The organism is Polynucleobacter nymphae, from assembly GCF_018882155.1.
In the GTDB taxonomy this organism is placed as follows: Bacteria; Pseudomonadota; Gammaproteobacteria; order Burkholderiales; family Burkholderiaceae; genus Polynucleobacter; species Polynucleobacter nymphae.
On sequence record NZ_JACVPA010000001.1, the window covers coordinates 344270 to 401940 of the forward strand.

The following is a 57671-nucleotide window of genomic DNA, read 5'->3' on the forward strand; positions in this document are numbered from 1 at the left end:
TTGATTTTATCTGCATGGCGCAGAGTTAAGCCAATATCGTCTAGACCGTTAAAAAGGCAGTACTTTCTAAAGGGGGCCACTTCAAAGCTATATGCAGTGCCATCAGGAGTCATGACTTGTTGAGCCTCTAGGTCAATAGTCAACTGATAGCCATTGAATGCCATAGTTTCATTGAATAAGTGGTCAACCTGCATTTCTGTCAAAACGATGGGTAAAAGACCGTTTTTGAAGCAGTTATTGTAAAAAATATCGGCAAAGCTAGGAGCAATCACCGTTCTAAAGCCGAATTGATCGAGCGCCCAAGGAGCATGCTCACGTGAACTGCCACAACCAAAGTTTTTGCGGGCCAAAAGAATGCCTGCACCTTTGTATCGAGCCTGATTAAGAATAAATTCTGGATTGATAGGTCGAGTACTGCAATCCTGCCCTGGCTCACCATGGTCTAGGTAACGCCACTCATCAAATAAATTCTGACCAAAACCAGTCTTCTTAATCGACTTCAGAAACTGTTTCGGAATGATGGCGTCGGTATCTACGTTCTCACGATTCAACGGAGCAACTAAACCTTTATATACCGTAAATTTATCCATGATTGTGACTCGTAATATTTACTTCACAGGGGTAACCACAACATCTTTACCCTTAGTTTGTGATTGATTGTTTTGCGGGCTGCTAGAGCCTTCCATTGACTTGCCCATAGACTGCAAGTCTTTGCCCATGCCTTCCACCGTATTAGTGCAAGCAGCAATTACGAAACCTGCAACACCAACAATGGCCAATCTAGTGATTAGAGATACTGGATGGAATTTCATTTCTGCTTACCTTTATGAAATCTTACGGACGTCAACAAAATGACCCTCAATCGCAGCAGCAGCAGCCATTGCAGGACTCACTAAATGGGTTCTGCCGCCATTACCCTGACGGCCTTCAAAATTACGATTCGATGTAGAGGCGCAACGCTCGCCTGGCTCTAAGCGATCAGCATTCATTGCCAAACACATAGAGCAACCCGGTTCACGCCATTCAAAGCCAGCAGCTTTAAAAATACGATCCAAGCCCTCACGCTCCGCCTGGGCTTTTACCAAACCCGAACCAGGAACAACTAAAGCCAATTTCACATTAGCTGCTACTTTTTTACCAAGACGATCAACCACTTTGGCTGCAGCGCGCATATCTTCGATGCGGCTATTCGTACAAGAGCCAATAAATACTTTATCTACTGGGATGCTGCTAAGTGGTGTATTCGGAATCAGATTCATATATTCCAAGGCACGCTCCATTGCAACACGCTTACTAGGATCTCGTTCTTTTTCTGGATCAGGAACAGATTCACTAATAGCCAATACCATTTCTGGTGAAGTACCCCAAGTTACTTGAGGAGCAATTTCTTCAGCGCGTAGTTCGATCACTGCGTCAAACTTGGCATCCGCATCAGAGTGCAAAGTTCTCCAATATTGCAAAGCCTGTAATAGAGCCGGGCCCTTAGGAGCGTATGGGCGGCCTTGAATATATTCAATGGTGGTTTCATCTACAGCCACTAGGCCAGATCTTGCGCCAGCTTCAATTGCCATATTGCAGACGGTCATACGGCCTTCCATCGAGAGATTGCGAATCGCTTCACCCGCAAACTCAATGGTGGAACCCGTACCACCAGCCGTACCAATCTTTCCAATCACAGCAAGAACGATATCTTTAGCCGTTGAGCCTGGCTGTAAGCGTCCATCTATACGTACCAACAAGTTCTTGCTCTTTTTCATCAGCAAAGTTTGAGTTGCCAATACATGCTCGACTTCAGAGGTGCCAATACCAAACGCTAGGGCACCGAATGCACCATGAGTACTAGTATGGGAGTCTCCACACACCACAGTCATGCCAGGCAAAGTAGCGCCCTGCTCTGGTCCGATGACATGAACAATGCCCTGACGAGCATCATTCATTTTGTACTGAGTAATACCAAAAGCATCGCAGTTTTGATCTAGGGTATCTACTTGCAATTTTGAAATGGGATCAATAATGCCTTCAGAACGATCAGTTGTTGGTACGTTGTGGTCTGAGACCGCTAAATTGGCAGAGATGCGCCACACTGGACGGTCAGCCAAATTCAAGCCTTCAAAAGCTTGGGGGCTAGTCACCTCATGCAAGAGATGGCGATCAATATAGATCGTTGCTGTGCCATCCTCTTCAGAGTAAACAACGTGGTCATCCCACAATTTGTCATAAAGCGTACGAGACATAAGTAGCCTTAAATCCTTTACTTTCGGACCGAGATATTCGGAACTACACGGGAAGTTTCACCGACATACAACTGGCGTGGACGCCCGATCTTGTACTCAGGATCAGTAATCATCTCTTCCCACTGAGCAATCCAACCCACTGTTCTTGCCAAAGCAAAAATACAGGTGAACATGTCTGTTGGAATACCAAGTGCCCGCTGGACAATGCCAGAGTAGAAGTCTACGTTTGGATAAAGCTTACGGCTAACGAAATATTCATCTTCCAGAGCGATCTTCTCTAAAGTCATTGCCAATTTGAATAATGGGTCATCTTGTAGGCCCAATTCCTTCAATACTTCATAGCAAGTTTCACGCATCAATTTGGCGCGTGGATCAAAGTTCTTGTAAACGCGGTGACCAAAACCCATCAAGCGAACACTAGAGTTTTTGTCTTTCACTTGGGCAATGAATTCATGAATCTTATCAACGCCACCATTTGCTTGAATCTGATTCAACATCTCCAAGCAAGCCTCATTTGCACCACCATGGGCTGGACCCCAGAGGCAAGCAATACCAGCAGAGATAGCAGCGAATGGATTTGTGCCAGAAGAGCCACACAAACGCACCGTTGAAGTAGAGGCATTTTGCTCATGGTCTGCATGCAATATGAAGATGCGATCCAAAGCGCGTACTAAAACTGGATTAACTTTGTACTCTTCACATGGTGTAGCAAACATCATGCGCATAAAGTTAGCGGTGTAAGACAAAGAGTTATCTGGATAGATAAAGGGCTGTCCTATAGAGTACTTATAAGACATGGCTACCAAAGTTGGCATCTTCGCAACTAAACGAATTTGCGCTACTTCACGAGCATATGGGTCGCTGTAATCAATCTTGTCATGATAGAACGCAGCCATTGCGCCAACCAAACCAGTCAATACAGACATTGGGTGTGCATCGCGACGGAAGCCACGTAAGAAGAATTGCATTTGCTCATGAACCATGGTGTGGTGCATGACCATCGTTTCAAAATCTTTTTTCTCTTTAGCGTTTGGCAAATTCCCATTGATTAAGAGATAACAAACTTCTAAGAAGTCGCACTTATTTGCCAAATCTTCAATTGGGTAACCACGGTAAAGTAACTCACCCTTATCACCATCGATGTAAGTAATTTTGCTATTGCATGAAGCAGTAGAAAGAAATCCAGAGTCGTAAGTGAACTTACCAGTCTGACCATAAAGCTTACGAATATCAATTACGTCAGGACCTACTGTCCCTTTGTAAATTGGCAAATCAATATCTGGCGTGCCATCTGAAAACGAGAGTTTTGCTTTGATGTCCGATTCAATCATTTCTAATCCTTAGTCATTCAAAATTACGATTAATCCACTATTCTTTCACATGCTTTCACTGCTAGACCATAATCCTGACTTATTTCTCTCTTAGCTTTCGTAAAACTGCTTTAAAAGAGTCAGATTGCAGCTCTTTCTCGAGTGGCGCAACAGAATCTTTACGTGCAATCAATAAATCCATCAGGTCATTGTCATCTAAAGCTAACAGCTGACTTAAAACCTTTCCATCCTCTGCGTTTAGCTGAGCACCATAGCGCTCAAAGAAACGTTGCAAAATTAAATCATTCTCTAGTAATCCCCTGCGAGCATCACTCTTTAGACGATATAACTCTGCATTACCGAGGGTCATACTGCCCTACGAACCATCAACTCCTTGATCTTGCCAATTGCCTTTGTTGGGTTCAAATGCTTAGGGCATACATCCACACAATTCATAATAGTATGGCAACGGAACAAGCGGTAAGGATCTTCTAAGTTGTCTAAGCGCTGAGCAGTTTCTTCGTCACGGCTATCAGCAATAAAACGATAGGCCTGTAACAAACCCGCTGGTCCAACAAACTTATCAGGGTTCCACCAGAAGGATGGGCATGCGGTCGAGCAAGATGCACACAGGATGCACTCATACAAGCCATTTAACTCTTCACGCTCTTCAGGGCTCTGGAGGCGCTCTTTTTCTGGGGGTGGATTGTCATTTACCAAGTACGGCTTGATAGACAAATATTGTTTAAAGAACAAAGTCATATCGACAATCAAGTCACGCACTACCGGCAAGCCAGGCAATGGACGTAATGTGATGACCTTAGGCAAGGTCAACATATTAGTCAAACAAGCTAAGCCATTTTTCCCATTGATGTTCATTGCATCTGAACCGCAAACACCTTCACGGCATGAACGACGATAAGAAATAGTTTCGTCTTGCTTCTTCAAAGAAATCAATGCGTCTAACAACATACGCTCACCAGAGAGCTCTAACTCATAGCGCTGCATGCGTGGAGCTGCATCGACATCTGGATCGTAGCGGTAAATTTCAAATATGCGGATATCACTCATTCTCTATCTCTCTTACTTAGAAAGTACGTTCTTTTGGAGGCACTGAATCAACGGTCAATGGTTTTAACTGGACTGGTTTGTAGTCCAAACGATTGCCTTCGCTATACCAAAGCGTATGTTTCATCCAATTATCATCATCTCGAAGCTGATGATCATCGTGCGAATGGGCGCCACGACTTTCTTTCCGAGCTGCTGCAGAAATCATCGTTGCATTGGCAGTTTCAACCAAGTTAGCCACTTCCAAAGCCTCAATCCGAGCAGTGTTGAAAATCTCTGACTTATCTTTAAGCCAAAGGTGCTTAGCGCGCTCAGTCAACTTTGCCATTTGGCGAACACCTTCATCCATCAATTCTTGATTGCGGAATACGCCAGCATATTTCTGCATACACTTACGAATATCATTTGCAACATCTTGTGCATACTCACCGGAGCTAGAGTTATCTAGGGCAGCCAAGCGAGCCATCGTTTGCTCGCCAGCATTCGCAGGCAGCGCTTTGAACTCGCGGTCCTTGAGGTTCAGGCCAACGATGTGATTACCAGCAGCACGACCGAATACCAAGAGATCAAGCAATGAGTTTGTACCTAAGCGGTTTGCGCCATGCACTGAAACGCATGAGCACTCACCAATAGCGTATAAGCCATTGACTTCTTCGTTATGCTTACCATTTGCTGGCACAACCACTTGACCATTGATGTTGGTTGGAATACCGCCCATCTGATAGTGAATCGTTGGTACCACTGGAATGGGCTCTTTGGTTACATCAACGTTCGCAAAGTTAATGCCGATTTCATATACAGAAGGCAAACGCTTCATGATGGTCTCAGCACCAATATGCGTTAGGTCGAGCACCACATAATCACCGTTAGGACCACAACCGCGCCCTTCTTTAATTTCTTGATCCATGCAACGTGAAATAAAATCCCTTGGTGCTAGATCTTTATAGGTTGGTGCATAGCGCTCCATAAAACGCTCGCCATCTTTATTGCGCAAAATAGCGCCTTCACCACGGCAACCTTCTGTCAACAAGACGCCTGCGCCAGCTACGCCAGTTGGATGGAACTGCCAGAACTCCATATCTTCCAAAGGAATTCCTGCGCGGGCCGCCAGACCCATACCGTCGCCGGTATTAATAAAGGCATTTGTAGATGCATCCCAAATACGGCCAGCACCACCAGTTGCCAAGAGGACTACCTTGGCTTCCAAGATATAAACCTGGCCAGTTTCCATTTCAAGCGCAGTCACACCAACCACGTCGCCAGCGTCATCGCGAATCAAATCAAGCGCCAACCATTCAACAAAGAAGTTTGTTTTAGCGCGTACGTTACGTTGGTACAAAGTGTGCAGCATCGCATGACCTGTCCGGTCAGCAGCCGCACAAGCACGCTGTACTGGCTTCTCGCCGTAGTTTGCAGTATGGCCACCGAATGGACGCTGATAAATGGTGCCGTCTGGATTACGGTCAAATGGCATACCAAAATGCTCAAGCTCATAGACTGCTTTGGGAGCTTCGCGACACATGAACTCGATGACGTCTTGGTCACCCAACCAGTCAGAGCCCTTAATGGTGTCATAAAAGTGATAGTGCCAATTGTCTTCACTCATATTACCTAGTGAGGCACCGATACCACCTTGCGCAGCAACTGTATGTGAACGCGTTGGGAATACTTTTGTTAATACAGCAACGTTGAGGCCTGCTTCTGCTAACTGCAATGAAGCACGCATACCTGAACCACCTGCACCAACAATTACCGCATCAAAACGACGCCGTGGTAATGATTTTTGAATGACAGTCATCGAATTACACTTTCCACAAAATTTGTACCGCATAGGCTGCACAAGCCACAAGGTACAGTACGGTCAACACTTGCAGTGTTAAACGAATGCTGACAGGCTTGATGTAATCCATCCAGATGTCGCGCACACCAATCCAGGCGTGATAGAACAAGCTGAATAAAGCCAAAAAGCTTAAAAGCTTCATGAACTCATTGGCAAATAAGGCGGACCAGCCATCGTAAGTTGCGCTACCAGTGATGCAATAGTCAACTAATAAAACAATCGTAAATACCACCATCACAATCGCTGTTACGCGCTGGATGATCCACTCCTTAAGACCGTAATGTGCACCTACTACTAAGCGCTTTGGTCCAATTTGATAAATGGGCATGAAATATCCTGAATGAAGTAACGCTTAGTAAAAGCCAAATAATTTGAGACCCACTACTGCAGTCAAAGCCAGGCCCAGAGAAAACACAACAATGGCTGAACGATTGGCTTCAGACTTCTCGACGCCGATTTCTAAATCGAGCAAGAGGTAACGAATGCCAGCGCAGAAGTGGTGCAAAAATGCCCAGATCAAACCAAGGCAAATGATTTTTACCAAGATGTTGCCAGTGAACGCTTGGAATTTTTGGTAACTCAATTCAGATGCCAGGCTCTGATCAAAGAGATACAAAATAAATGGCAATAAGAGGAACAATGCTGCGCCGCTGATGCGGTGGAGGATAGAAACTTTACCCGCCCAAGGAAGGCGATATTTAACCAACTGGGCTAAACCAATGTTTCGATAAACCGGTCTATCTTTTTTTACGTCCTGCTGTGCATCAACCATGGGTGATCTCTATGCGTTTGTGGAGGTTTAATGTATTTTTGTTGTATTGCAACATATTCTATTGGAAACCTTAGTGGTGGTGAGGATTTTTTAGCGTTTAAAAGCGTTAAATAGGGGTTTTAACCGATACATTTAGTTCAACTTGTTCTCGTAATGCTGTTCTCTAGTGTCGTACCTAGCGTGCCGAATTTCCACTGGTTTATTCCCATAAGTGAAGGCTACCCGCTCAACGGAAAGGAGCGGCACACCAACTGGCAACTGGAGGTGCCTAGCTAAGATCTCATCAGCCGCCACTGCTTTAATTTTTTCCTCTGCACGCACCATATGGGTGGCGTATTGACTCTCATAAAGTGCGTATACAGGTCCATGCCAGGCATTGAGCGAATATAGATCTAGCTCTTTAAAGCGGGCTGTGGGAAGCCAAATCTCTTCAAAAACAATGGGTTTGCCTGCAAAGCTTTGTACCCGATCAATATGAATCACCGTGTCACCTGCCTTTAATTTAAGCAAACTGGCAATATGAGCGTTGGCTTTAGTCTTCAGGCAGGATAAAAACTGGCTAGTCAGAAGAAATTTTTCACCCGAATCTGGTGCCAAACGTAAAAAACGGTATTGCCAGTCATCCTCTTGGTGGGTGGCCACAAAAGTGCCCTTGCCCTGGCGCCTGACTAAGAGATTTTGGGCTGCCAACTCATCAATGGCCTTGCGAACTGTGCCCTGGCTCACTGCATAGCGGGCAGCCAACTCCATTTCACTAGGAATCACAGCCCCTGGAAGCCATTCAGCGGCTTGCAGGCTAGCCAAAATCATCACCTTAATCTGCTCGTACAGAGGACTAAATGAGGCAACAGGCAAATTTACTTCTGACAAACTGACTCCAGTTCATATCAATTGGATAAAATTCAGGGTAATTCTAGTCTTATATAAGACGTCATTCATAGTGTAAATCGAAAATCCATGCACTTGAATGGATAATAGAAAAGTTTTGATTAATTAACCTTCCCCTGGAGTTCTTAGTAATGGCAAAAGCCCCAATGCGCATCGCTGTAACCGGTGCAGCCGGTCAAATCGGATATTCCCTTTTATTCCGTATCGCCAATGGCGACCTTTTAGGCAAGGATCAGCCCGTAATCCTCCAGTTACTGGAAATTCCCGATGAAAAAGCTCAAAAAGCCTTAGCTGGCGTCATGATGGAATTAGAAGACTGTGCTTTTCCGCTTTTAGCAGGCATGACAGCCCATTCAGATCCAATGACTGCGTTTAAAGATATCGATGTAGCCCTTTTAGTAGGTGCACGCCCACGCGGCCCTGGCATGGAACGTAAAGATTTGCTCTCTGCTAACGCGCAGATTTTCACAGCCCAAGGTAAAGCATTAAATGCCGTAGCCAAGAAGACTGTCAAAGTATTGGTTGTTGGTAACCCAGCAAATACCAATGCTTATATCGCTATGAAATCTGCTCCAGATATTCCTGCGAAGAACTTCACAGCAATGTTGCGCCTCGATCACAATCGCGCGCTCTCACAATTGGCTACTAAGTTAAACAAGCCTGTTGCCAATATTGAAAAATTGGTTGTTTGGGGGAACCACAGCCCAACCATGTACCCAGACTATCGCTTTGCAACCGTCGATGGCAAGTCTGTAAAGGACTCCATCAATGATCCAGCTTGGAACAAGGATACTTTCATTCCCACCGTTGGCAAGCGTGGCGCAGCCATTATCGAGGCTCGTGGCCTTTCATCTGCAGCTTCTGCAGCGAATGCTGCGATCGATCATATGCATGATTGGATACTTGGCACAAATGGTAAATGGGTTACGATGGGTATTCCTTCTAAAGGTGAATATGACATTCCAGCAGAAGTAATTTATGGTTTCCCAGTGGTTTGCGAAAATGGCGAATACAAAATGATCGAAGGTTTAGAGATTGATGAATTCTCCCGTGAACGCATGACTCATACCCTTAATGAATTACTTGAAGAACAGGCTGGCGTTAAGCACTTACTCTCCTAAGGAAAATTGGTACATGAAAAAAAATCTTCTCACCATCAGCGTTTTACTTGCTAGTATTTTTTCCACTGCGAATGTTAACGCCGGTGATGAAGTATTCACATGGACTTGCAATGAAAGTAAACAGTTCAAAACTTCTGGTACTACTGAGAAGATTGTCTTAACTTGGGAAACGAAAACATACAGCTTGGATCGTCAAACCTCATTGCCAGGCAGCCTGCGGTATAAAAACACTAACAGCGGTCATGACCTTGTAGTGTTGGGTAATAAGGCAATGCTATTTAACATTAAGGCTGGCGTAAGACTGGCTGATTTCTGCCAAACTCCAGAAATGAAGGCTGGCAGATTACCGCATTTGTTTGCTGATGCAGAGCCTTTTGTACAGAATTAATTTCTCAGATTGCATTAAATAAAAAAGCCGAGAGATCCTCGGCTTTTTTATCGTTGATTGTTTTTAATGAAACAAGGGTTGTTGAGATGGCGCATCGTCTGGCATCTCTGCATGTACAGCTTCTCCTGAGCGATCTGGGAATAATGGTGCTCCACAGTCATCACATAGCTCGGGTTCAAAGAGCATGGCATGGCGAAAGACATCTTCGACACCAGCATCATGCAATGCATCGCATATTTTCTTAATCGGGCTTTCATCATCCGATAAATCATTTAAGGCATCGCTCGCAACACTCTCGCGGTCATATAAAGGCCAGATCACGCCATACATGATTTCTGAAGAGCCTTTTGCACTAAAGGAAATACGGTACTCATCAGCCTGCTCTTCACCAAATGCACCCACTACGCAAGATAGGCCAGCAGGCAAAATACCTAAGCCGCTCTCTAGGTAGTTGACGGCTGCACGAATGCTTAAAGGGCGTACATGCTTATCAGCCAAACGACAGTTCGTGAAATAGGACTCTGGTAATAAGAGTTCGAACTCGCAGCCTGGCAGCAAAGAGGCAATTGGATCGTGCATGGCGTTTTGCCAGCCAATTAAACTCACCCCACGCTCTTGACGCGCAGGCGCTTCAGCCTGCCAACGGAAAATCGGCGTACCACTTGGGGCGCTAAGGGCAGCAATGATAAAACGCGGGTCAGCCAAAACTGCAATCGTCTCAGACATATCGCGCAACTCGAGCTTCACATCTTTATTACAGATCGCTGCATTTGCTAAGGATTCAGTCAAGATGCGTGTTTGACAATGCGAATGTGGCATCTGATCAATGCTATAGAGCCAAGGAACAATTGCAAGGCGAGTATCTGGTGCTGCAATAGCAGAATGCAATGCTTGTGCAGTAGCTTCAACCATATTCGTTTGTAATGGTCCTGAAGGAATTTGATAACGGGTGTGTGCAACGATTGGCATTGCCAATAAGAGAACATCCCACTCTTGTCCTTCATGCTCGATCTTAAGAGATTCTGCTAGAGTTTCAGCAGAATCTGCCAGCACTTCAAAGGCAACCGTATTAATGCGAAAGGTTTGATCTAGTGCGGCATCAATCACATTTTGATTTTGGCTTTTGAGTAAACGCATCAAACGAACGTTGAGGCGCTCTTCCCAAAAGCGATCTTCTATTTGACTGCCAGAGGCGGCCAAAGAAATGGCATCAGCCACGAGCTTATCAACCTCAGGGGAGCTGCGCTGCGAGGACTTGGTGCGATGTACAGCCATTATTTTCTCTCTGCCCTTCTGAATACTGGCTTCTCGAGCTTAGATTCTGCCGCAAAATACTTATAACCATCTAAATTGAAACCTTTTAAGTCTGCCGGATCAGTAATACGATTCTCAACCACATAGCGAGCCATTAAACCGCGCGCCCGTTTGGCATAAAACGAAATGATTTTGTATTTGCCGTCTTTGCCATCCTGAAATACTGGGGAAATAATTGGGCAACCCAAGTCTTTAGACTGCAAGACCTTGAAATACTCTTCTGAGGCTAAATTGAGCAATACAGGCTTTTTTTGCTTTTCCAATATCTTCTTGAGCGAATCGCTTACCCTGCTCCCCCAAAAGGCGTAGAGATCCTTGCCTCTCGCATTCTGAAACGTGGTCCCCATTTCTAGGCGGTAGGCTTGCATCAAATCTAAAGGTCTTAGGGCTCCATATAGACCGGACAAAATCCGGATATGGTCCTGGGCAAAGTCGACGGCCTTAGCGTTCAGGGTTTTAACGTCAAAGCCATCATAGACATCGCCATCAAAAGCATAGATCGCTGGCTTACTGTTCGCCTCGGTGAATTTCTTGGACCAATCGCGGTAGCGCCCCACGTTCAAGACAGCTAATTGATCAGATAAACCCATCAACTTGGCCACATCCTGGGGGGAGAGCTTTTTGAGATCGCCAATCAATTTGGCTGATTCTGAGACAAATTCAGGCAAGGTGGACGTCTTGACCTTCACTGGGGTCTTGTAATCCAAGGATTTAGCGGGAGAAAGTACGATCAGCATGGCACAATTTGTCTATGTATTTTTACCATTCTAGCGACTACTAGATTTCCCTGCCTTAAATGACCACGCCAGACATCAGCCCCTCCTTTCCGAGTCGCCTTCCCAATGTGGGAACAACGGTATTTACCGTCATGTCAGCGCTTGCAGCAGAACATCAGGCGATTAACCTAGGCCAAGGCTTTCCAGACTTTCCCTGCGATCGCAAGTTAATTGCCAGCGTGAACGACGCTATGCTCGCAGATCAAAACCAATACCCTCCAATGATTGGGATTGCAGCGCTACGCAATGGCATTAGTCAGAAGATCAAAAGTCTATACGGTCACCACTATGACCCCGAAGCGGAAATCACTATCACTGCAGGCGGCACCCAGGGAATTTTGACAGCCATTCTGGCTTGCGTTAGTCCTGGTGATGAAGTTGTCATCATTGAGCCTGCTTACGACAGCTACCGACCTTCCATTGAATTAGCCGGTGGCAAAACGATTGCCGTATCGCTGCAAGTAAAGCGCAATGCGGATGGTCACGTCACTTCCTATGAAATTCCTTGGGATGCTTTGGCTAGCGCCATTAATTCCAAAACACGCTTACTCATCATCAACTCTCCGCATAATCCCACTGGCATGGTGTGGCAGACAGCAGACTTAGAGCGCCTGGCTCAATTAGTAAAAAATACTTCTACACTCATTGTGAGTGATGAAGTCTATGAACACATGGTCTATGACGGTGCGGTACATCACAGCGTGGCTTCGCATCCAGAATTAGCTGCCAGGAGTTTTCTAATTTCTAGCTTTGGTAAGACTTATCACGTCACCGGCTGGAAGGTAGGCTATGTTGCCGCACCACCAGCTTTGACAAAAGAATTTCGTAAAGTTCATCAATTCAATGTCTTTACTGTGAATACACCAGTGCAGTATGGGCTTGCATCATACTTGGCAGATGCATCACATTATCTAAATCTCCCTGCCTTCTATCAAGCTAAGCGTGATTTTTTCCGATCAGGTTTAGAAAAGACTCCATTTAAATTACTGCCAACACCAGGCACTTACTTTCAGTGCGCTGATTACTCTGCACTCAATATTCCGCAGGCTAAATTAAATGAGGCCGAGTTTTGTAAATGGCTTACTACTCAAGTTGGTGTGGCAGCGATTCCCGTTTCTGCTTTTTATGATCGTCCCACTGAATCTGGTGTGATTCGTTTCTGCTTTGCCAAGCAAGAGCAAACCTTAGCGGCTGCCTTGCAACGCCTACAATCTTTATAGAGAGACCTATAGCAATGAAGAAATCAAACAATATGATCGATGTCTACAGTTGGCCAACACCGAATGGCCACAAAGTCCACATCATGCTCGAGGAATGTGGCTATCGTTTGGGTAAAGATTGGACTGCTATTCCGATTAATATTGGTACTGGCGATCAATTTGCCAAGAGCTTTCTGAAAATTAGCCCGAATAATAAGATCCCTGCTTTAGTAGATCCAAATGGTCCTGATGGAAAGCCCATCAGTATTTTTGAGTCTGGCGCTATCTTGCTGTATCTCGCTAGCAAGACTGGCAAATTTCTTCCTAAGACGACCCGTGCTAAGTTTGAGGTTTTGCAATGGCTGATGTTCCAAATGGGTGGTTTAGGACCCATGCTTGGGCAAAACCACCATTTCCGTCTCTATGCGCCAGAGATTATTGATTATGCAATTAATCGCTACACCAATGAAGCCAAACGTTTATATGGGGTTCTTGATCAACAACTGAAAGATAATCCTTATATTGCAGGTAAAAGCTACTCCATAGCAGATATTGCCATTTTTCCTTGGACACGGAATTGGAAAAATCAAGGTATAGAGATTAATGACTATCCTCATTTCAAGGCTTGGTTCGAAATGATTGGAGAACGTCCAGCCGTAAAACGGGGATGCGAAGTATTAACAGCATTACGCAAGCCTTTAACTGATAACAAAGCTAGAGAGCAGTTGTTTGGTTCAACCCAGTATCAAAAGAGGAAATGAAATGAAGATTCAATCAGTCGGTGTGATCGGTGCAGGCACGATGGGTAATGGTATTGCGCAGGTTTGCGCCGTTGCCGGTCTAGATGTCGTCATGGTTGATATTAACGAAGCAGCAGTGCAACGCGGCTTGGATCAAATCAGTAAAAGTCTAGATCGCCTGATTAAAAAAGAAACTCTGACTACCGATGAAAAAGCAGCGGCGCTGAAGCGTATTAAAGGCAGCACCTCTTATGCTGATTTGAAGGGCTTAGGTTTTGTGATTGAGGCTGCTACTGAAAATCAGGCTGTCAAAGAAAAGATTCTGCATCAAGTCGATGAGATTGTTAGCAAAGACACCATCATTGCCACTAATACCTCCTCTTTATCCATTACCAAGCTAGCTGCTCTAGACTCAAACCCAGCGCGCTTTATTGGCATGCACTTCTTTAATCCTCCTCCCCTCATGGCTTTGGTGGAAGTCATTCGTGGCTTACAAACCAGCGATGCAACCCATGCAGCCATTATCGATATGGCTAAGCGGGTTGGTAAAGAGCCGATCACTGTTAAGAATTCACCAGGATTTGTAGTGAACCGCATTTTGTTACCCATGATTAATGAAGCATTCTTTGTATTGTCGGAAGGACTTGCTAGCCCTGAAGATATTGATGCTGGCATGAAGTTAGGCTGCAATCAACCGATTGGGCCCTTAGCTTTAGCCGACCTCATTGGCTTAGATACTTGCCTGGCAGTGATGGAAGTGTATTTTGAAAACTTCAGCGACTCTAAATATCGCCCTTGCCCTCTTCTTCGTGAAATGGTGGCGGCTGGTTACCTTGGTCGTAAAACGGGTCGCGGTGTTTACACCTACGACAAATAATTTTGCTTTCTGATGAAGTTCAACTAATTTAATACTCGTGAATCCTATTCCACCCCTAGTCAACAAATTAGCCTACGCTGGCCTCATTCCTTTTGTTGGACTAGCTTTAATGGTGCAACTAGCACCAACACCCTTAAACTATTTAAGCGCAGAATCCCTCGCCGGCTATGGTGCAGTCATTACTGCGTTTATGGGAGCTTTGCATTGGGGTGCTAGCTTGCATACTTTGGGTAAGGCCCCTAGTGGAGATCGCTGGATCGATCGTAACGCTTGGATCTGGGGCGTTACTCCCGCTCTAGTTGCCTGGCTTGCCCTGCATATTTATATTCCAGTGGGTTTATTAATCTTGGCATCCACCTTAATCATTCAACGTAACATCGATCAGAATACCTATCAATATTATTTTTCGGATGAAGTGGCACGCAACGCTTTTATGACGATTCGCAATCGCTTGACCTATGTTGCTGCTGCCTGCTTAACTTGGTCAGCTATTGTGATTCTCTTTATCCAAGCATGATTGTTCAATGAGCGGTCTATTCGATAGCACTCCTCTGCCACCCCTAGCAGAAGCATTGCGCCCGAAAACAATTGAAGAAGTCATTGGGCAAGCCCATTTATTAGCTGCAGGTAAGCCGCTCAATCTAGCCTTTGCCTCAGGCAAGCCGCACTCAATGATTTTGTGGGGGCCTCCGGGGGTTGGTAAAACGACTTTAGCGCGCCTCTCAGCTAAAGCATTTGATCGTGAGTTCATTGCCATCTCTGCAGTATTAGCCGGAGTTAAAGAGATCCGCGAAGCCATTGAGCAAGCTCAGCAAAATATGGCTCAGTATGGCAAGCAAACGATTTTGTTTGTTGATGAGATTCATCGCTTTAATAAGAGTCAACAAGATGCTCTTCTGCCTCACGTGGAGTCAGGCTTATTCACTTTTATTGGCGCAACTACTGAGAATCCGTCTTTTGAGGTGAACTCAGCACTTCTATCTCGTGCCCAGGTCTATGTTCTGAAGTCCTTAACTGCAGATGAACTCAAGCAGCTATTTACGCGTGCACATCAACATGCTTTAGCTGACATCCAGTTTGAAGATGATGCGATCAATACCCTAGTTATCAATGCCGATGGGGATGCCCGCCGTCTTTTAAATCTAGTAGAGCAAATTCATAATGCGGTTTTAACGCCCGGCTCTTTGGTTAAAGTAATTGACCAAGCTTTTGTTGAAAATGCCCTCACCACTCAAGCGCGTCGTTTTGATAAGGGTGGCGATCAGTTTTATGATCAAATTTCTGCGCTCCATAAATCAGTGCGAGGCTCAGATCCTGATGCAGCACTGTATTGGTTTTGTCGCATGCTGGATGGTGGTGCGGACCCCCGTTACCTAGCGCGCCGCATTATTCGGATGGCTTGGGAAGATATTGGCTTGGCCGATCCTAGAGCGATGCAGTTGGCAAATGATGCCGCCCAAACATTTGAAAGATTAGGCTCGCCCGAAGGTGAGTTAGCCTTGGGTCAAGCAGTAGTGTATCTAGCAGTAGCTTCAAAAAGCAATGCTAGCTATAACGCATTTAATGCTGCACGCGCTTATGTCGCGGAGGACCAATCTAAACCTGTACCTAATCATCTACGCAATGCGCCAACCAAACTTATGAAAGAGCTTGGACATGGTAAAGAATATCGCTACGCGCATGATGAGCCACATGCTTATGCTGCTGGTGAGTCTTATTTACCGGAAGGAATGTCAGAGCCCCACTGGTATGAACCTGTTGAGCGTGGTCTGGAGAGTCAAATTAAGGAAAAGATGGCTTTCTTACGCAAGCTAGATGCTGAACATCAAAAGAAATAGGAATGAGTAAATGAGTGAAAAAACTTCAGCTACTTTGTATTACGACATTATTTCGCCCTTCGCCTATTTGTATGCGAAACAAAGGCAGCGTCTGAAACAGCTTGATATCAAGCCAGTGCCTGTACTTCTGGGCGGCCTTTTAAGGGCTACTGATAATGTAGGTCCGGGAGAAGTTGCGGCTAAGAGGCCGCATACTTATCAATTTTGCGTATGGCAAGCAGAAAAATTAGGTATCCCCTTTCGTTTTCCTGAGCACCATCCATTTCTGACGGTAGCAGCACAACGCTTACTGCTTGAAAAGGATGCGGATTGGACAATGGTAGAGCGGGCCTTTGATTATGTTTGGATTGAAGGCAAAGATCCAAATCTTTCTTGGTCAGAATTTTGTGTCTATCTGGGTTTGCCTAGTGAAACCCCAAGGCCTGAAAGTCCTGAGATTAAGGCGGCACTAGTTGCCAATACGAATCAGGCTAAAGCGGATGGCGCCTTTGGGGTGCCTGCCTTGATACTCAATCAACACTGCTTTTGGGGTTTCGATACCATCGATTGGGCGCTTGATTACCTTGCCCGGCCAGGGATGTTTGAAGAAGCATCTTATGCCTACGCTGGGAATGTTCCCAACGGCCTCAGTTAATAAAGTTACACAATACAATTGTTCCATTCATTTCACTCAAGGAGTCTTTATGCGTAAGCTTTTTACTAGCCTCGTTCTCGTTGCTGCATGCATTACTAGCCAAGCAGTTCTTGCAGGCCCTCAGGTTGAATTTAAAACAACCATGGGTAGCTTCGTTGTTGAGCTAGATGATGTAAAGGCACCTAAAAGTACTGCCAACTTTTTAAACTACGTGAAGAGTGGTTTTTATAATGGCACTATCTTTCATCGCGTGATTGATGGCTTCATGATTCAAGGTGGCGGATTTACTCCGGACTTAAACCAGAAATCAACCAATGCTCCTGTAGTTTCTGAAGCGCAAAACGGCTTAAGAAATAATCGTTACACCATTGCGATGGCCCGTACCTCTGATCCTGATTCTGCTACTTCGCAGTTCTTCATTAACGTCAACGACAATGCTGCATTGGACTATCCCAATGCGATGGGCAATGGCTATACCGTATTTGGCAAAGTCATTTCTGGCATGCAAACTATTGATGCAATCCGTAAGGTTCCGACGATGGTTGCACCAGCTCCTCGCATGGGCAGAATGTCTGATGTTCCTTCTAAGACAGTAACGATTGAATCAGCTACTATCCTGAAATAAATAGAAGAAATTGGGTTAGCCGCCATGATTTTGCTCGACGATGCGCAAAGTACAGCGGCCAAACCGTCTAGTCGCCATTATGAAAGTCCGCTGCATTATTGGCGCGTTCTGTCTAATGGTGACAACTCGCTCGACTTATTAGCAACTCAAAAGTGTTTAGCCCAAATTGCCGCATCCCTTGCTAGAGGGGAGTTTGTTGTCGCTGCATTTGCTTATGAACTCGGTAGACAAATTCATGGGCTTCCACAAAGAATGGGGGCAGCTTCAAGCGCTCATCCGCTGATTGAGGCTTGGGCATTTAAGGATTTTGATAAGTTATCCAAGCAAGAAGTTGATGCCCTGATTACCAATCAGCTTGAGCAACTTGAGGATGGACAAAGATCTGCTGGTGTTATGGATGTTCGTGAATCATTGAATGAACAGCAATTTGCCTCTGATATCGCCAAAATATTGGAATACATACGTAGTGGTGATGCTTACCAAATCAATCACACCTATCGCATTACCGGCAAAACCTACGGCTCCCCCCTAGCCTTGTATAGTCGCTTGCGTGATCGTCAGCCAGGCAGGTTTGGAGCTTATATCTCACACGAAGGCAGCTACCTACTGTCGCAATCTCCTGAGCTCTTTATTGCCCGTGAAGGTGACACCCTCAAAGCAATGCCAATGAAAGGTACTGCAAGCGCTTTATCCGAAGTAGCAAGTGCCTTATCAGATGATCCCAAGAACCAAGCTGAAAACGTGATGATTGTGGATTTGTTGCGCAATGATCTTAGCCGCGTCTCTTTGCCGGGTACGGTCACTGTGCCTAATTTATTCGAAGTGGCTCGGTATGGTGATGTATTGCAAATGACATCGACTGTACAAGGCCAAGCTAAGCCCAATACTTCTCTCTTGGATATTTTGCAGGCCGTCTTTCCCTGCGGCTCTGTCACAGGCGCCCCTAAAAAACGCAGCATGCAAATTATTCAGGAGTTAGAGTCTGAAGATCGCGGCTATTACTGTGGCGCCCTAGGCTGGCTTGACCCCAGCGGTGACTTTGCCTTTAGCGTTCCGATTCGCACTGTTGAAATTACAGAAGATGCCAAATCACATGCCTCAAGCTTTAGCCTAGGCATTGGAGCTGGTATTACGAATGATTCTGATCCAAAACAAGAATGGCGAGAGTGCTCTATTAAGTCAGACTTTTTAATGAATTTACCTTCATCTACCGGACTATTTGAAACGATTGCAATTGCTGGAGGAAAGCCTCAGAAGCTAGAGGCCCACTTAGATCGTATGCAATCTTCTGCTTTGGCCTTAGGAATTTCTTTTTGTCGGGCTGATGCCAAATTAGCGATTGAAAGCGCTTGCTCATCACTCGATACTGCAACTGCCTTTAGATTGAGACTTAATCTAGCACCGCATGGCGATCTTTCAGTTTCTACAGGAGTGCTCGATGCCCTCAGTGAACCAGTCAAAATTTTCTGGGCAAAAGATATTCTGTCTGGCGAGGTGGGAATGTTTTCTGGTGACGCCTTATTGCGCCACAAGATTAGCAATCGCGGTCTTTATGACTTAGCCTGGCGGACAGCTGATCAATTGGGTGGTTTTGACGCTCTATTTACCAATGAACAGGGCTTCGTTACTGAGGGTGGAAGAACTAGTATTTTTATTAAACCTCAGGGAAGCTCTGAATGGCTGACCCCACCTCTTTCAGCCGGCCTATTGCCTGGGGTGATGCGGGCAACTCTCCTTGCAGACCCGAAACTAAATGCCCGCGAGGCTAACCTGACTATTAATGATGTTTCAATGGCAGATGAGATTATTCTTACTAATGCCCTGCGTGGCGCCATTAAAGCCCATTTCTAGAAAGCTGTCATGAAGTATTGTCCAAACTGCGCATCTCTGCTGACAATCAAGATTCCGGCCGATGATTCTCGCGAACGCCATGTTTGTGAAGCCTGTGGCAGCATTCATTACCAAAATCCCCGCAATGTCGTCGGTAGTATTCCCGTCTATGAAAAACAAGTCTTACTCTGTCGTCGCGCTATTGAGCCACGTCATGGCTACTGGACGCTCCCTGCAGGCTTTATGGAGCTTGGCGAAACTACGAGCTACGGTGCTGCTAGAGAAACCTTCGAAGAGGCAGGCGCTCACGTTGAGATGGGTCCGCTCTACTCCTTATTAAACGTTCCTCATGCCCAACAGGTGCATCTGTTTTACTTGGCGAAAATGAACACTCCTGAATTTTGTGCTGGGGAAGAAAGTCTTGAGGTTGCTCTCTTTCATGAACATGAAATTCCTTGGGCGGAGTTGGCTTTTCCAACCGTGAAGCAAACGCTGGAATGGTTCTTTGCTGATCGCGCTGCAGGTATTTTTGAGGATGGTAAAGAGTTTCAGGTACGCAGTCGTGATGTACTACCATCCGAGAGAATTTAGTACCAGATATGGGTCAAGGCATGAGTCAGATCGCTTGGCTAGGACCACAGGATTCCTTTCCGAACCCACTGCTTGAACCCGATCCTGATCCCAGCGTTCCTGGACTCATTGCAGTAAGCGAACGTATTTATCCCGGGCAACTATCCCAGGCTTACCAACTGGGTATCTTTCCTTGGTACTCTGATAATCAACCCGTCTTATGGTGGTCACCAGACCCCCGCATGGTTCTCAAGCCTACAGAATTTAAATGCAGTGACTCTCTGAAAAAAAATATTCGTCTTTTTTGCCAAGATGCTCATTCGCAAATTTTGGTAGATGCAGATTTTGGTGCTGTGATTCGTTCCTGTGCTACTAGTACACGCAAAGATCAAGATGGCACATGGATCACTCATGAGATCGTAGATGCATACACTGCACTTCATGAGCAAGGTCATGCGCATAGCATCGCAGTCACTGAAGAAGGTCACATCATTGGTGGTCTTTACTGCGTATCGTTTGGCGGCATGGTTTTTGGAGAGTCGATGTTTAGCCGTAAGCCAGGCGCATCGAAGATTGCCCTAGCCGCCTTAAGCGCCTGGTGCCTTCACAATGGAATTGCCATGATTGATTGCCAGCAAGAGACGGCACACCTTCATTCTCTGGGTGCGGCACCCGTCTCTAGGCAGGAATTTCTGGAACAACTGCAGATATCCTTAAATCAAACTAAGATTGAACCATCCTGGACTTTTGATAAAACGATTTTGACCCACTGGCTATGACCCGGCTCAAAGAACTTCCGCTCACCGCATTGCAGTTTTATGCAACGGCGCCCTACCCCTGCTCTTATTTACCGAATCGCATGGCGCGTTCACAAGTAGCCACGCCCTCCCATTTAATTCATGCAGATACTTACAGCGAGCTTTTGAATGCTGGCTTTCGTCGCAGTGGGCTGTACACCTATCGTCCTTATTGCGATGAATGTAGGGCCTGTATTGCCACCCGCATTCTGGTGAATCAATTTACACCTTCTCGTAGTCAACGTCGCGCCTGGAAAAAACACGTTAGCTTAGAGGTATCTGTTCTGAACTTGGGCTATCAAGATGAGCACTATCAGCTATATCAGCGCTATCAAAATGAAAGACATGCTGGTGGAGAAATGGATAGCGATGATCAAGACCAATACATGCAGTTCCTATTACAGAGTCGTGTGAACTCACGCATTGTGGAGTTCCGGGATGGCCCGCATGATTCGCATCCAGGGCGGCTACGCATGGTCAGCATGATTGATATTTTGGATCAGGGCATTTCTTCGGTGTATACCTTCTTTGATACCTCGGTACCTGCCTCTAGCTACGGTAGTTACAGCATCCTGTGGCAAATTGAGCAAGCCAAAATACTGGGGCTTCCTTACCTCTACCTAGGCTACTACATTCAAGAGAGTGAAAAAATGTCCTATAAGGCCAAGTATCAGCCTCTGGAAGGTTTGATTGATGATCATTGGCAGCCTTTGCCTAGCTTGGCTGGGTCATAATATCTACCCATGATCGACCGTTATTCTCTTTTGCGTCCCTGGCTCTTTTGCTTAGATCCCGAACAAGCCCATAACCTCACTCTTAGTAATTTAGATCGTGCAGAGCGCTGGGGTTTACTTGAGCGTCTGATTAGTAAACCGGTAGCTGATCCTCATACACTTTGTGGCATCACCTTTCCGAACCGGGTAGGTTTGGCTGCTGGCCTAGATAAAGACGGTAAGCATATTGATGCGCTTGCTGCTCTTGGGTTCGGCTTTCTAGAAATTGGCACAGTCACCCCCCGTGCGCAAGCAGGCAATCCCAAACCACGGATGTTTAGATTGTCTGAAGCGCAGGCCATCATTAATCGCATGGGTTTTAATAATGATGGTGTTGATGCTTGCGTTACTCGGGTACGCCGCTCACGCTTTTGGCAACAAGGTGGCGTCCTTGGCATGAATATCGGCAAGAATGCCAGCACGCCCATTGAAGATGCCGCCAGCGATTACATTTTGGCAATGGAGGCCGTTTATGAAATCGCTACCTACATTACCGTGAACATCTCCTCCCCTAATACTCAAAATCTCCGTGATCTTCACGGTGAAGACATGTTGCGCTCATTGTTGAGCAGTCTAGATGAAGCCAGAAAACGTTTGGGTGATCGCTATGGTGTCCGTAAGCCACTCTTCTTAAAAATTGCGCCTGACTTAGAAACCACTGACATTGATTTAGTTGCAGATTTATCAATGGAGTTTGGCATCGATGCCATCATCGCTACCAATACAACTATTGCTCGTGACTTAGTGCAAGGCATGCAGCATAGTGAGGAAGCAGGTGGATTATCTGGTGCTCCAGTGCGGGCGCTTTCTACTCAAGTGATCAAAATACTCAAGGCAAGATTAGGAAATAATCTACCCATCATCGGCGTTGGCGGTATTTTGTCGGGAGCCGATGCGAAAGAAAAAATCATGGCTGGCGCCAGCTTGGTGCAGGTCTATAGCGGACTCATCTACAGAGGTCCAGATCTCGTGAATGAGTGCGCTAAAGCCCTCAGAAGGCCCTAGAATCAACCCAAAAATGGGGTTTTAGCAGTCTGGCCATCTATAAAATAGCATTTCACAATATGCAATCGCATCTGAAATCGCTACAATAGACCATATGAGCGCTACTAAAACTGTCAAAAATGCTAGAAGTACCGGGGAAGTTGCTAAAACAGCTATCCAGGTAGTCGAGCGCATGATGAATCTGCTCGATGCCTTAGCTGAGCAAGAAGAATCCAGTAGCCTCAAAAATTTAGCTGAACAAACTGGCCTGCACCCCTCTACTGCCCACCGCATTCTGAATGATATGGTTGCCTGCCGTTTAGTGGAGCGTGGCGATGGGGGTACTTATCGTCTTGGCTTAAAACTCTTAGAGCTAGGTAACTTAGTTAAAGCACGGCTCTCCGTGCGCGAGGCGGCTCAAGTTCCCATGCGTACTCTGCATAAACTTACTGGTGAAACTGTTAACTTATCAGTGCGCCAAGGTGATGAGATCGTTTACATCGATCGCGCCTATAGCGAACGCTCTGGCATGCAAGTGGTTCGTGCCATTGGTGGTCGTGCCCCGCTACATCTCACCTCAGTAGGTAAATTATTTTTATCGAGTGATGATGCCGGCCAAGTTCGCGCCTACGTCACACGAACTGGTCTATCAGGACATACACGTAATAGCATTACTGATCTCAATAAATTAGAGGCTGCTCTGAATCAAGTTCGAAAAGAAGGTAATGCCCGTGATGACGAAGAGCTAGAGCTAGGCGTGAGCTGTTTTGCTGCAGCTATTTTGGATGACACCGGAAAATTAGTTGCAGGCCTATCACTGAGCTCACCAACAGATCGCATGCAAGCAGACTGGCTTAAATCCTTGCAGGATACTGCCCTACAGATTTCTAAAGGGTTGGGCTATAAACCCAAAACAACTGAGCCAGGTACATCAGCCTAGCTTACCCATTACATGATGCGACGAATAGGTTGCGTCCCTAGAGGCATACGCTCATACCAGTCGCGGACTCGTACTGCATCAGCAAATCGAGATTGGGTCCCTACAGAATCCAAGAAGACTAATAGCAAAGGTGTGTTATTGACCCTAGCTTGCATTACTAAGCACTTACCTGCTGCATTAATGAACCCCGTTTTTTGCAAACCGATGTTCATATCGCCTGAACGCACTAAACGATTGGTATTTAAGAACTTCTGTGGGCGATTGCCAATCATCATGGTCAAGTCTGGCCAAGTAGAAAATTCACGAATCATTTTGTACTGATATGCAGCGTTCAACATGCGGGCTAAGTCTTCAGCAGAGGCCACGTTCTCACTCATTAAACCAGTAGGATCAGCAAAGTGAGAATGTTCCATTCCTAGTTCTCTAGCCTTACGGTTCATAGTATCCACAAAGGCAGAAATGCCGCCGGGATAGTTTCTACCTAAGGTGTATGCAGCGCGGTTCTCGGAGGACATCAAGGCAAGCAATAAGGCTTCCTCACGGGTCATCACCGTACCACCAGTAAGACGAGATTTAGCATAAATACGAACATCATCAGCATTAATCACAATAGTCTCATCCAAAGGTAACTTGGAATCTAAAACAACCATCGCAGTCATCAGCTTAGTAATGGAGGCGATAGGCAAACTCACTGAGGAATTTTTTTCAAAATATACTTCTTTGGTGTCTTGATTAACAACCATTGCTACGCTCGACTTCAGACTTAATTCATCATGTTGACCACGCAAACCAAGGGCGGTAGCAAATGATGGGTGGGAAGGAGCAGCCGGTTCAGATGAGCGCGTTACTGTCACACGAACAGTTTTTGGCTTTTTGGGAGATTTGGCAATCTTGACAGTGACTTTATTAGCCTTGGTTTGCCCATCTTTATCTTTAGCAGCTGCGATGGCTGACGCATTCAGAGAGGCGCCACAGGCAAAGACCAGAGTCAAGATCAAGATCGAAAATCGATTCAAACGCATCCCTAAAAACCTTCCAAAACTTTTAACATATGGAATGATAATTACTTTCACAGCTTATGATGGATTTATTAGCCCCATCTTGGGCATTTGATAGCGCCCTACTCAGCAATGGTTGCTACCGTATTGACTTGGCGGGCATTTACCAATACCACCCCCGTCATAGTCAAGCCTAGTCCTAGCGCCATCAGTACCGTAAAGGGCTCACCAAATAAGAACCAAGCCATCAGTGCCGTAGTTGGAGGTGTCAGGTAAAGAAAGCTTGTAACCTTCGTTGCTGCACCCTTGCGAATCATCATGAATAGCAAACTAATTGAGCCAATGGATAGCGGGAATATCGCCCATAGCAAGGCACCAATCACTGATGCGTTCCAGACCATCACCCCTGTCTCAAAGAAATACATGAAAATAAAGCAAAGCACTGCTGAAACACCAAACTGAATTGAGGAGCCTGCCCGCAGATCAAATACCGGACAATATTTTTTCTGATACAGCGTTCCAAAAGTAATCGAGAGTAATGCGATAAAAGCCAACACATAGCTCACAAATGGAATATGGACGAAAGTTATTTTCTCCAACACCACTAAAGCCACACCTGCAAAGCCAAACCCTAAACCAATCCACTGACGTGGCGAAACTTGTTCTGATATCCATGCAGCAAACCAAGCGGTCACAATGGGTTGCAGGCCAACAATAATGGCTGCTAAACCTGCCCCCATACCTAAATGAATAGCAAAGTAAACGCCGAGTAAATAGCCAAACTGCAGCAAGCTGCCAGCAACAGCAATATGCTTAGTCTGCGACCAACTTGGCCACGTAATACGCCAGATTAGACTTAGTGCGGCCATAGCTGCGAGAACACCAATACAACGCCAAAATAAGAAGGTAGCTGGCTCGACATAAGGCATCGCTAGTCGAGCAATCACAAAGCCCGTGCTCCATATCAGCACAAATATCGGGGCAATTGCGTTATCTAGGCTGAGTTTCATGGGTAACTTACTGAAAATATGGCAATTTTTGATTGAATCATTGATTTTAGGCTCTTTTTGATACTGCCCACAGGCCTTGAATTTGCGTCCTTAAAAGATTCTTCATACCGCGACGCAGTATATAAGCTGTAAAGTCGCTCAAGAGAGACTACAGTAGGCATTAGGCCAAGAGAACGAAAGCCTAAATGATCCAAAGGGGATTGCAATGAACTTAACACCAGAACAACTTGTGGCGGCACAAAAAGCCAATTTAGAAACTTTGAGTAGTTTGACTAACCAAGCACTCCAAAGCATAGAAAAATTAGTTGAGCTCAATATGCATATTGCAAAACAAAGTTTGAGCGATAGTATGACGAGTGCAAAGAAGGCTTTAGAAATCAAAGACATTCAACAGCTCCTCGCCCACCAAGCTGAAACAGTCCAGCCCATGGCCGAAAAGATTATGGCTTACAGTCGTCATCTATATGACTTGGCCCACGAAACTCAAAACAACTTCACCCAATCTACTGAAAAAGAACTTCAAGCAGGTCAAAAAAAGATCAATGCATTAGTAGAAGAGTGGACGCAGAATGCGCCTGCCGGCTCAGATGCCGCGGTTCAAGCGATGAAGCAAGCCATCGCCTCCGCTAACAATGTATATGAAACCAGCCAAAAGGCTATTAAGTATGCCGTTCAAGTTGCACAAACTAATCTCAACAGCGCTACTGATACCGTCATGAAGGCTGCTGATACCGCTAGCAAAGCAGCCAAAAAGAAATAGCTAAAAATCTATTCTGCAGTAGCTCCAGACTGCTTCACTAACAGCTCCCAGTAAGGGATCTCCTTTTTGACAAATGCAGCAAATTGCTCGGGAGTTTGTTCGCTATTTAAAGAGCCCATCTTCAATAAGCTCTCCGCAACCTCACTCGATGCCAGCGTTTTATTAATCTCTTTGTTTAACTGATTGACCAGTGCTGTTGGTGTTTTGGCTGGAACAAATATACCGTACCAGTTTTCCACAACGAATTTAGGATACCCAAGTTCCTTCATAGTAGGAACATCTGGCAAATTTTTTGCTCGCACCGCTCCAGTAGTTGCAAGCGCTCTAACTTTACCGCTATTTAAGTGAGGAACCATTGCACTAGTAGCCTCAAATGCCATTGGCACTTGACCAGCCAATACATCGGTAATTGCGGGCCCAGACCCTCTGTAGGGAATGTGAGTCATATCTAGCTTTTGTTCTAGCTTAAGCAGCTCGCCAAGCAGATGGTGAGTACTTCCGCTTCCAGGGGAAGCAAAACTAAATTTACCCGGCTCTTTCTTAATCAAAGCGATTAACTCTGCGACGGAGTTTGCAGGAACCGATGAATTAACATAGAGCACCATTGGTACAGCAGCAACCTCAGCAACTGGTCTCAAGCTGGTAATAGGGTCATTGCGAAGTTTGTACAGGTTTCGGTTGATCACAACCCCTGTACTGTTTCCAAGTAGTAAGGTGCAGCCATCACCAGCTGCACTACTCACAAATTCGGTTCCAATATTGCCGCTAGCACCTGTCTTATTTTCAACAATCACACTGACATTTAATTGCTTAGAAAGTCCTGGCACCAGCATTCTTGCAAGAACATCACTCGCTCCACCAGGAGGATAAGGAGAGATGATTTTGATTACAGGGCATGGGTACTGGGCGTATGCCAATTGAGTGCTCAATCCAAAACAGATCAAGCAAAGGATTTTCGAAATCATTCTTGGGGTATATATCAAATTCATATCGGCGCCTAACTTTTCAACATTTGCTCGTAGTTAAATTGCTTATCCACATCAATAATCGACTGCCCTGCTCTTAGCGCTTCAACCATTGCCAGCTCTTTGGCAGCAATGCTATCTGCTGCGTCTAGCACCTCCTTAAGCTTGGCCACAGGAATTGCTACCACTCCATTCACGTCAGCAACAATCACATCACCAGGCAATACTGAAATGTTTCCAATTCTAACGGGGATGTTCCAAGCCTCTTGAACGATGCGGCCTCGAGCGGTGATAGGAACTGTGCCTCTGGCGTGAACAGGAAAGCCAAACTCTTCGCAGGTATCTACATCACGAACTGCGCCATCAACCACAACACCAGAAATTTTCTTCTGCAAGGCTCCCATCGAGAGAATCTCACCCCAACAGTTATTGTTCAGATCCCCACGGTTATCAATCACAATCACATCGCCAGGGGAGGCAGAAAATATTGCATCAACCCCAAGATGGGCCTTACTTTGAACAGCACCTGCGGCAATCATGCGGATGGTAATTGCCCTACCAATCACTTTAGTCTTACCCCACTGCGGAACAATGCCGATCACAGCAGCTGTAATGCCTAACTTATCAAGAGCATCGCTCAAATTTGAGGTGGCTAATTTTTCTAGCCTGCCTCTATAAAGTTGATCAAACTCTTCAGACGTCATCATATCCTCGCTTACCTTGGAATTCTGTTATTAATTCTGGAAAATACCTTACGTGCGTTGCCTTCAAAAATCATGGATTTCTCTTCATTACTGAGGCCATCAACTGCATTAAGATAGCGACGCGTATCATCAAAATAAAATCCAGTATCAGGATCAATATCCTTTACTGCTCCAAAGGTTTCTGATGCAAAGAGAATATTCTTAGTCGGAATCACCTCGGTAAGCAGATTAATTCCTGGCTGGTGATAAACACAAGTATCGAAATAAATATTGTTGAGTAGTTTCTGATTAATATCAGGAATGTTCATGTCCTTCGCAAGTCCTCTAAATCGACCCCAGTGGTAAGGGACTGCCCCACCACCATGGGGAATTAAGAAACGCAAGGCTGGAAACTGCGCAAACAAATCAGAGGTCAAGCATTGCATGAAAGCGGTTGTATCAGCATTTAAATAATGTGCGCCAGTAGTATGAAAACAATCATTACAACTGGTACTCACATGAATCATAGCTGGCACATCTAAGGCAATCATCTCCTCATAGATTGGATACCAATAGGGGTTACTGAGTGGCGGATCTTTCCAATAGCCGCCAGAAGGATCTGGATTCAAATTAATACCCACAAATCCATATTCATTTATGCATTTGCGCATCTCAGGCAAGCAGGTGCTGATATCCACACCAGGCGACTGTGGCAGCATTGCGGCGCCAACAAAATGCTTCGGAAAAAGTTGAGTCACTCGGTAGCATAGCTCGTTGCAAAGGGCTGCCCAAGTTGCTGAGGTGTTAAAGTCGCCAATATGATGAGTCATAAAACTGGCCTGTGGGGAGAAGATGGTGACATCAATACCCCGCTCTTTCATTCTAGCCAATTGATTTTCTTCAATAGACTCTCGAATTTCATCATCACTAATTTTTAAATCAGATACCTTAGGGCCTAACTCTGGTGTATTTAAGTTCGCAACCTGGGCATCGCGCCAAGCCTTTAGGGCTTTTGGCGCTGTTGTATAGTGGCCATGGCAATCAATAATCATCTATTCTTTCCTTTTTGGCGGTAATAGGTATTTAATTTGGCGCTAAACCTTGGATACCTGAACGCTGAATAAATAAATTCAGCTTACCAGTGGAGATCATTTGATCTACAAAATTATTCAAGTACTGGGCTGAGCCTTGGCGCTCGATTGGGGTGCCTAAGGCAAGGTTCTCATACCCACTTACTTCGGGCAACACTCTTGATCCCGGAATTGAGGAGGCCATCTCAAACAGAATTGCTTTATTGGATGAGAAACCATCAATCTCACCCGTTTTTAGTAAGGCAATCGCTTGTTTAGTGGAGCTTGTCTGGACTAAGCTTGCATTAGGAATAAGGGTTGGGAGCTCTGCTTGTGAATTACTGCCAACGCTATAACCAATTTTGACCTGACGCCGATTGATCTCTGTGAGTAAGCGAACATTACTGTGCGGGCTGATCAAAAATCCTTTTTCAATCCTAATGACTGTTTTTGAAAATTGAATATATTTAGCCCGATCTGGGCTTGCATTGGTAAAGACTAGATCAATCTCATTGTTCTTTACCGCAGAAAGCACATCTGCGTTTTTCTCAAACACTACTGGGGAGTACTGAATGCCTAATTGAGCAGCAAGACTCTGCCCCAGCTCGTATCCAATACCGCGCGTTTGATTTGAGCCCTCCGCCGGCAGAATGGAAGTTGGGCTACCCTGATACAAGCCCATTCGCAAACCGCCCTTTGGAGTAAAGACATCAGCGGGCGGACTGGCACATGCTATTAGCGCTAGGCAGAATAACAATGAAAGGATTCGCTTACAGTTAAGTCCAAATTTCATTGTTCTGATCTAATTTAGTCTGGTTGAATATTAGCTTCACGCACTAATTTTTCGTAACGCCTGCGCTCTGAATTCAAATACGCAGCCGCTTGAGCGCTAGTTCCAGGACTTACCTCTCCACCAACAGAGCCCAGTCGCTCAACCATCTCTTTAGACTGCAAGGCTTTTTCCACTTGGGCATGAAGTGTCTTCACAATAGATGCCGGGGTCTTAGCGGGTGCAATTAAGCTGTACCACACGGAAGCTTCAAACCCTGGAAAGCCAGATTCTGCAACCGTGGGTATCTCGGGAAATATGGGGGAACGCTTTGCGCTCATAACGGCAACAATCTTTAGTTTGCCACTTTTAACGTGCGGAGCTACTTCCAACATATTCATCGTAACCAAATCCAACTGCCCCCCAATAAGATCTGTAATCGCAGGCGCTCCACCTTTATAGGGAATGTGTTTTAAAGAAATTCCGGATGCCTGCTCAAAAAATTTCATGGCCATATGTGGCGTTGATCCATTGCCAGGGGTTCCATAGGTAATAAAATCAGGATAAACCTTTGCAGCTTTGATCAAATCAGATAGTTTTTGATACTTACTTTCAGCATTAGTCGCGATAACTACTGGCACGCGACCAATCATGGCAATTGGCGTAATCTCTTTATCGATATCAAAGGGTTGTGGCTTATACAAAGACATATTTGCCGCCAATGCGTTAGCAGCAACCATCAAGGTGTAACCGTCAGGCGAGCTATCAATCAATTGCTTTACAGCGATATTTGTTCCAGCTCCTGGCTTGTTTTCAATCACTATTGGCTGGCCCAGAGAGGCTGAGAGGCTTTGACCTAATGTTCTAGCAACTAGATCCACTGCGCCACCGGGGGCATACCCAATTAAAACCTTAATGGGTTTATATGGATAATCTTGAGCCATCAGACTGCCAGCAAGCAGAAAATTTGCTACGAGCAATAAAATCAATGGGATTTTTTTCATGAAAATTATTCTCTTGGAGCGCCCGACATTTTCACAATGCCTTCATAACGCTTGATCTCAGATTGTGAGAACTTTGTAAAATCGGCTACTGAACCGCCATCAACCTGGGCGCCAATTCCTTGAAGGCTTTTACGAACTTCAGGATCCTTTAAAACTTTATTGAATGCAGCATTGAGTTTCTCAGTAATATCCTTTGGTGCGCCAGCAGGCAACATCACGCCATACCAAGCATTCGCAACCATGGGTACTCCAACTTCTTTCATTGTTGGCACGTTAGGCAATTCAGGGATGCGCTTGTCTGCTGCTATTCCTAAGGCTTTTAATTTACCAGCCTTGATATTGTTAAGCGATCCAGTATCGAGCATCATATCAATGTGACCAGCCATCAAATCTAAGGCTGCGGGACCGCTACCCTTATATGGGACATGGCGAATATCTAAGCCTGTAACGGTTTTAAATTGTGCTCCGGCCAAATGTTGAGAAGCACCAATGCCTGCAGAGCCATAGGTAAATTTTCCAGGGTTCTGTTTAGCATCAGAAATTAAGTCTTTCATACTGTTCCAAGGTGAGGCTTCAGGCACAACCATAATGTTTGGAATGGTGCATACCAAAACTACTGGGGTGAAATCTTTAGCGGCATCAAAGCCTTGATTTGCAAACAAATGAGGGCCAGCCGCATTAGTTGAGCTAGTGGCCATCAAAATAGAATAGCCATCTGGCTTGTCTTGCACAAAGGCTTGGGTGCCTATGTTGCCACCAGCTCCGCCCTTGTTTTCGATAAATACTGAAACACCGAGCTCTTTGGTCAGCGGTATTGCTAAGATACGAGCAACTTGATCTGTTGCTCCACCCGGCGGCCAGGGCACTAGAAATTTGATCGATTTATCAGGGTACGCAGCAAACACATTAAGCGCAACCGCACTTAATAGGATCGCGAACATCAATCGCAGCTTCATAAGACACCTTTTTGCTTCAAGCTTACGTCTACCCATGCATCATCGTATTTGCCGTCAATAATGGATTGAATTGTTTTGCGCTCTGTAATCTCTTTTTCCTTACCTAATCGAGCAGCCTCTAATACCAACTCAGGAGATAAAGCAATGATCCCGTCGCTATCACCCAAAATTACATCGCCTGGATGAATCACCATCCCTCCTATGGAAACGGGTACATTAATACTACCTGGACCATCCTTATAGGGACCACGCATATTGACACCGCGCGCCCAGCACGGAAAGCGATGTCTTTCAAAAGCCTCAACATCACGAATCGCTGCATCAAAGACTGCGCCAACAGCGCCCTTTGATTTAGCAACGGTCATCATGATTTCACCAAACAAGGCTCGAGAGATATCACCTCCACCATCAACCACCAGCACATCCCCAGGTTGCAGAATTTGTAGCGCCTTATGAATCATCAGATTATCACCAGCCCTAACGCTCACTGTGACAGCATTGCCACATACGCTAACCGGCGACTTATTCACTGGCAATATATTGACTGCTCCAATAGTCCTACCTAAAACATCACTGACAACCGAGGTTGCTAATCCTGTCAGGGCAGATATCCCCTCCTTGAAAGCCTCTTTTCTTGGATTAATTTCATAGCCATTATTCATTCTGCTGTCCTCTTGTATTTTTAATCTACAGTTGCACCTGTGCGCTTAACCAAAGACTCCCAATATGGAATCTCCTTGTTAATAAATTGCGTAAATTGCTCCGATGTCCCTGCCACATCACTTGAACCCATCTTGCTTAGGCTGGCTGCAACTTCTGGCTCCTTCATGACAGCATTCACTGCCTTATTCAATCTTGCAATCAGAACTGATGGTGTTTTAGCCGCAACAAAAATTCCATACCAATTCTCTATAACAAAACTCGAATGCCCAAGCTCCTTCATGGTTGGAATATTGGGAAAGTTTTTAGGTCTTACTGCGCCTGTTGTTGCTAATGCACGAATACGCCCCGATGTCATCTGTGCGGAAATAGCCGTTGTTGTCTCAAACGCAATCGGTACTTGGCCAGCCAGAACATCAGCCATTGCTGGTCCCTGCCCTCTATAGGGAATATGCGTCATATCTAGTTGCTTTTCAAGCTTGAGCATTTCTGCCATCAGATGCTGTGGACTGCCACTACCACCAGATGCATAGCTGTATTTACTGGGATTATTTTTAATAAGCTCAACTAGCTCACCAACAGTATTTGCAGGTACTGAGACGTTCACATAAAGAACCAGGGGTACTGAAGCCACTTCTGCAACTGCTGCCAAGTCTTTGGAAGGATTTATTTTTAACTTATACAAATTTTGATTGATCACTATGCCAGTATTATTTCCTAGCAATAGAGTACAACCATCAGAAGCTGAGTTAGCGACATATTCGGTCCCAATATTACTGCTTGCTCCACCCTTGTTTTCAACTACAACATTTGCACCGAGTTGCTTAGCCAAACCTGGCGCCAGCATTCTAGCCAAAATATCTGTTGTACCTCCAGGTGGGTATGGTGAAACAAACTTCACCACTGCACAGGGGTAAGCACTTTGTGCCAAAACGCTCTCGGAGCATAGCGCCAAGCAGGCGATGGCCGCCAGCAATAGCTGTTTTTTCATGATTTGTTGCCTCCATTTTCTTGCGCACCTTATCAACACATGCGCTAAGATCTGTTCTTTGTAAAAATATACCTTACTCTGGCAACTATCTGTCAGATTATCTAAATAATCCCTAAATGACCAATATTGTTGATCGAGAGATGTTGCTAAAATTTGCCCGGTCTTTTGAGGGCAAGAGCAAGTGCGCTACTTGCGAATCTCTATCGTGTGCTGGCTGGGAGAGCATCCCTGGTGGCTTCATCACAAACACTCTAGAGTCTATAGGAACCCTAAGAGTCGAAGATGCTCCAGAAAATTGGGAAGAACATCACCCCAAGGGAACCAATATGTGGTCCAAGGATGCTCCAATCTCTATATCTTTTCACCCCTATAACAAGTCTGATGTCTATGAATGTAGAAATTGTGGATGTAAGTACCTGCGTTACACAGAATGTGGTGGATATTATGTAGATGAACGTATTCGCGAACTCAATTCGGATCTCATTTCATTTGACTGATATTCATTTGCAATGAAAATTCAAAAGCCCTGATCTCTCAGGGCTTTTTCTTTTGTAGCAGCTTAGAAGATATCTTCTTACTTAAGGCTTCTTCTTCACCGGTGGTAAATCCGTGCAATGGCCATGTGCGGCTTCTGCAGCCAGACCTACTGATTCACCCAAGGTTGGATGAGGGTGGATAGTCTTGCCAATATCTACAGCATCAGCGCCCATTTCAATTGCTAGGCAAACCTCACCAATGAGATCACCAGCATGAGTGCCAACTATACCGCCACCAATAATGCGATGGGTCGTTGCATCAAAGATCAGCTTTGTGAAACCTTCATCACGGCCATTGGCAATTGCGCGTCCGCTAGCAGCCCAGGGGAATAAGCCTTTTTCATAAGCAATACCCTGTGCTTTGCATTGCTCTTCAGTTAAGCCAGCCCAAGCAACTTCTGGATCGGTATAAGCAACTGATGGAATTTGCTTTGCATCAAAGTACGACTTCTGGCCAGCTGCAACTTCAGCCGCAACGTGACCTTCATGTACTGCCTTATGAGCCAACATCGGTTGACCAATAATATCGCCAATCGCAAAGATGTTTTGCACATTGGTGCGCATTTGTTTATCAACTGGAATAAAGCCACGCTCATCTACTTGAACACCCGCTTTACCTGCATCAATCTTCTTACCATTGGGTGTACGCCCTACAGCAACTAACACTAAGTCATAGGTTTGTGGTTCTGCAGGTGCGTTCTCACCTTCAAAAGTCACCTGGATACCATCGGGCTTCACTTGTGCTTTAGCGGCACGAGTCTTAAGCATGACTTTTTCAAAACGTCCGGCATTGAATTTCTCCCAGACCTTTTCAAGATCACGATCAGCACCAGCCATGAGGCCATCCATCATCTCAGCAATATCAATGCGTGAGCCTAGTGTGCTGTAAACCGTAGCCATCTCTAAACCAATGATGCCGCCACCAATCACGAGCATTCTTTTTGGGATGCTTGTCAGTAATAAAGCGCCCGTGCTATCTACTATGCGAGGATCTTCTGGCAAGAATGGTAATTTAACAGGCTGACTACCAGCCGCAATAATCGCCTTCTGAAAGCGCACCACTTCTTTTTGGCCGTTCAGGTCTTGACCAGCACCGCTAGTCATTTCAACTTCAATGTGATTAGCATCCAAGAAGCGACCTAAGCCCCGCACTGTTTTAACTTTACGTGCTTTGGCCATACCAGCTAAACCACCAGTTAACTTGGCAATCACAGAATCTTTATAGCCACGCAATTGATCGATCTCGATCTTTGGCGCACCAAATGTAATGCCATGCTTAGACATGGTTTTGACTTCGTCCATTACTGAAGTGGTATGCAGCAATGCTTTCGATGGAATACAGCCTACGTTAAGACATACGCCGCCTAAGGTTGCGTAGCGCTCAACTAAAACAGTATTCATACCCAAGTCAGCACTACGGAATGCGGCACTATAACCACCAGGGCCAGCACCAAGTACTAACACTTCGCACTCGTGATCTACTTTGCCGCTGTATTGACCGGCTACTGGAGCTGGCATTACTGGGGCTGCAGTTTTTGCTGGTGCAGGTGCTGCAGCAGCTTGCACTGCAGGCGCAGCGCTGCTTGCTTCAATTTCAGCAATGACAGAACCCTTGCTAATCTTGTCGCCTAGCTTTACTGCAATACTAATAATCGTTCCAGCTGCATCTGCCGGAATCTCCATGGTTGCTTTATCAGACTCAAGCACTAATAAAGGCTGCTCTTTTTCAACCACATCACCAACCTTTACCAGCACTTCAATCACTGGCACATCAGAATAGTCGCCAATATCTGGGACAAGGATCATTTGCTTAGCCATCGATCCCCCCTTATAGCGTAGCGCGACGGAAGTCGGCTAAGAGTTGCGCGATATATAAATTGAAACGTGTAGCCAATGCACCGTCAATCACGCGATGATCTGCAGAAAGAGACAATGGGCAGATGAGACGTGGTACAAATTGCTTACCGTCCCACACTGGTTTCATAGCAGCTTTGCTCACACCCAAAATGGCGACCTCTGGAGCATTCACAATAGGTGAGAAGTAAGTCCCACCAATGCCACCCAAAGAAGAAATCGTAAAGCTGGCACCCTGCATTTGGTCTGGCTTCAGTTTGCCATCGCGAGCTAATGCTGCTAACTCAGAAGTTTCTTTAGCAATTTCGAAGATGCCTTTCTTATCCACATTTTTGATCACAGGCACTACTAGGCCAGTTGGTGTATCTGCAGCAAAACCGATGTTGAAGTATTTCTTCAAAATTAAATCGTCACCGTCAAGCGAGCTATTAAACTCTGGGTGTTTCTTTAAGGCAGCTACAGCAGCTTTCATTAAGAAAGCGAGCATCGTAATCTTGACGCCCTTCTTCTCGTTATCTCTATTCGTCTCTACTCGGAATGCTTCTAAGTCAGTCACATCTGCATCTTCGTGATAGGTTACCGCTGGGATCATCACCCAGTTACGAGCAAGATTAGCTGCAGTCAGCTTCTTAATGCGATTTAATGGCTGACGCTCAATCTCACCAAACTTCGCGAAATCGACTTTTGGCCAAGGAATCAGATTCAGGCCACCCAAGCTTCCGCCGCTTGATGCTGCTGGACTACCTGCACCACCACTCATGGCTGCTTTGACAAAGGCTTGTACGTCCTCTTGAGTAATGCGACCCTTTAGACCAGATCCTTTGACCTGGTGAACAGTCACGCCCAGTTCACGGGCAAATTTACGCACCGATGGACTTGCATGACTCAATGATGCGTCTACTACTGGGGCTGGATTCGAAATTGGAGGAGGTGCTGGAGCGCGAACAACTGGTGGCTCAACTGCTGAAGGCTTCCTTACCGGTGCCGTTGGTGCAACTGGAGCTGCTGCTGGAGCAGCTACAGATCCAGATGAATCAGCTTGAAGAATTAATACCACTGATCCTTGGGAAAGATTGTCACCAATCTTCACTTTGACTTCTTTCACAACGCCTGAGTGAGATGAAGGAACATCCATTGTGGCTTTGTCAGATTCCAAGACAACAATAGATTGTTCTTTCTCAACTCGGTCGCCGGCTTTGACCAAGACCTCGATCACTGGCACGCCTTTATAGTCGCCGATATCTGGGACTTTAATTTCGATTGGAGTGCTACCTGATGCGGGCGGGCTTGCCGGTGCTGGTGTTGCAGCGCTTGCCTGAGCAGGAGCAGCCGTTGTTGCTGAGCCCTCTTCCAAGGTGATCACTACTGAACCTTGGGAAAGATTGTCACCAATCTTCACTTTGACTTCTTTCACAACGCCTGAGTGAGATGAAGGAACATCCATCGTGGCCTTATCAGACTCCAGGACAACAATAGATTGTTCTTTCTCAATCTGATCGCCTGCTTTGACCAAGACCTCAATTACTGGAATATCTTTGTAGTCACCGATATCCGGGACTTTAATGTCGATTATTTGACTCATGAATTCTTCTCTTTTAAACCGTCATCGGGTTTGGTTTAGCAGCATCAATGCCATACTTCTGAATAGCCTGCGCAAGTTTTTGACGATCCATCTGGCCTGCATCTACCAGAGATCTCAAGGCAGTTAATACCACCCAGCGACGATCAACCTCAAAGAAGTCACGGAGTTTTTCACGGGTATCAGAACGACCGAAGCCATCCGTACCCAATACTTCGTAGCGACGACCCATGTGCTGAATCGCTGGACGAATCTGCTCAGCAAACAAACGGACATAGTCGGTAGCTGCAACGACTGGGCCTGAAGTATCTTTGAGGCAGTTCTCAATATGCGAAAGTGTAGGAGTAGCCGTTGGATTCAAGAGATTGGCACGATGTACTGTGTTCCAATCACGACCTAGCTCAGTAAAGCTTGGGCAACCCCATAAGTCAGAGGCAACGCCCCAGTCTTTGTGGAGCATTTCTGCCGCCTCAATCACTTCACGGAAGATGGTTCCTGAGCCGAGAAGTTGAACACGTAACTTAGCCTTGTCATCGCCAACAGACTTGAGCTTATACATGCCTTTAATAATGTCTTTTTCGGCGCCCTTTGGCATTGCTGGATGAGCGTAGTTTTCGTTCATCAAGGTGATGTAGTAATACACATCTTCCTGAACTTCCAACATACGGCGCATACCATCTTGAATCACTACCGCCAATTCAAATGCAAAGGTGGGGTCGTAGCTAATGCAGTTTGGTACCGCGCTACTCCAAAGGTGGCTATGACCATCTTCGTGTTGCAAGCCTTCGCCATTCAGCGTCGTTCTACCAGCAGTGCCGCCGAGCAAGAAACCGCGGCTACGCATATCGCCTGCTGCCCAAGCCAAGTCGCCAATGCGCTGGAAACCAAACATGGAGTAGAAGATATAGAAAGGCAACATCGGTACGCCATGGGTTGAGTACGAAGTTGCAGCTGCAATCCAATCGCACATGCCGCCCGCTTCATTAATACCCTCTTGCAGAATCTGACCGGTCTTGTCCTCTTTATAGAACATTAATTGATCATGATCTTCTGGGGTGTAGAGCTGACCTAATTGATTCCAAATACCCATCTGACGGAACATGCCTTCCATGCCAAAGGTACGGGATTCATCAGGAACAATCGGCACGACCCTTTTGCCTAGCACCTTGTCGCGCACAACAGTATTAAGTAAGCGCACAAATGCCATCGTTGTTGAAATCTCACGACCTTCTGCAGTTGCTTCAAGCAGCGGAGCAAATACATCCAATGCAGGAACAGGTAAACTTTCTGCCTTAGTGCGACGCTGTGGCAAATAGCCACCCAACTCTTGGCGCCGCGCCTTCATATACTCTAGCTCTGGGCTGCCTTCAGCAAAACTCACTAAAGGCATGTCATCAAGATCCTCGTTTTTTACCGGAATCTCAAAACGATCACGAAAACGGCGTACGTCGTCATCGTTCATCTTCTTTGCTTGGTGAGCAATATTCATCGCCTCACCAGAGCCGCCCATGCCATAACCTTTAATAGTGTGGGCTAAGATTACAGTTGGTTGATCTTTGTGATTTACCGCCGCATGAAATGCTGCATATACCTTATGAGGATCATGGCCGCCACGATTCAATTGCCAAATCTCATCATCACTCCAGTCACTCACTAAAGCTTTTAATTCTGGGGTATTGAAAACCGTCTCACGAACATAGCTACCGTTCTTAGACTTCATGGTCTGATACTGACCATCAACGATCTGGCCTAGACGCTGCATCAAGATCCCTTTTTTGTCACGGGCAAATAGCGCATCCCATTGACCACCCCACACTACCTTGATCACATTCCAACCAGCACCACGGAACTCACCCTCAAGTTCTTGAATGATGCTACCGTTACCACGCACTGGCCCATCTAAACGTTGCAAGTTACAGTTCACTACGAAAATCAGGTTATCAAGTTTTTCACGACCTGCCATGCCAATGGCGCCTAAAGATTCTGGCTCGTCCGTTTCACCATCACCTAAGAATGCCCAAACCTTACGACCTTCATGCTTAATAAAACCACGGTCTTGCATGTAACGCATGAAGCGCGCTTGATAAATAGCCATGATTGGGCCAAGGCCCATGGATACGGTTGGGAATTGCCAGAAGTCTGGCATTAACCATGGATGAGGGTAGCTAGAGATACCTTTACCGCCAACCTCTTGACGGAAGTTATTAAGCTGCTCATCTGAGAGACGGCCCAACATATAGGCGCGTGCATATACACCTGGGGCGGAGTGGCCTTGAACAAAAATCAGATCGCCGCCATGCTCTGGCGATGGCGCATGCCAAAAATGATTAAAGCCTACGTCATACAAAGTAGCCGCTGACTGGAAAGAAGAAATATGGCCACCAACGTTGGTATCTTTGTTAGCGCGAAGAACCATCGCCATCGCGTTCCATCGTGTGTATGAACGAATGCGGTGCTCGACATTCTGATCGCCTGGTAAACGCGCTTGATTCTCAACGGGAATCGTATTGATATAGGGAGTCTCTGCATGAAATGGCTGGACAACACCATTGACCCTGGCATGAGAAATTTGCTGATCGATTAAATAGGCAGCACGCTCAGGACCTTCATTATGAATAACGCCATCAAGGGCCTGTAACCATTCTTGAGTCTCTCCAGGATCTGCATCCTGGGAATTCTGCTTACCTAATACCTGCTCTGGAACTGCCGCCATGTCTTGTCTCCGATGAGTACTGCGTAATTAATTACTTACTGTATAGCTAATATTTTATGAAGGTATATGGGTGTAAACAAGCAATTTTCCACATAATGATAGTATTTCTCATAATGTGGTATTATATTGCAGTGCAAATAAGATACTGAATTTGCTCAAGAAAAGCCGTTTTAGATAGGGCAATGAGGCAAAATAGGCCTCATTCATGAAATTATCGGCATCTTTTAGCTTACTCCTCAGTCCATTCAAGTGGCTCCGAAAAATACGGGGATTTAGACTCGTATATACCCCTCTCATTGCCATTGTCATATTTACGGCGGTCATGGGTGTCATTTTGGGCACCCTGCAATTACAAGAAAAAAATCAGCAAGAATCAGCGCTATTTAGAGAGCTCTCCTTCGCTAAGCAGCGCATTCAAGTCCGGTTTGCTAATAATCTGGATGCTCTCGTCAGCATTAATCGCGAGTTAGCAGCCAGCGAGGATCAGGAAAGACTGAGAAAAATTGCTTACGGGCAAGCGGCTGATTTGGTAATCAACAATCATGAGATCGTCAAAATCATCTGGATGGATTCAAAAAATCAGCGGCTATGGACTGCGCCCCCAGGCAACAATAAAACGGATTGGATTAGCAAAATACAAAATGACCAATCGGCTAATGAGGAGTTGGCCATTGCCATTGAATTAAGCAGAAGCACAAACAGGCCATCGTTTAGTCAATTTATTAACTTAAATCTTGCAAGCGACGAGCCACTTGCAAGAGAAAGAAAAACCGTTTTCTGGCAAGTAGTACCCAATGTGGTTGGTGGAGATATCGTTGGTTATTTGGCCGCCCTCTATACAGCTCAAGGTGTTTTAGATGTTGTGCCGCCAGAGCTCAAGGCCTATTACCGCTTTACGCTACTAACCGATAACGAAAGAGTATTGTCTATCTCGTCTGATCGTAATACCCCAAAAAGGGCATTTAGCAACCAGACCAGTTTAGATATTGGCGTTCTCAGTCCAAATTTAACTTTACGGATTGATACCTATCCTCCGCCCACTAACCTCACCTTCCGAATGCTGATTGGCGTTGTCATTGGATTGTGCGCCTTCGTGATTTGGAGTTTGTGGTCAGTCTTAAAACAAATGCAAGTCCGTCAAGAAGCAGAAGCTAGTCTGCGGACTGAAACGAGCTTTCGTAATGCCATGGAAAATTCGACCCCCGTTGGTATCCGGGCCCATGATATGGAAAAGCGTATTACTTATGTGAACCGAGCATTTTGCGAGATGACTGGCTGGTCTGCAAAAGAGTTAATTGGCCTAACCCCTCCTTTCCCCTTCTGGCCTGACTCCAGGCGGGATGAGCTGATTGAGAAGATGAACCGCGCCCTCACATCTGAGGGGATATCGAAAACAGGCATTGAGGGTGTTATTTTGCGTCGCGATGGGTCATTAATCCAAACGCGTACCTTTATTGCCCCGCTCATTAATGAAAAGGGAAAGCAAAGTGGTTGGGTTACCTCATTAATTGATATCTCTGAGCCAAAAAAGATTCGTGAGGAGCTGGCCGTTTCACAAGAGCGCTTCATTACTGTGCTTGAAGGACTTGATGCGGCGGTATCGGTTGTTGATCTTGAGAATGACGAACTTTTATTTGCTAATCGCTTCTATCGAGAGAACTTTGGCGATGACGCCAAAGGCCATTTCAAATTATCTGGCAATAGTAATAATCTTGAAACCCTTCATGATGTTGCCGAAGATTTGCAAGACTCTCCCCCTGGTATTCCGACTTCATTCTTATATCAAGAATCAGAATCTGAAGAAGTTCAATTAGACGATGGTAGTAATAAATGGTATGAAGTACGTCGTCGCTTCATCCCATGGGTAGATGGTCATTTAGCCCAACTCTTGATTACCACTGATATTACGATGCGCAAAGAAGCAGATGATCTGGCGCGCCAACAAGAGGAGCGCATGCAATTTACAAGCCGCCTTACTACTATGGGTGAAATGGCGTCTTCTCTTGCACATGAGTTAAATCAGCCCCTGTCGGCTATCTCTAACTACTGCATGGGCGTTGCAAAACGCTTAGAGGGAAATATTGATCCAGATTTAAAGAAAGAAATTTTGCCAGCTTTAGAAAAAGCATCTGAACAAGCACTTCGTGCAGGCACCATCATTCAGCGTATCCGCGGATTTGTGAAGCGCAGTGAGCCTCAGCGCAAATTCTCAGCAATGACTGAGATCATTAATGACGCGGTTGGTCTTGTGGAAATTGAAGCAAATCGCCATCGCTTAAGCATCACCTCTTCGCTTGCAGACGATTTGCCCGAGGTCAATGTAGACCCAGTACTGATCTTGCAGGTCTTAGTGAATCTCTTAAAAAATGCCCTTGATAGCGTGCGCGAGGCCTACCCCCTCTCCTCCCGTTGGTCAGCCCCACCCGTCAACATCAGTGCTGATTTAGATACCAGCACCTTCCCAGCCATGATGCGTATTCGGGTAACGGATTCTGGAGGCGGGATAGCTGAATCGGTCATAGAACGCATGTTTGAGCCATTTTTTAGTACTAAGGCTGATGGAATGGGCATGGGACTCAATATTTGCCGCTCCATTATCGAATCCCATCATGGGCGGCTTTGGGCCTCCAACGTGATGGACTCCGAACGCACTAAACTGGCCGGCTGCACCTTTACAATGCTTCTACCCCTAGAATCTCCTGATTCGAAGGACAATGGATAAATATCCAACTTTTAGATTGACCTTGTGAGACCGAATATGAACATAGCTGTTGCCAAACCAAATCAAGCTGAAGTCGTTTATGTAGTTGACGATGATGAAGCTGTACGTGATTCTCTGACTTGGCTTTTAGAGAGCAATGGTTACGTTGTTCGCTGTCATGCTAGCGCTGAACGTTTCTTACAGTCTTTACAAAGTACGGATAAGTCCACCATCTCTTGTGCGATCCTAGATGTTCGTATGCCCGGCATGTCTGGCCTTGAACTCCAAGAGCGTTTAATTAGTGAAAACTTCCCGATGCCAGTGGCCTTCATTACTGGTCATGGCGATGTCTCGATGGCAGTCTCCACCATGAAACGTGGTGCAGTAGATTTTATTGAGAAGCCCTTTAAAGAAAATGATCTCTGCGGTTTAGTCGATCGCATGTTTGCTAAAGCAAGAGTGGACTACTCGCAAGCGAGCCAACGCAAAATTACTCAGAGCTTGCTGAGCAAGCTCACTGGTCGTGAGCGTCAAGTATTAGAGCGCATCGTTGCTGGTCGCCTCAACAAGCAAATTGCAGATGATCTTGGTATTTCTATTAAGACAGTTGAAGCTCACCGCGCTAATATTATGGAAAAGCTCAATGTCAATACCGTAGCTGACCTACTCCGCTTAGCTTTATCTGATCCCCAGCCCAATTAATACGCTTGCAATGCCTGCCCAATTACTAGACGGTAACGCGCTCTCTAAAAAACTACGTGCAGAAATAGCTGCTCGTGGGGCAATTGTTACTGCCAAAGGGGTTAGACCGGGATTAGCAGTCATCGTGGTGGGTGAAAATCCTGCTAGCCAAGTGTATGTCCGCAATAAAGTAAAAGCTTGTGAAGATGTTGGCTTTCATTCGGTATTAGAGTGTTACTCTGTTGAACTTGGCGAGGAAGAGTTACTTGCTCGCATTGCTACCCTTAATGCAGACCCATCGATTCATGGCATCTTGGTGCAATTGCCATTGCCAGAACATATTGCGGCTGAGCGTGTTCTTGAAGCCATTGCTCCCCAAAAAGATGTGGATGGTTTTCATGTGGCCAATGCTGGCGCCTTGATGGTTGGACAGCCCGCATTCAAACCTTGCACTCCTTACGGGTGTATGAAGATTTTGGAGAGCATTGATTACCCTATTCGGGGTGCCCGTGCTGTGATTGTTGGAGCCTCTAATATTGTGGGCAAGCCCATGGCAATGCTGCTCCTGCAAGCTGGCGCAACAGTGACTATTTGTAATAGCAAAACACGTGATTTAGCGCACCACACCAAAGATGCCGATATCTTGGTAGTTGCTACCGGTAAGCCGAAAATGATTTCTGGCGATATGGTGAAAACGGGCGCCGTCGTAATCGATGTGGGCATCAATCGTATGCCAGATGGCAAGCTCTGCGGCGATGTGGATTTTGATGCAGCTAAATATATCGCTGGCTGGATCACCCCTGTACCTGGTGGCGTGGGTCCCATGACCATCACCATGCTTCTCATGAATACTTTAGAAGCAGCTGAAAAGGCATCAAAACTCTAGATCCATTAAGCTAGAGGGTATGACTACATCTCTCTTTGCCCTACCCCCCGCTTTACAAAATAATCCTCTCCTGACTTTTGGTCGTGGTATTGCCGCCTACTCAGAAGTGAAACCTGAGCACATTGCTCCGGCCATTCAGTTCCTGCTGGGGCATGCACAAACTGCTGTAGATGCTGCAACTGATCCCAAGACACCGTCGAGTTGGGATGCGTTGGCTGAGCCTCTAGAAGATGCCACCGAGGCCCTAGGAAGATCCTGGGGAGTGATCTCCCATCTGAATAGTGTTGCCGATACACCTGAGTTAAGGGCAGCTTATGGAGAGATGCTGCCAGAGGTCACCGCATTCTTTTCTAGCCTTGGGCAGAACTTGGCGCTCTATAAGAAGTTTAAAGAGCTCAAAAACAGTCCTGACTTTGCAAAGCTTAATCGCGCACAACAGAAAGTGATTGAGAACTCGCTGCGAGATTTTCGTTTGGGTGGTGCCGAACTCAGTGATGCTGACAAACCGCGCTTTTCTACCATTCAGGATGAGCAAGCGATTCTGGGTAAAGCATTCTCCGATCATGTCTTAGATGCTACTGATGGCTTTGTTCATCTGGTAACAAATAAAGCAGATCTTGCTGGGTTACCAGAAGATGCCATCGCTGCAGCAGCTGATACCGCGCAGCAAAAGCATCTGGAAGGCTGGGCCTTTACCTTGCATTTCCCCTCCTACTATCCAGTCATGCAGTATTCCGAAAATCGGGAGCTGCGTCGTCTGATGTATCAGGCCTACGTCACGCGCTCATCAGACTTGGCGCCTGAGTACGGCAAAGGTAAGCTCGCCTGGGACAACGCTCAGAACATGCTGGACCAACTGCGTCTGCGCGATGAAGAAGCTCGCATGCTGGGATTTGCCAATTACGCAGCTCTCAGTTTGGCACCGAAGATGGCCAATACTGTTGATGAAGTGGATCTCTTCTTAACGAACTTTGCCATTAAATCAAAACCATTTGCTCAGAAAGATTGGCAAGAACTTTGTGAGTACGCAAAGGCAGAGCTTGGATTTATAGATGGTCTTGAGCCTTGGGATATCCCGTTTGCTGCTGAACGTTTAAAGCAAGCACGTTACTCCTTCTCCGAAAATGAGCTCAAACAATACTTCCCATTGCCCAAAGTATTGAATGGTTTATTCCAAGTCATTCAGACACTCTTTGGCGTCAAGATTGAAGCTGCAGACTTACCTACTTGGCATGCAGATGTGCAATCCTTCGCCGTGAAAGACCTTGCTGGAAAAATACGGGCTTATTTCTACTTAGATCCCTATGCCCGCCCGGGTAAGCGTGGCGGCGCCTGGATGGATGACGCTCGTGGTCGTAGAGAGTTAGCTAATGGAGAAATCCAGATCCCTATCGCCTATCTCGTGTGCAACTTCGCACCTCCAGTAAAAGTAGATGGCGTATTACGTCAACCCACCATCACCCATGATGATGTGATTACCCTCTTCCACGAAAGTGGTCATGGCTTACATCACCTGCTCACTCAGGTGAGTGCCTTAGGTGTTTCAGGCATCAATGGCGTTGAATGGGATGCCGTGGAATTACCAAGTCAGTTTATGGAGAACTTCTGCTGGGAATGGGAAGTGCTCGAGAAAATGACAGCCCATGCGCAAACTGGTAAGCCATTACCACGCGAGCTCTTTGAAAAAATACTGGCTGCCAAGAATTTCCAGAACGGTTTAGCAACCTTACGCCAAATTGTGATGTCCTTAACTGACTGGCGCTTACATTCACGCTTTGATGCTAAAGCGGCTAAGGGACATGCAGTGCTAGATGTTTCTAGAAACATTGCCGATCAATACAACATCATCCCGCAGCCTGAGATCTCTCGTTGGATTAATTCTTTTAGCCATATCTTTGCAGGCGGCTATGCTGCTGGTTACTACAGCTATAAATGGGCTGAGGTGCTCTCTGCAGATGCTTACTCTGCCTTTGAGGAAGCGGCAAAACTGACTGGCAGTGTATTGGATGCTAAAACCGGAACGCGTTATCGAGAAGAAATTCTGGAAGTGGGCGGTAGTCGTCCTGCTGCTGAGTCTTTTAAAGCCTTCCGCGGAAGAGAGCCGAGTATTGATGCTTTACTGCGGCATGGTGGGCTAGCTTAAAAAGTGCAGCTCACCAAGGTAAAAGGAATTATTTGTTCATTCTTTTGCAAATAGAACCTGAAATAGTCGCTAAGAAATAAACTACCATGCCAAGGACGAAGACAAGGTAACTGCCATCGTTGAAAAATTGCAGCAAGCCCACGATGACTACGCCAAGAGCAAGAACGCTGAGTAATGTTTTAGCAAACATATTGATTCCCTAAAAATGAAGGTTTTTTTAATATTGCGTAATCTTAAGACAAAAAGCAATTTCATGCTTTGGATGCTGTATTAGTAAATCCCCTGCCTAAATCTTCTGAATCACGGCTATCACTGGCGCATGATCTGAGGGTTGCTCCCAAGTTCTGGGTTCTTTATCAACTATGCTGGCGCTGCATTTTTCTTTGAGGGCTTCGCTAAGTAGAATGTGATCAATGCGCATACCAGCATTTCTTCTGAAACCCATCATGCGATAGTCCCACCAACTGTAGGTTTTGGGGGCTTGCTCAAACATTCTGAATGAATCATGTAGCCCAAGATTAATTAATTCTTGGAAGGCACTTCTTTCTTCCGGCGAAACAAGATTCTGACCTTCCCATGCTTTGGGATCATGCACATCTTGATCTTCTGGTGCAATATTGTAGTCACCGAGAAGTGCTAAGCGTTGATTTTGCTGCAGCTCTTCGGTTAACCAAGTTTGTAGTTTACTCAACCAATTCAGTTTGTAAGCGAACTTATCACTATCCGGCGACTGTCCGTTTGGAAAATACGCTGATACAAGTCTGATGGGTGTGGTGCCTGCAAACGGAATCGTTGCTGCCAAGATGCGCTGCTGCTCATCATCGTTTCCTGGGATGTTTCTAATAGGCTTTAAAAAGGCAGTGGCCGCATCAGAGGCAATCGCTGCTAAAGCCGCTTTACGCACGATGATGGCAACGCCGTTATAGGTCTTTTGCCCTGCAGCCAGACTAAGATAGCCCGCTGCCTCTAGCTCTTGATGGGGATACTTATCGTCCGTGAGCTTGAGCTCTTGTAAGCACAAGGCATCAATCGCTTGCTGCTTCTTTTCCTGATCTTGCAACCAACGAAGTACGTGTGGAAGACGAATCTTTAAGGAATTGACATTCCACGCCGCAATTCGGATTGAATCAGTCATCTATCCCCAGTTCCTGTAATTTACGCGTAATCGTATTGCGTCCAATGCCAAGCCGTTGTGCTGCCTCCACTCTGCGGCCACGCGTTACTTCTAGCGCTGCTTGCAATACTGCTCTCTCAAACCGTGCATTTAGTGCATCGTAAACTTCTTTATCACCATCTTGTAGCATTTTGGCAGCTAAACGCCCAAGCCCACTTTCCCAATCCCCTGCAGCCCCTTTTGAAGCTGCTGGGTTTGTCGGGGAGGATTCGCCATGCAATATGACCGGCTGCCCTTCCGCTTCTGCCATGATGTCAGCTGGTAGATCACTGACACCAATAATGTTGGCAGGCGTCATGACTGTGAGCCAATGGCACAGATTCTCTAACTGACGAACATTACCTGGAAATGGCATCGCCGTAATCTCTTTTAGCACCTCGTCAGACAGCTTCTTAGGCTCAACGCCCAATGACTTGGCGCAACTGAGCATAAAGTGTCTTGCTAGCATCGTAATATCTTCACTACGTTCGCGTAATGAAGGCATACGCAAACGAATGACATTCAAACGATGTAATAAATCTTCACGGAAGAAGCCTGCTGCTACTCGTGTATCTAGGTTTTGATGAGTTGAAGCAATAATCCGCACATTCGCCTTGATAGGGTCTTGGCCGCCAATGCGATAGAAGTGCCCATCAGATAAGACGCGTAAGAGTCGAGTTTGCAAATCAAATGGTAAGTCGCCAATTTCACCTAAGAATAAAGTGCCACCATCAGCTTGCTCAAAGCGACCACGACGTAAAGTCTGCGCCCCAGGGAAAGCACCACGCTCATGACCAAATAATTCTGATTCGAGCAGGTCTTTAGGAACTGCTGAAGTACTCAGTGATAAAAATGGGCCCTTTGCTCTTGGGCTATGCCTGTGCAGTGCATGTGCTACTAGCTCTTTACCAGTCCCAGACTCTCCGGTAATCAGCACAGTTGCATGAGATTGGGCTAAACGACCAATGGCACGAAAGATTTCTTGCATCGCAGGCGCTTGGCCAATAATCTCAGTAGCATCCCGTCTCCAGGCAGTTAATTCTTTAGAGCCTGAATCATTGCGGATACCCTGCTCCACCGCTCTTTGAATTAACTCAACTGCTTTCTCCACATCAAATGGTTTGGTGAGATATTCAAATGCACCACCCTGAAAAGATGAGACTGCAGAGTCAAGATCTGAGTAAGCTGTCATGATGATGACAGGCAGGTTTGGATGACTTGCTTTGACATGCTGTAGTAAATCCAAGCCATTGCCGCGAGGCATCCGAATATCCGAGATCAACACCTGAGGAGATTCTTTCTCTAGCGCGTTGAGCACATCATTCGGATTAGAAAAACTCTTGTGCGGGATATTCTCGCGCGCCAAAGCTTTTTCTAGAACCCAGCGAATTGATTGGTCATCGTCGACAATCCAAATTGGTTTCATGATGGTCTCTCCTGCCTACGGTATGGAATTTGAATATGAAAATCGGTACGTCCAGGACGACTGTCGCAAGCGATAAAGCCCTGGTGTTGCTGAACAAAGGTTTGCGCCAAGGTGAGACCTAAGCCACTACCCCCTTCTCTTCCGGATACCAAGGGAAAGAAGATGCGTTCCATCATTTCTTCTGGAATACCGGGCCCGTTATCAATTACGTGCAAATCCATTGCTAATTTATAGCGTTGTTTTGCAATCGTGACCGAACGCGCTACCCGGGTTTTTAATTCGATTTGAGCAACACCAGCACCAATCTCTTCGGAGAGCGCTTGCGCTGCGTTATGCACAATATTGAGAGTTGCTTGAATTAGTTGCTCACGATCACCCATCACATCTGGAAGACTAGTATCGTAGTTGCGAATAATTTTTAAGCCCTTCGGAAACTCTGCCAATACAAGACTGCGCACCCGCTCGAGTGCTTCATGCACATTGAATGCTTCAATGATATGAGCCTTGCGATGTGGTGCCAGTAGCCGATCTACTAGGGTCTGCAAACGATCAGACTCTTTAATGATGACTTGCGTATATTCACGCAAACCTTGTTCAGGTAATTCAAACTCTAATAATTGAGCTGCGCCACGTATTCCACCTAATGGGTTTTTGATCTCATGCGCCAGATTGCGCATGAGTTGCTTGTTTGATTCCACTTGTTGCGTCACACGTTCATCGCGCGCACTACGTAACTGTTGATCGATTGGAAACCACTCCATTAATAGTAGGTCAGGATCTTCAAGTGCAGCAATCACGATATGCGCCTGGATTAACTCTTGATGAATACTACCGGGCAAGGAATGTAAAACCAACTCTTGGCGCTGAGCTATTACATGGCCAAGCTTTACTTCGGTGATCATTCTATTGAGAGCTTCATTACCACCAAATAAATCATGCACAGACTGTCCCTCAAGTGATTTACGGGATAGATCCAGCGCTGACTCTGCGGCTGGGTTCACATAAACCAATTGTTGGTTCTCAGCCTCAAATACCATGATGGCATTGGGCATCTGATCAAGCAATGTCGGAAAAAAAGGAGCAGCCGTAGCTGCCCCCTTGAACGAATTGCGCAACAGACCTGCGCTCAAGTTCTCTCCTTCGCTTACAGGGAATAGTACATATCAAATTCGATAGGATGGGTTGTCATACGGAAACGTGTGACATCTTCCATCTTCAAATTGATATAGGCATCAAGCATAGACTCAGTAAATACTCCACCGCGAGTTAAGAACTCGTGATCTTTCTTCAATGCATCCAATGCTTCTTCCAAGCTTGCGCAAACCGTTGGGATCTTTGCATCTTCTTCTGGTGGCAAGTCATACAAGTTCTTGTCAGCAGCTTCACCCGGGTGAATCTTATTCTGCACACCATCCAAACCAGCCATCAACAAGGCAGAGAAAGCCAAGTATGGGTTAGCTAATGGATCTGGGAAACGGGTTTCGATACGACGACCCTTAGGATTTGGCACATGTGGAATACGGATAGAAGCAGAACGGTTACGTGCTGAGTATGCCAATTTCACTGGAGCCTCGAAGCCTGGTACCAAACGCTTATAGGAGTTTGTTCCTGGGTTAGTAATAGCATTCAATGCTTTAGCGTGCTTAATGATGCCGCCGATGTAGAACAAAGCAAACTCTGACAAACCAGCATATCCATTACCAGCAAACAAGTTCTCGCCATTCTTCCAAACCGACTGGTGAACGTGCATACCAGAGCCGTTATCGCCAACTACTGGCTTAGGCATAAAGGTTGCTGTCTTGCCATAAGCATGAGCCACGTTTTGTACAACGTATTTCTGCCAGATAGTCCAGTCAGCGCGCTGTGTCAGTGTGCTGAACTTAGTACCCAATTCGTTTTGGCCTTGGCCAGCAACTTCATGGTGATGAACCTCAACTGGAATGCCCAATGATTCAAGAATTAAACACATTTCAGAACGCATGTCCTGGAATGAATCAACTGGGGCAACTGGGAAGTAACCACCTTTTTTACCAGGACGGTGACCAGGATTACCGCCTTCGATTTCGAGACTAGATGACCATGGCGCTTCTTCAGAATCAATCTTCACGAAGCAACCTTGCATATCGGCACCCCAACGAACGCCGTCAAAAATAAAGAACTCTGGCTCTGGACCAAAGTAAGCTGTATCACCTAATCCTGAGCTCTTCAAATAGGCTTCAGCGCGCTTTGCAATAGAACGTGGATCGCGGTCGTAACCTTTGCCATCTGAAGGCTCGATCACATCACAGGTGATCACTAGGGTCGGCTCTTCATAGAATGGGTCGATATAGCAAGCTGTTGGATCTGGCATCAACAACATATCGGAAGCTTCAATCCCTTTCCATCCGGCGATAGAAGAACCGTCAAATGCATGACCGCTCTCAAATTTATCTTCGTTAAAAGCAGAGATCGGAACGCTCGTGTGCTGCTCTTTACCCTTTGTATCTACAAAGCGGAAATCAACGAAAGTACATTCTTTCTCTTTAACTAACTTCATCACATCAGCGACGGTCTTCGTCATGCAAATCTCCTCTATGAACTAAATTCGGAATTTAAATAAGGCATACACCCTTGTTTATTCCAGGCACCAAACATGCCTAATGGATGTATGTAATTTACTGAAGCAAACAAATGGGAACACTCATTATTGCACTAATTAAGTGCTTGATTCTCCCTTGAGGAGTCTAAAAGACCTCTATTTGCACTTATTTGGTGCAAATAGTATGTGTTACTGCTCAGTTGATGTCGTGAATCTCATACCCTAGCTCTTGGGTACCAGTTCTAAGAGCAATCCACGCGTTTTCTAAAAGATTAGCGTTGCCTTTAATACCCAATTCGATATGGCGATGGGCATAAATACCCTCTTTTTTAGTATCTCCAACCGAAGGTAGGCTAAAGACCTTCACCCCTGGAAAATTAGCTTCTATCCGCTCCATTAAGGGGGTCAAAGTCGACTCAATACCCTTGGGAACAATGAAGCTCTGCTCTGCCCAGTTCTCTTGATGAAAGAGATCCTTATAGTAGGTGTCTAAACACCAAGCCATCATAGGCGCAGCCATGACCGGAAAGCCAGGAACAAAGTGATGCTCTTTTATCCGAAAGCCCGGAATCTGGTTATAGGGATTGGGAATGATGTCGCTGCCAATAGGGAACTCACCCATCTTAAAACGATGTTGATTCTCTGGCGTATTCAAATCTGCTTTGATGGGATCACCTTCAGCCGTTGACTGAATGCGCCCCGCAATGAGTTCTTGTGCAGTTGGGTGTAATTGCGTTTTGGTGCCCAGTGCCAATGCAGCACATTGACGGGTGTGATCATCTGGTGTCGCACCAATGCCGCCAGTACTAAAGACCACATCACCACTGGCAAAACTTGCTTTCAGCATTGCAGTAATTTGCGCAGGATCATCGGCTACATACTTGGCCCATGCAAGACTTAAGCCGCGCTCGTTGAGAAGCTTAATTAAGGTCGCCATATGTTTATCTTGGCGACGGCCGGATAAAATCTCATCACCAATCACAATCAAACCAAAGCGGCGCTGGGCCGCAGTTGATACATCATCTGGTAGATCTATCTCAACTTTTTTTATTGCATCAACCATCTCATTAACCATCTCATTAGTCTTAATACGGAAGTTCCGCTTCCACTACACGTGCCTGTACTGTCAATGCTTTATCCAATTCTTCTTGCCGCAGTTCTTTTAGAGCATCCAGCAAGAAATGGCTAAACCAAAGGGCAGCAAACACAAAGATTAAAGAATAAATCCAGAGAGCAACAAAGCTTACTAGCGGAAATAATACTAAGGCTAATGCTGATGTAGCCCAGAAGAAGGTGGGCACAGCACCCAGCATCCCAGAGGCGATGCCCATATAAAGCAAGGGCCAGCGAAATTTTTCTAATAGCTGATCACGCTCTTCTGCGCTCGCATGCTGAGCTAGCACGTCATAAGACATCAGGCGCATCGTTAACCATCCCCAGAGCAATGGCGGCAATACTGCTACTAGCGGTGGCACCCACCATACTGGCAATGTCAGCATGACTAACGCAAGGCAAATGAGCGCTGACCACAAGGTGTAAACCAGGCTGCCAAACAAACCGCCACCCCGCTTGCACTCTAAATCTTGATAGTGCGCTTGCCTGACAACAATTTTCACAATCGTGGGTACAGTTGAAAAGGCAATAAACACTAATAAACTAATGGTGATCAGTGGAATAATCAGCATCACAAAAAATAAAGGGGCAATCCAGGCCCTCGCGTTATCAAAGCCAGCCCAGATCAAGCCTTCTTGAATCCAATTCGTAAACAGGGAGTTAGTTAGAAATTCACTGAGCACTGCAAGCGCAGGCGTCCAGGTGAGCCAAATCAGGCAGCCCCAGAGAATCGATACGATCAAGAATGGCCGTAAGCTTAACCACAGCATTCTTGGATGCATCGTCCCTACTAGGGCCAATCCAAATGATTTAAATACTTGCGGTAGTCCGACCATAAAACTCCTATTGCATACCACTAGGTATGCCCTACTTCATTAATTTACTTTGGCTTGAATTCTTTTACTGCACGCAATAAGCCCTGCCATTGCTGAGCAAAAAGATTGTGTGATACGGCCAAATTTCTTACCCCTGTAGGATAGACCTCTTTCGGGAAGATGGCGGTTTTAAATACGATATCCCACCAGGGAAACAAAATGCCAAAATTGCAACCGCCCAACACACCGGGCTTACCAATTGCCTCATGACCATAACCTACTGCATGATGCATGCGATGAAACATTGGCGATACCAAAAAGTATTGGCCTTTGCCCAGATGCACTTTGATATTGGCATGCTGCCAGCTCTGAATAAATTGACTCAATACAATCAAGATAATGAATTGTCCTGGAGATACGCCGAATAGAAGTGCAAAGAAGGCCAGCACTACTGCGCGCATGGTGTCATCCAAAATATGATTACGGTTATCAGACCATGCAGTCATCACCGTTTGACTATGGTGCAATGAATGTAATTGCCACCACCAGCTAAAAGAATGAGATGCACGATGGTATAGATACTCCACCAGGTCAAGCAGTACCAAATACACCAAGAAACTCACTACTGGAACTGAGGTAACTCCGGGCCACCAAGATTCAACATTAAAACGATCGAAGCGAAAATCATGCAAGATGGAATCAATTTGGAAAAAGAAGCCAGAGATCGTAATAAAAATGAGCCCATGAAAAATACCTAGGCGATGAAACAAGGTGTAGAAGACGTCTGCCGTACTGGCTTTTGAAAAACGCTCCTGTGTCTCTGCAGGGGCTAAGCGTTCCCAGGTTCTCAAGACAAGCATAATCAGAATAATTTGAATGCAGCCAAACAAAAACCAATCGATACCATCAAAGACATCTTCTGCCCAAGACATTAAATCGAATTGATATAGCAATGGCCCGATAATTTTGGCAAACAAAAACTCCTGAACGCTGCCATAAGCGCTAGAGATGATTGAAGTGGTAGAGTTCAAATCCATGCTTTATTTTGACTGATTTGACGAATTTTTGTGCGACTTAGGCAATACTCCAAAACAGAAGCCGCGATCCTTCAGACTGACGATTAATTGCTCCAATACCGCCGGAGCCCAAGGATCCTTTCTAGACCAAATGCCGAGATGGGCCATAGTGATATCGCCATCTTTGATCTCACGGCTCGCTTTCTCTAAAAGTACGTTGTTTGGGTGCTTATCGGAGTTCAGCTCATCGCCTAAAAAACCAGTTGGCGCCCAGCCAATATGTTGATAGCCACACATATCCCCCATCCGAATCAAAGTAGGTGAGGTTTTACCACCAGGAGCACGCCAGATCTTTTGTAATGGCTGACCTGTTAACTCTACAAAACGAAGATCTACATTGCGAATCTCTTTACACATCATCGCTTCGTTATAAAGCATTGTCATCCCAGCTTTGGGCCCAAATTGCGACTTCTCAAAGACTTCGCCTTTAGGCCCATCTTTTATAAAGTAGGTATGGTCATAAGTATGGCTACCAAAGTGTTGTCCTTCTTTAGCTAGCTTTTGCCAATAGACCTTCCAAGAATCATCCAAAGCAAAGTCACCTCGGAAAGTCTTCTCATTGGCTAGGAAAAAAGTGGCTTTGACCTCTTGACGCTTGAGAATCTCAGCCACTTTTTCAGCAACTGACATATTGCCAGTATCAAATGTGAGATATACCGTTTTATTACAACCAACTGTTTGGGCATTAGCAGCAGATACAAAGCCAGCCATCAGTATTACTGCAGTGAGATGAATCAGTTGTTTGTACTTCATAGTGGGGTTTATTCCCAGGATGCTCTAGGATAAAAGAAGACACCGTGCGGTGATTTACCAACTGGAATCACTGTCATGAGTTTCATGGAAGGGATATCAATCACGCCGACCTTTTTAGCAAAACGTAGAGTGACCCACAAAGTTTTGCCATCAGGGGTAATTTCCATATCGTCGGGGCCTGCTGGCAAGCCAGTGATATCGCCAACCTTCTCTAAGGTTTGCATATTAATAAGGCTAATAGAGGATGCAATTCGATTACTCACAAATACATGTTTCTTATCACCTAAGGGGCGAAAGTTATGAGCGCCCTTGCCTGTTGGGATACGCTTAACTTCCTTGCGCGTCTTCCAATCAATCACTTGGACATAGTCATCGCCAGTAATTCCAACCAATAGATACTGGTCCCCTGGCGTCATCCACAAGCCAGCCGGAACTTTACCCGTAGGCATCACCCACAATACACTTTGTGTTTCTAGATCAATTGCTGCCAGTTCACTGGAGTCTTGCAATGTGATGAAGGCAGTTTTGCTATCTGCTGTAAACGCAATATGGCTTGGTGTCTTTGCTAACTTCACTGTTTTAGCTAGCTTAAGATCAGCGCCATTAGCAGCATAAATATCCACCCGGTCTAAACGATTACCATTTGCCACAAACCATTTGTGATTAGGTGAGTAGCCAATTTGATAAGGATCGATGATGTTTGGGATTCTGCCGGTTAACTCACCAGTACTTGGGTTCATCAACACAACATCATTGCCAGCAGCATTGGCAATCAATAAAGTTTTCTCATCTGGGGTCATCATCAAGTGATGGGGTTCTTTGCCAACAGGGATCGTTTTAATCACCTGGCGGCTTGGCATATCAATCAAACTCACCGATGCTTCACCTGAGTTGAGAATCACCGCCAGTTTTGGCATAGCAGTAGTTTGCGCAATGGCAACGTGACCTACTGAGAATAGGGTCAATATAGAGCTGGTCGCAATATTGCGAAAACCTCTAATCGTGATAAATGTGCACATCCCTCTATTGTAAGCAATGAAGTGCTAATTAAAGACCTCTAAAACCCAATGGATTTGACTTAGCGCAAGCTCAGTAAAACCTTTTCAAGTCGTTTTAAGGACATTGGCGTTGGTGTTTTAAGCTCTTGGGCATATAAAGCCACTCTCAACTCCTCTAGCTGCCACCGGAAATCCTGCAGGGCTTGATCCTCGGTCATAGCATAAGAGGCAGAGCCTTTACTTCCTTGCAACAACTTTTGCCAAGGCCTGGCAACTGACTCCCAATCTTTTTGACATTGCGCATCACGGCTGGGATTAGAGCGCAACTTATCAATCCGCATGGCAATTGCTTTTAAGTAACGCGGCAGGTGCACAAGCTGCCCGTACGGAATTTGGGCAACAAAATTAGGGAAGATTAAGGCTTGCATTTGGGTTTGCATATCTACATAGGCTATAGCTGAAGATGCTTTTGCACTAGCCATCTTTTTCTGTAGATCGGCATGGGCTTGTAATGCATTGAGAGTATGGCGTGAGATTTCTTGTGCGATGAGCGCTAATCGGGGTTTACCAGCCTGTAAGCGCTCCGTAAATTGCTCTGCATTGATTGGTAGGGGCTCACTCATAAATGCACGCTCCAATGCCAAATTCAGAATCTGCTCAATTAATCCCTCTACTGAACCGATATTAATAAAGAGCAATCCTAACTCTCGAATACCTGGTAATTGTTTTTGCAGGGCTTTGAGGGTATCTTTATTGCCTAGAGAAAATAGTCGGCGCAATCCTAAGTGATGTTGCTTTCTGGCTTCGAGCAGATCATCAAAAACTTCTAGGTCACAGTAGTCACCTCGATCAACTAATGCGGGGTAACCAAACAAGGTTTTATTCCCTTTTTGAATCTCTAGGGTTTCTGGTAACTCACCGAACTCCCAGGAGCGATAGCCGCCCTGCTCAACTGAGCGAGCCTTCTGTGTAGATTGAGTGCCTCCTACTTTAGGAGAGTCAACTCCTAACTCCGCTTGCGCAGTCTCTTGAGCAATGGCTTGGAAGGCACTACGGGCGGTTTCCCCATACTCAGACCGCAGGCGGGCAAGATTTCTTTCTACCTCTAGTTGACGGCCATGCTCATCAATCAGCCTGAAGTTCATGGATGAATGCAGAGGCAAGGACTCAGGTCTAAAGTCAGTACGTTTAATTTCTAAGCCACGCTCTTTACGAATATCACTCATCAAGCTATCTAAAAAGTCGCCTATGCCAAATTGCTTTTCTTCAAGCTTGCGCTCTA

Annotated in this window: 57 protein-coding genes (2 of these 57 running past the window's edge); 21 read left to right on the plus strand and 36 right to left on the minus strand. The window is 45.8% G+C overall.

Annotated features, from left to right (window positions below; translation table 11 throughout):
• The 10 genes from leuD to ICN29_RS01845 all read right to left on the minus strand — a co-directional run.
• Positions 1–590 carry the 5' portion of a 3-isopropylmalate dehydratase small subunit gene (gene leuD, locus ICN29_RS01800; protein WP_216129143.1) on the minus strand. 58 nt of this gene lie to the left of the window's left edge, so 590 of the gene's 648 nt are visible here — the first part of the coding sequence; its start codon is at positions 588–590; its stop codon lies beyond the left edge, outside the window.
• Positions 591–608: 18 nt separating this feature from the next.
• The gene (locus ICN29_RS01805; protein WP_216129145.1) at positions 609–812 is read right to left on the minus strand and encodes a hypothetical protein; all 204 of its coding nucleotides are present in this window, start codon (positions 810–812) and stop codon (positions 609–611) included.
• Positions 813–824: 12 nt separating this feature from the next.
• The gene (gene leuC, locus ICN29_RS01810) at positions 825–2234 is read right to left on the minus strand and encodes a 3-isopropylmalate dehydratase large subunit (RefSeq protein ID WP_216129147.1); all 1410 of its coding nucleotides are present in this window, start codon (positions 2232–2234) and stop codon (positions 825–827) included.
• Positions 2235–2251: 17 nt separating this feature from the next.
• The gene (gene gltA, locus ICN29_RS01815; protein WP_216129149.1) at positions 2252–3565 is read right to left on the minus strand and encodes a citrate synthase; all 1314 of its coding nucleotides are present in this window, start codon (positions 3563–3565) and stop codon (positions 2252–2254) included.
• Positions 3566–3644: 79 nt separating this feature from the next.
• Positions 3645–3914 carry a succinate dehydrogenase assembly factor 2 gene (locus tag ICN29_RS01820; RefSeq protein WP_216129151.1) on the minus strand — a complete coding sequence of 90 codons (270 nt, stop codon included), beginning with the start codon at positions 3912–3914 and terminating at the stop codon, positions 3645–3647.
• A complete protein-coding gene (locus ICN29_RS01825; protein WP_216129153.1) occupies positions 3911–4615 on the minus strand; it encodes a succinate dehydrogenase iron-sulfur subunit in 705 nt (234 codons plus the stop codon). The genes ICN29_RS01820 and ICN29_RS01825 overlap by 4 nt, the downstream gene beginning before the upstream one ends.
• Positions 4616–4631: 16 nt before the next feature.
• Positions 4632–6410 (minus strand): succinate dehydrogenase flavoprotein subunit, encoded by a 1779-nt coding sequence (gene sdhA / locus ICN29_RS01830; RefSeq protein WP_216129155.1) that lies wholly within the window; start codon positions 6408–6410, stop codon positions 4632–4634.
• Between the two features lie 4 nt (positions 6411–6414).
• The gene (gene sdhD / locus ICN29_RS01835) at positions 6415–6780 is read right to left on the minus strand and encodes a succinate dehydrogenase, hydrophobic membrane anchor protein (RefSeq protein WP_216129157.1); all 366 of its coding nucleotides are present in this window, start codon (positions 6778–6780) and stop codon (positions 6415–6417) included.
• Positions 6781–6804: 24 nt separating this feature from the next.
• Positions 6805–7224, minus strand: a complete 420-nt coding sequence (gene sdhC / locus ICN29_RS01840; RefSeq protein WP_216129159.1) for a succinate dehydrogenase, cytochrome b556 subunit — start codon at positions 7222–7224, stop codon at positions 6805–6807.
• A 132-nt stretch (positions 7225–7356) separates the two neighbouring features.
• On the minus strand, positions 7357–8094 hold the full coding sequence (locus tag ICN29_RS01845) for a GntR family transcriptional regulator (protein ID WP_216129161.1): 738 nt from the start codon (positions 8092–8094) through the stop codon (positions 7357–7359).
• Positions 8095–8243: 149 nt separating this feature from the next.
• Here ICN29_RS01845 and ICN29_RS01850 point away from each other — a divergent pair, with 149 nt between their 5' ends.
• Together ICN29_RS01850 and ICN29_RS01855 are read left to right on the plus strand one after the other, a co-directional pair.
• Positions 8244–9233 carry a malate dehydrogenase gene (locus tag ICN29_RS01850; RefSeq protein WP_216129163.1) on the plus strand — a complete coding sequence of 330 codons (990 nt, stop codon included), beginning with the start codon at positions 8244–8246 and terminating at the stop codon, positions 9231–9233.
• Positions 9234–9246: 13 nt separating this feature from the next.
• On the plus strand, positions 9247–9621 hold the full coding sequence (locus tag ICN29_RS01855; RefSeq protein WP_216129165.1) for a hypothetical protein: 375 nt from the start codon (positions 9247–9249) through the stop codon (positions 9619–9621).
• 63 nt (positions 9622–9684) lie between these two features.
• Here ICN29_RS01855 and ICN29_RS01860 read toward each other — a convergent pair whose 3' ends face one another.
• Positions 9685–10896, minus strand: coding sequence for a DUF2863 family protein (locus tag ICN29_RS01860; RefSeq protein ID WP_216129167.1), 1212 nt, complete (start codon positions 10894–10896; stop codon positions 9685–9687).
• Positions 10896–11672 carry a peroxide stress protein YaaA gene (gene yaaA / locus ICN29_RS01865; RefSeq protein WP_216129169.1) on the minus strand — a complete coding sequence of 259 codons (777 nt, stop codon included), beginning with the start codon at positions 11670–11672 and terminating at the stop codon, positions 10896–10898. Before yaaA ends, ICN29_RS01860 begins: the two co-directional genes overlap by 1 nt.
• 59 nt (positions 11673–11731) lie before the next feature.
• Between yaaA and ICN29_RS01870 the strand changes: the two genes are divergently transcribed.
• From ICN29_RS01870 to ICN29_RS01930, 13 genes are all read left to right on the plus strand, one after another.
• The gene (locus ICN29_RS01870; RefSeq protein WP_216129171.1) at positions 11732–12931 is read left to right on the plus strand and encodes a pyridoxal phosphate-dependent aminotransferase; all 1200 of its coding nucleotides are present in this window, start codon (positions 11732–11734) and stop codon (positions 12929–12931) included.
• A gap of 32 nt (positions 12932–12963) precedes the next feature.
• Positions 12964–13671 (plus strand): glutathione binding-like protein, encoded by a 708-nt coding sequence (locus ICN29_RS01875; RefSeq protein ID WP_216131886.1) that lies wholly within the window; start codon positions 12964–12966, stop codon positions 13669–13671.
• A gap of 1 nt (position 13672) precedes the next feature.
• Positions 13673–14527 carry a 3-hydroxybutyryl-CoA dehydrogenase gene (locus tag ICN29_RS01880; protein ID WP_216129173.1) on the plus strand — a complete coding sequence of 285 codons (855 nt, stop codon included), beginning with the start codon at positions 13673–13675 and terminating at the stop codon, positions 14525–14527.
• Positions 14528–14564: 37 nt separating this feature from the next.
• Entirely contained in the window at positions 14565–15044 is a 480-nt protein-coding gene (locus ICN29_RS01885; RefSeq protein WP_369411618.1) for a DUF3429 domain-containing protein, read from the plus strand.
• A gap of 7 nt (positions 15045–15051) precedes the next feature.
• On the plus strand, positions 15052–16365 hold the full coding sequence (locus ICN29_RS01890) for a replication-associated recombination protein A (RefSeq protein WP_216129175.1): 1314 nt from the start codon (positions 15052–15054) through the stop codon (positions 16363–16365).
• Positions 16366–16375: 10 nt separating this feature from the next.
• Positions 16376–16999 carry a 2-hydroxychromene-2-carboxylate isomerase gene (locus ICN29_RS01895; RefSeq protein ID WP_216129177.1) on the plus strand — a complete coding sequence of 208 codons (624 nt, stop codon included), beginning with the start codon at positions 16376–16378 and terminating at the stop codon, positions 16997–16999.
• A gap of 49 nt (positions 17000–17048) precedes the next feature.
• Positions 17049–17624 carry a peptidylprolyl isomerase gene (locus ICN29_RS01900; protein ID WP_216129179.1) on the plus strand — a complete coding sequence of 192 codons (576 nt, stop codon included), beginning with the start codon at positions 17049–17051 and terminating at the stop codon, positions 17622–17624.
• 24 nt (positions 17625–17648) lie between these two features.
• Entirely contained in the window at positions 17649–19475 is a 1827-nt protein-coding gene (locus ICN29_RS01905; RefSeq protein ID WP_216129181.1) for a bifunctional chorismate-binding protein/class IV aminotransferase, read from the plus strand.
• A 9-nt stretch (positions 19476–19484) separates the two neighbouring features.
• Positions 19485–20045, plus strand: coding sequence for an NUDIX hydrolase (locus tag ICN29_RS01910; RefSeq protein ID WP_216129183.1), 561 nt, complete (start codon positions 19485–19487; stop codon positions 20043–20045).
• Positions 20046–20065: 20 nt separating this feature from the next.
• Complete coding sequence (aat, locus tag ICN29_RS01915) at positions 20066–20803, plus strand: leucyl/phenylalanyl-tRNA--protein transferase (RefSeq protein ID WP_216129185.1); 738 nt, start codon at positions 20066–20068, stop codon at positions 20801–20803.
• Positions 20800–21555, plus strand: a complete 756-nt coding sequence (locus tag ICN29_RS01920; protein WP_216129187.1) for an arginyltransferase — start codon at positions 20800–20802, stop codon at positions 21553–21555. Before aat ends, ICN29_RS01920 begins: the two co-directional genes overlap by 4 nt.
• 9 nt (positions 21556–21564) lie before the next feature.
• Positions 21565–22599, plus strand: coding sequence for a quinone-dependent dihydroorotate dehydrogenase (locus ICN29_RS01925; protein WP_216129189.1), 1035 nt, complete (start codon positions 21565–21567; stop codon positions 22597–22599).
• A gap of 94 nt (positions 22600–22693) precedes the next feature.
• The gene (locus ICN29_RS01930; RefSeq protein ID WP_216129191.1) at positions 22694–23518 is read left to right on the plus strand and encodes an IclR family transcriptional regulator; all 825 of its coding nucleotides are present in this window, start codon (positions 22694–22696) and stop codon (positions 23516–23518) included.
• An 8-nt stretch (positions 23519–23526) separates the two neighbouring features.
• Here the strand turns inward: ICN29_RS01930 and ICN29_RS01935 are convergent, their stop codons facing one another.
• Positions 23527–24540, minus strand: coding sequence for a serine hydrolase (locus ICN29_RS01935; RefSeq protein WP_216129193.1), 1014 nt, complete (start codon positions 24538–24540; stop codon positions 23527–23529).
• A gap of 98 nt (positions 24541–24638) precedes the next feature.
• Complete coding sequence (locus tag ICN29_RS01940; protein ID WP_216129195.1) at positions 24639–25526, minus strand: DMT family transporter; 888 nt, start codon at positions 25524–25526, stop codon at positions 24639–24641.
• Positions 25527–25731: 205 nt separating this feature from the next.
• On the opposite strand from ICN29_RS01940, the gene ICN29_RS01945 reads away from it, so the two are divergent.
• A complete protein-coding gene (locus tag ICN29_RS01945) occupies positions 25732–26286 on the plus strand; it encodes a phasin family protein (protein WP_216129197.1) in 555 nt (184 codons plus the stop codon).
• Positions 26287–26294: 8 nt separating this feature from the next.
• Here the strand turns inward: ICN29_RS01945 and ICN29_RS01950 are convergent, their stop codons facing one another.
• From ICN29_RS01950 to ICN29_RS01985, 8 genes are all read right to left on the minus strand, one after another.
• On the minus strand, positions 26295–27275 hold the full coding sequence (locus ICN29_RS01950; protein ID WP_255538021.1) for a Bug family tripartite tricarboxylate transporter substrate binding protein: 981 nt from the start codon (positions 27273–27275) through the stop codon (positions 26295–26297).
• Positions 27276–27283: 8 nt separating this feature from the next.
• Positions 27284–27958: an RraA family protein gene (locus ICN29_RS01955; protein WP_216129199.1), complete on the minus strand. Its 675-nt coding sequence runs from the start codon at positions 27956–27958 to the stop codon at positions 27284–27286.
• An 8-nt stretch (positions 27959–27966) separates the two neighbouring features.
• Positions 27967–28986 carry an amidohydrolase family protein gene (locus ICN29_RS01960; RefSeq protein WP_216129201.1) on the minus strand — a complete coding sequence of 340 codons (1020 nt, stop codon included), beginning with the start codon at positions 28984–28986 and terminating at the stop codon, positions 27967–27969.
• A gap of 31 nt (positions 28987–29017) precedes the next feature.
• Entirely contained in the window at positions 29018–29686 is a 669-nt protein-coding gene (locus ICN29_RS01965; protein WP_216129203.1) for a transporter substrate-binding domain-containing protein, read from the minus strand.
• 125 nt (positions 29687–29811) lie between these two features.
• Entirely contained in the window at positions 29812–30777 is a 966-nt protein-coding gene (locus ICN29_RS01970; RefSeq protein WP_216129205.1) for a Bug family tripartite tricarboxylate transporter substrate binding protein, read from the minus strand.
• Between the two features lie 5 nt (positions 30778–30782).
• Positions 30783–31733 carry a Bug family tripartite tricarboxylate transporter substrate binding protein gene (locus ICN29_RS01975; protein WP_216129207.1) on the minus strand — a complete coding sequence of 317 codons (951 nt, stop codon included), beginning with the start codon at positions 31731–31733 and terminating at the stop codon, positions 30783–30785.
• Entirely contained in the window at positions 31730–32395 is a 666-nt protein-coding gene (locus ICN29_RS01980; RefSeq protein WP_216129209.1) for an RraA family protein, read from the minus strand. Before ICN29_RS01980 ends, ICN29_RS01975 begins: the two co-directional genes overlap by 4 nt.
• A gap of 20 nt (positions 32396–32415) precedes the next feature.
• Entirely contained in the window at positions 32416–33384 is a 969-nt protein-coding gene (locus ICN29_RS01985) for a Bug family tripartite tricarboxylate transporter substrate binding protein (protein ID WP_216129211.1), read from the minus strand.
• Positions 33385–33500: 116 nt separating this feature from the next.
• On the opposite strand from ICN29_RS01985, the gene ICN29_RS01990 reads away from it, so the two are divergent.
• Complete coding sequence (locus ICN29_RS01990; RefSeq protein ID WP_216129213.1) at positions 33501–33881, plus strand: hypothetical protein; 381 nt, start codon at positions 33501–33503, stop codon at positions 33879–33881.
• A gap of 81 nt (positions 33882–33962) precedes the next feature.
• Here ICN29_RS01990 and lpdA read toward each other — a convergent pair whose 3' ends face one another.
• Genes lpdA through aceE form a run of 3 tightly spaced genes read right to left on the minus strand, consistent with a single transcriptional unit; the run spans position 33963 to position 40066 of the window.
• Entirely contained in the window at positions 33963–35738 is a 1776-nt protein-coding gene (gene lpdA / locus ICN29_RS01995; protein ID WP_216129215.1) for a dihydrolipoyl dehydrogenase, read from the minus strand.
• 10 nt (positions 35739–35748) lie between these two features.
• Positions 35749–37356, minus strand: coding sequence for a dihydrolipoyllysine-residue acetyltransferase (gene aceF, locus ICN29_RS02000; RefSeq protein WP_216129217.1), 1608 nt, complete (start codon positions 37354–37356; stop codon positions 35749–35751).
• A 13-nt stretch (positions 37357–37369) separates the two neighbouring features.
• Positions 37370–40066, minus strand: coding sequence for a pyruvate dehydrogenase (acetyl-transferring), homodimeric type (gene aceE / locus ICN29_RS02005; RefSeq protein WP_216129219.1), 2697 nt, complete (start codon positions 40064–40066; stop codon positions 37370–37372).
• A 205-nt stretch (positions 40067–40271) separates the two neighbouring features.
• Between aceE and ICN29_RS02010 the strand changes: the two genes are divergently transcribed.
• Genes ICN29_RS02010 through ICN29_RS02025 form a run of 4 tightly spaced genes read left to right on the plus strand, consistent with a single transcriptional unit; the run spans position 40272 to position 46477 of the window.
• Complete coding sequence (locus ICN29_RS02010) at positions 40272–42788, plus strand: PAS domain-containing sensor histidine kinase (protein ID WP_216129221.1); 2517 nt, start codon at positions 40272–40274, stop codon at positions 42786–42788.
• 36 nt (positions 42789–42824) lie between these two features.
• Positions 42825–43469, plus strand: a complete 645-nt coding sequence (locus ICN29_RS02015; RefSeq protein WP_216131896.1) for a response regulator transcription factor — start codon at positions 42825–42827, stop codon at positions 43467–43469.
• 10 nt (positions 43470–43479) lie between these two features.
• Positions 43480–44334: a bifunctional methylenetetrahydrofolate dehydrogenase/methenyltetrahydrofolate cyclohydrolase FolD gene (gene folD, locus ICN29_RS02020; protein ID WP_216129223.1), complete on the plus strand. Its 855-nt coding sequence runs from the start codon at positions 43480–43482 to the stop codon at positions 44332–44334.
• A gap of 19 nt (positions 44335–44353) precedes the next feature.
• Positions 44354–46477, plus strand: a complete 2124-nt coding sequence (locus ICN29_RS02025) for a M3 family metallopeptidase (RefSeq protein ID WP_216129225.1) — start codon at positions 44354–44356, stop codon at positions 46475–46477.
• A gap of 28 nt (positions 46478–46505) precedes the next feature.
• Here the strand turns inward: ICN29_RS02025 and ICN29_RS02030 are convergent, their stop codons facing one another.
• From ICN29_RS02030 to hrpA, 11 genes are all read right to left on the minus strand, one after another.
• Positions 46506–46667: a hypothetical protein gene (locus ICN29_RS02030; RefSeq protein WP_216129228.1), complete on the minus strand. Its 162-nt coding sequence runs from the start codon at positions 46665–46667 to the stop codon at positions 46506–46508.
• Between the two features lie 96 nt (positions 46668–46763).
• Positions 46764–47612, minus strand: a complete 849-nt coding sequence (gene xth / locus ICN29_RS02035) for an exodeoxyribonuclease III (RefSeq protein ID WP_216129230.1) — start codon at positions 47610–47612, stop codon at positions 46764–46766.
• Positions 47605–49056, minus strand: a complete 1452-nt coding sequence (ntrC, locus tag ICN29_RS02040; RefSeq protein WP_216129232.1) for a nitrogen regulation protein NR(I) — start codon at positions 49054–49056, stop codon at positions 47605–47607. The genes xth and ntrC overlap by 8 nt, the downstream gene beginning before the upstream one ends.
• Positions 49053–50174, minus strand: coding sequence for a nitrogen regulation protein NR(II) (gene glnL, locus ICN29_RS02045; RefSeq protein WP_439651267.1), 1122 nt, complete (start codon positions 50172–50174; stop codon positions 49053–49055). The genes ntrC and glnL overlap by 4 nt, the downstream gene beginning before the upstream one ends.
• A gap of 26 nt (positions 50175–50200) precedes the next feature.
• Positions 50201–51616, minus strand: a complete 1416-nt coding sequence (gene glnA, locus ICN29_RS02050) for a type I glutamate--ammonia ligase (protein ID WP_216129234.1) — start codon at positions 51614–51616, stop codon at positions 50201–50203.
• 214 nt (positions 51617–51830) lie between these two features.
• On the minus strand, positions 51831–52709 hold the full coding sequence (locus ICN29_RS02055; protein ID WP_255538023.1) for a competence/damage-inducible protein A: 879 nt from the start codon (positions 52707–52709) through the stop codon (positions 51831–51833).
• Between the two features lie 10 nt (positions 52710–52719).
• Positions 52720–53583: an EI24 domain-containing protein gene (locus tag ICN29_RS02060; protein WP_216129236.1), complete on the minus strand. Its 864-nt coding sequence runs from the start codon at positions 53581–53583 to the stop codon at positions 52720–52722.
• 44 nt (positions 53584–53627) lie between these two features.
• A complete protein-coding gene (locus ICN29_RS02065) occupies positions 53628–54599 on the minus strand; it encodes a sterol desaturase family protein (RefSeq protein WP_216129238.1) in 972 nt (323 codons plus the stop codon).
• A 3-nt stretch (positions 54600–54602) separates the two neighbouring features.
• Positions 54603–55391: a polysaccharide deacetylase family protein gene (locus tag ICN29_RS02070; RefSeq protein WP_216129240.1), complete on the minus strand. Its 789-nt coding sequence runs from the start codon at positions 55389–55391 to the stop codon at positions 54603–54605.
• Positions 55392–55399: 8 nt separating this feature from the next.
• On the minus strand, positions 55400–56410 hold the full coding sequence (locus ICN29_RS02075; RefSeq protein WP_216129248.1) for a YVTN family beta-propeller repeat protein: 1011 nt from the start codon (positions 56408–56410) through the stop codon (positions 55400–55402).
• 59 nt (positions 56411–56469) lie between these two features.
• Positions 56470–57671 carry the final stretch of an ATP-dependent RNA helicase HrpA gene (gene hrpA, locus ICN29_RS02080; protein WP_216861463.1) on the minus strand. It continues 2797 nt past the right edge of the window, so the window shows 1202 of its 3999 coding nt (coding positions 2798–3999); the start codon falls outside the window, past its right edge — the gene reads right to left on this strand; the stop codon is at positions 56470–56472.

What these genes read in the sequence shown, in the direction of transcription:
- ICN29_RS01960 (WP_216129201.1), bottom strand. Translation starts at nt 28,986, where the DNA reads ATGATTATTGATTGCCATGGCCACTATACAACAGCGCCAAAAGCCCTA.
- ICN29_RS01890 (WP_216129175.1), top strand. Translation starts at nt 15,052, where the DNA reads ATGAGCGGTCTATTCGATAGCACTCCTCTGCCACCCCTAGCAGAAGCA.
- ICN29_RS01950 (WP_255538021.1), bottom strand. Translation starts at nt 27,275, where the DNA reads ATGAATTTGATATATACCCCAAGAATGATTTCGAAAATCCTTTGCTTG.
- ICN29_RS01925 (WP_216129189.1), top strand. Translation starts at nt 21,565, where the DNA reads ATGATCGACCGTTATTCTCTTTTGCGTCCCTGGCTCTTTTGCTTAGAT.
- ICN29_RS01860 (WP_216129167.1), bottom strand. Translation starts at nt 10,896, where the DNA reads ATGGCTGTACATCGCACCAAGTCCTCGCAGCGCAGCTCCCCTGAGGTT.
- leuC (WP_216129147.1), bottom strand. Translation starts at nt 2,234, where the DNA reads ATGTCTCGTACGCTTTATGACAAATTGTGGGATGACCACGTTGTTTAC.
- ICN29_RS01910 (WP_216129183.1), top strand. Translation starts at nt 19,485, where the DNA reads ATGAAGTATTGTCCAAACTGCGCATCTCTGCTGACAATCAAGATTCCG.
- ICN29_RS01970 (WP_216129205.1), bottom strand. Translation starts at nt 30,777, where the DNA reads ATGAAAAAAATCCCATTGATTTTATTGCTCGTAGCAAATTTTCTGCTT.
- sdhC (WP_216129159.1), bottom strand. Translation starts at nt 7,224, where the DNA reads ATGGTTGATGCACAGCAGGACGTAAAAAAAGATAGACCGGTTTATCGA.
- ICN29_RS01825 (WP_216129153.1), bottom strand. Translation starts at nt 4,615, where the DNA reads ATGAGTGATATCCGCATATTTGAAATTTACCGCTACGATCCAGATGTC.
- ICN29_RS02010 (WP_216129221.1), top strand. Translation starts at nt 40,272, where the DNA reads ATGAAATTATCGGCATCTTTTAGCTTACTCCTCAGTCCATTCAAGTGG.
- ICN29_RS01805 (WP_216129145.1), bottom strand. Translation starts at nt 812, where the DNA reads ATGAAATTCCATCCAGTATCTCTAATCACTAGATTGGCCATTGTTGGT.
- ICN29_RS02060 (WP_216129236.1), bottom strand. Translation starts at nt 53,583, where the DNA reads ATGGTCGGACTACCGCAAGTATTTAAATCATTTGGATTGGCCCTAGTA.
- ICN29_RS01895 (WP_216129177.1), top strand. Translation starts at nt 16,376, where the DNA reads ATGAGTGAAAAAACTTCAGCTACTTTGTATTACGACATTATTTCGCCC.
- ICN29_RS01985 (WP_216129211.1), bottom strand. Translation starts at nt 33,384, where the DNA reads ATGAAAAAACAGCTATTGCTGGCGGCCATCGCCTGCTTGGCGCTATGC.
- ICN29_RS01945 (WP_216129197.1), top strand. Translation starts at nt 25,732, where the DNA reads ATGAACTTAACACCAGAACAACTTGTGGCGGCACAAAAAGCCAATTTA.
- aat (WP_216129185.1), top strand. Translation starts at nt 20,066, where the DNA reads ATGAGTCAGATCGCTTGGCTAGGACCACAGGATTCCTTTCCGAACCCA.
- ICN29_RS02015 (WP_216131896.1), top strand. Translation starts at nt 42,825, where the DNA reads ATGAACATAGCTGTTGCCAAACCAAATCAAGCTGAAGTCGTTTATGTA.
- ICN29_RS01870 (WP_216129171.1), top strand. Translation starts at nt 11,732, where the DNA reads ATGACCACGCCAGACATCAGCCCCTCCTTTCCGAGTCGCCTTCCCAAT.
- ICN29_RS01965 (WP_216129203.1), bottom strand. Translation starts at nt 29,686, where the DNA reads ATGGGCTTGTATCAGGGTAGCCCAACTTCCATTCTGCCGGCGGAGGGC.
- aceF (WP_216129217.1), bottom strand. Translation starts at nt 37,356, where the DNA reads ATGAGTCAAATAATCGACATTAAAGTCCCGGATATCGGTGACTACAAA.
- ICN29_RS02030 (WP_216129228.1), bottom strand. Translation starts at nt 46,667, where the DNA reads ATGTTTGCTAAAACATTACTCAGCGTTCTTGCTCTTGGCGTAGTCATC.
- ICN29_RS01855 (WP_216129165.1), top strand. Translation starts at nt 9,247, where the DNA reads ATGAAAAAAAATCTTCTCACCATCAGCGTTTTACTTGCTAGTATTTTT.
- ICN29_RS01850 (WP_216129163.1), top strand. Translation starts at nt 8,244, where the DNA reads ATGGCAAAAGCCCCAATGCGCATCGCTGTAACCGGTGCAGCCGGTCAA.
- ICN29_RS02075 (WP_216129248.1), bottom strand. Translation starts at nt 56,410, where the DNA reads ATGTGCACATTTATCACGATTAGAGGTTTTCGCAATATTGCGACCAGC.
- gltA (WP_216129149.1), bottom strand. Translation starts at nt 3,565, where the DNA reads ATGATTGAATCGGACATCAAAGCAAAACTCTCGTTTTCAGATGGCACG.
- ICN29_RS02065 (WP_216129238.1), bottom strand. Translation starts at nt 54,599, where the DNA reads ATGGATTTGAACTCTACCACTTCAATCATCTCTAGCGCTTATGGCAGC.
- ICN29_RS01980 (WP_216129209.1), bottom strand. Translation starts at nt 32,395, where the DNA reads ATGAATAATGGCTATGAAATTAATCCAAGAAAAGAGGCTTTCAAGGAG.
- ICN29_RS01935 (WP_216129193.1), bottom strand. Translation starts at nt 24,540, where the DNA reads ATGCGTTTGAATCGATTTTCGATCTTGATCTTGACTCTGGTCTTTGCC.
- ICN29_RS01990 (WP_216129213.1), top strand. Translation starts at nt 33,501, where the DNA reads ATGACCAATATTGTTGATCGAGAGATGTTGCTAAAATTTGCCCGGTCT.
- ICN29_RS01930 (WP_216129191.1), top strand. Translation starts at nt 22,694, where the DNA reads ATGAGCGCTACTAAAACTGTCAAAAATGCTAGAAGTACCGGGGAAGTT.
- ICN29_RS02055 (WP_255538023.1), bottom strand. Translation starts at nt 52,709, where the DNA reads ATGGTTAATGAGATGGTTGATGCAATAAAAAAAGTTGAGATAGATCTA.
- ICN29_RS01940 (WP_216129195.1), bottom strand. Translation starts at nt 25,526, where the DNA reads ATGAAACTCAGCCTAGATAACGCAATTGCCCCGATATTTGTGCTGATA.
- lpdA (WP_216129215.1), bottom strand. Translation starts at nt 35,738, where the DNA reads ATGGCTAAGCAAATGATCCTTGTCCCAGATATTGGCGACTATTCTGAT.
- yaaA (WP_216129169.1), bottom strand. Translation starts at nt 11,672, where the DNA reads ATGCTGATCGTACTTTCTCCCGCTAAATCCTTGGATTACAAGACCCCA.
- ICN29_RS01975 (WP_216129207.1), bottom strand. Translation starts at nt 31,733, where the DNA reads ATGAAGCTGCGATTGATGTTCGCGATCCTATTAAGTGCGGTTGCGCTT.
- ICN29_RS01955 (WP_216129199.1), bottom strand. Translation starts at nt 27,958, where the DNA reads ATGATGACGTCTGAAGAGTTTGATCAACTTTATAGAGGCAGGCTAGAA.
- ICN29_RS02025 (WP_216129225.1), top strand. Translation starts at nt 44,354, where the DNA reads ATGACTACATCTCTCTTTGCCCTACCCCCCGCTTTACAAAATAATCCT.
- glnA (WP_216129234.1), bottom strand. Translation starts at nt 51,616, where the DNA reads ATGACGAAGACCGTCGCTGATGTGATGAAGTTAGTTAAAGAGAAAGAA.
- xth (WP_216129230.1), bottom strand. Translation starts at nt 47,612, where the DNA reads ATGACTGATTCAATCCGAATTGCGGCGTGGAATGTCAATTCCTTAAAG.
- ICN29_RS01820 (WP_216129151.1), bottom strand. Translation starts at nt 3,914, where the DNA reads ATGACCCTCGGTAATGCAGAGTTATATCGTCTAAAGAGTGATGCTCGC.
- sdhA (WP_216129155.1), bottom strand. Translation starts at nt 6,410, where the DNA reads ATGACTGTCATTCAAAAATCATTACCACGGCGTCGTTTTGATGCGGTA.
- ICN29_RS01875 (WP_216131886.1), top strand. Translation starts at nt 12,964, where the DNA reads ATGATCGATGTCTACAGTTGGCCAACACCGAATGGCCACAAAGTCCAC.
- ICN29_RS01900 (WP_216129179.1), top strand. Translation starts at nt 17,049, where the DNA reads ATGCGTAAGCTTTTTACTAGCCTCGTTCTCGTTGCTGCATGCATTACT.
- aceE (WP_216129219.1), bottom strand. Translation starts at nt 40,066, where the DNA reads ATGGCGGCAGTTCCAGAGCAGGTATTAGGTAAGCAGAATTCCCAGGAT.
- ICN29_RS02070 (WP_216129240.1), bottom strand. Translation starts at nt 55,391, where the DNA reads ATGAAGTACAAACAACTGATTCATCTCACTGCAGTAATACTGATGGCT.
- ICN29_RS01905 (WP_216129181.1), top strand. Translation starts at nt 17,649, where the DNA reads ATGATTTTGCTCGACGATGCGCAAAGTACAGCGGCCAAACCGTCTAGT.
- ntrC (WP_216129232.1), bottom strand. Translation starts at nt 49,056, where the DNA reads ATGAAACCAATTTGGATTGTCGACGATGACCAATCAATTCGCTGGGTT.
- folD (WP_216129223.1), top strand. Translation starts at nt 43,480, where the DNA reads ATGCCTGCCCAATTACTAGACGGTAACGCGCTCTCTAAAAAACTACGT.
- ICN29_RS01920 (WP_216129187.1), top strand. Translation starts at nt 20,800, where the DNA reads ATGACCCGGCTCAAAGAACTTCCGCTCACCGCATTGCAGTTTTATGCA.
- sdhD (WP_216129157.1), bottom strand. Translation starts at nt 6,780, where the DNA reads ATGCCCATTTATCAAATTGGACCAAAGCGCTTAGTAGTAGGTGCACAT.
- ICN29_RS01880 (WP_216129173.1), top strand. Translation starts at nt 13,673, where the DNA reads ATGAAGATTCAATCAGTCGGTGTGATCGGTGCAGGCACGATGGGTAAT.